This is a genomic window from Streptomyces sp. NPDC029292, from assembly GCF_055569295.1.
Map to the genome: position 1 here is coordinate 56,632 of NZ_JBVHXR010000008.1, position 56,727 is coordinate 113,358.

A 56,727-nucleotide genomic window follows, 5' to 3' on the forward strand; every position below is an offset into this window, starting at 1 on the left:
ATGTCGTCCGGGACGCGCAACTTCCTGTCGGCCAGGGCCTGGTAGGCGCCGAGGGCCATCTTGTCGGAGCAGACGAAGACGGCGGTGGGCGGTTCGGGGAGGTCGAGGAGCTGCAGCATGCGGCGGTGGGCGCCGGATTCGTTGAAGCTGCCGTAGCGGATGTACTCGGGGCGGTGCCGGACTCCGGCCGACGCGAGGGCGGAGCGGTAGCCGGCGACCCGGGCGCTGCTGCATATCTTGCGGCGGTAGCCGCCGATGACGGCGATGCGTTCGTGGCCGAGGGAAAGCAGGTGGTCCGTCGCCAGCAGGCCGCCCTGCCAGTTCGCCGCGCCCACCGACATGACGCCCGGCGGCGGTTCGTGGACCGGGTCGATCATCACGAAGGGGATGCGGTGCTGGTCGAGCCAGGCGTACTGGGACGGGGTCAGCTCGGCCAGGTTGAAGAGCACTCCGGATGAGCCCCGGGTGGTGAGTTTGTCCAGCCAGCCGCGCTCGGGGCGGCCGCCCGTGGTCCGGGTCAGCCCGGCCGAGACCACCACCTCCAGTCCCGCGTCGTGCGCGGCTCCCTCCACACCGTGCAGCACCGCGCCCGACCAGGAGCTCTCCAGGGAGTGCACGACGAGATCCACCAGGCCCGGCGCCTTGGCCGCCTCGAAGCGGGGTCTGCGCACGTAGCCGAGCCGGTCGAGTGCCTCGGTGACCCTTCTGCGGGTCTCGGGTGCCACGTCCTCCCGGCCGTTGACCACCTTCGACGCCGTCGGCACGGACACCCCGGCCTCACGCGCGACGACCGCCAGCGTCGGCCCGGTCGTCACGCTCCCGCCACGCACCATCGCGGCTCCATCCCTCAGGCCCCGTCCCGAGGGCCGCTGAAATTTTCGAACAGCGTCGCTCGCGCGGCGGAAACAGGGGCCGCATAGCAAGCGCTTCCTACATTAAAGCCACCTCAACTCGGCGTGAAGAAGCAGGGATTCATCAGACTGCTCCGGGCCGAAACCTTCGAAACTTCGAACAGGGGGCTGTGCGCACCGCCGCGTCACTCGGGCGTGCAAGTCAACCGGAACCCGGTGAAGTCGGCGGTGAAGGCGCCCTCGACGAGGTCATGGGCGTGGATGCCGGCGAACGCGCCGGTGAAGCGCAGCCGGGATCCGTAGTCGTCGGAGAGACGGCTGAAGTCGAGAGGCGGGCCGAGCAGTGTGCGTGCCCCGTCCCGGAGGTACCAGAACTGCGCCTCGGCGCCGTCGACGGTCACGCCCAGGGTGACCGGGGCTGCCGCGTCGACGCCGACAACAGCCACCTGCCGGGCGCCCTCCTCGTCGCGTTCCAGGAGGCTGAGCACAGTGCGGCCCGCGCCCTGCCACTGCTGACCGCGCTGCGGTTCGCCCGCCGGCTCGGCCCAGGTGAGGTCGAGGCTGAGATAGGACTCGGTGTTGTACCAGAGCACCAGGCCGGCGGCCTGGCTGAACGTGTGCGGCCCTGCCTCGACCGTGACCTCGGCCTCTGCGCGGTGCTCGGTGATGCGCTGGGCCAGCAGGCTCTGGGCCCACCGGGACTCGGGGCCCTGACGGCCGCGCAGCCGGATCCAGCCGGGGCGGGTGGTCGTGTCGGCCCAGGAGGGATCCGCGTAGCCGCGCAGTGTGCTCCACGGCCAGGACAGCGCCTCGGCCTGCAGGGCGTGCGGCGGTGACTGCGCCTCGGGCTGTACGGCGGGCGACTGTGGCTGTGTCTCGGCCTGCACGGCGGGCGACTGTGACTGCGCCTGGGCCTGTGCGGCGGGCGGTGACGGCCACGTCTCGGTGCGCGTCGGTACGTCGACCTCGACCGCGGGGTGCCACCCGCCCTGCCGCAGCCGGGGCCAGCCGTCGGCATCCCAGACCACGGCCTGGATCGCCGTCTCGCGGCCGAGCGGGCAACGGGGGCCGTGCGCGGTCCGCAGCGGACGGGCCGTCAGATGACTGAGGAACCATTCGCCGTCCCGCGTCTCGACGAGTTCCGCGTGCCCGGCCTTCTGCAACGGCACTTCAGGGTCGTCCCGCGTAGTCAGCAGGGGCCGGGTATCGAGCTCGTACGGCCCGGTCATGGCACGGCTGCGCGCCACCAGGACTCCGTGCTCGAATCCCGTACCGCCCTCCGCGAGGACGAGGTAGTACCAGCCGTCCCGCCACAGCAACTTCGGCCCCTCGATGAGGCGTTCGTGCTGGAGCAGCAGATGTGTGTCGCCGACCGTGGCCAGGGTGTCGCGGTCGAGTTCCGTCAGGACGATCCCGGCGAAGCGCCTGCCCCCGGGACGGTGGTCGCTCTGCATGTTCAGCAGCCACAGGCGGCCCTCGTGGTGGAACAGCGCGGGGTCGAAGCCATGGCCGGCGACCCGGCGCGGCGCGGTCCACTTCCCGCCCACGTCGGACGAGGGTCTCCCCGCGCATGGGGGTCCCCCCGCTCGAGCGGAGCCGAGAGTGGGGGAGAAGCCGAGAGCGGGGGAGGTGCTGACGTAGGTGTCCAGGTCGAAGTAGGGGGTGCCGACCGAGCGTACGATCGAGTACACGATCCAGAACCGTTCGCCGTCCCAGCTCAGCGACGGTGCCCAGATGCCTCCGGAGTCCGGGATCCCGGCCAGCGAGTCCCCGGGCACCGCGCCCCGCACATGTCCCGCGTACTCCCAGTGGGCCAGGTCCCGGGACCGGTGGAGAGGAATCGTGGGGAACCACTCGAACGAGCTGGTGGCCACGTAGTACCACTCGCCGACCCGGACCAGCGAGGGGTCCGGGGCGAAGCCGCGGATGACGGGGTTGTGCGCAACGGTTCGGGGCCCGGTCACTTGAGGGCTCCCAGGGTGACGCCCGTCCGCCAGTAGCGGCGCATCGCGGTCATCATGACGGCGAGCGGCACGATGGACAGCAGCGCGCCGGTCAGGACGAGACTGGTCAGGTCGACGCCGGACTCCAGACGTTTGCCGGTCCAGTTGTACAGGCCGATGTTGAGAGTCCAGTTCTCCTCGCCGCGCAGCACGGTCAGCGGGAGGAAGAACGCGTTCCAGGTGTTGACGAAGGCGAGCAGGAACACGGTGGCGCCGCCCGTGGTCATCATGCGCAGCACGATGCTGAAGAAGATCCGCACTTCTCCGGCGCCGTCCAGGCGGGCCGCCTCCAGGAGTTCGAAGGGGATCGTGGCTTCGGTGTAGACCTTGGCCAAGTACACGCTGAACGGGTTGATCAGACACGGGATGAGCATGGCCCAGGGGGTGTCGACCAGTCCGATCTCCGAGAACAGCAGGTACAGCGGGAGAGTGAGCAGGGCGATCGGGATCAGGAACGAGCCCACGACGCAGGCGAACACCGCATTGCGCCCGGGGAATTCGAAGCGGGCCAAGCCGTATCCGGTGGCGAGGGCGATGAGGGTGCCGCCGAGGGAGCCGACTCCCGCGTACAGGAACGAGTTGGCGGTCCAGCGCAGGAAGATGCCGTCCTCGTAGGTGAAGAGCTGATGCAGGTTCTCCCACAGGTGCATGCCGGAGAACCACAGGCCGTTGCTCTGGTACAGCCCGGTGCGGTCCTTGGTGGCGGCGACGATCAGCCACCACACCGGAAAGAGGCTGTAGGCGCCGGCCAGGATCAGACCGACCAGGAGGAAGCGCTGGCCGCCCCGCCCGCGGGAGGCGCCGTCGGGGCGGGTGAGCCGCCGGACGGGGCGGGCGGGGGGCCGCTCGGTGCTGTTTTCGCTCCGATGTTCCGTCAGCATCATCAGTCGACCTCCTTCGAAGTGAACCGGTAGAAGAGGAAGGAGGCGACGCCGAGGATGACGGCGAGCAGCACCGACAGGGCCGCGGCGTAGTGGTAGTTGCCGGCGTTGAACGCCTGGTTGTAGATGACCATGATCGGGGTGAAGCTGTCGTTGACCGTCTGCGGCGTGACATTCCGGAACAGCGCGGGCTCGTTGAAGATCTGCAGCATCTGGATGATGGAGAGCAGGCCGGTCAGCACCAGCGCTCCGCGGACGTACGGGATCTTGATGCTCCGCGCGATGCGCACCTCGGAGGCACCGTCGAGGCGTGCGGCCTCGAACAGGTCGCGGGGCACGCCTTGGAGCGCCGAGTAGATGATCACCATGTTGTAGCCGATGCCGTGCCAGGTGAGCAGGTTGCCGATGGACGGCCAGACCATCGAGGGCGCGAAGAAGTTCCAGGAGAGCCCGAAGAGCTTGCCCAGGGGCGTCAGCGGGCCCACGTCGGGGCTGTAGAGGTTGATCCAGACGATGGCGGCGACCACCCCGGGGATCATGTACGGGATCAGCAGCAGGATCCGGAACCTGCCGGCCGCTCGTGAGGTGAGCGAGTCCAGGAACAGGGCGAGCACCAGGCTGATGAGGAGCATCACCGGGATCTGGACGCAGGCGAACAGGAACACCCGCAGGACGGAGTTCATGAACGCCGAGTCGGTCAGGCCGTGCTGGTAGTTGTCCAGACCGACGAACTTCTCCGTCGCGCCGCCGAGTCCGAGTCCGGACTGCTGCTCGAGGAACAGCGACTGGTAGACGGCGTAACCGATCGGAATCAGGTACAGGAAGACGAAGCCGAGCTGGAAGGGCACCGTAAAGGCGGCGCCCTTCCAGCGCTGGGAGCGGATCATACGGAGTGCCTCAGCTCTTGACGCTGATGCCGCGGGACTTCAGGTCCTTGACCGTCCACTCCTGCATGTGGGCCAGCAGGTCGGTGACCTTCTCGTCCTTGTTCATGACCTTGGCCCAGCCGGTCTGCAGCTCCGTGAACATCGCCGTCCAGTCGGGGCCGAAGGTCCAGTCGGTGGTGACCGTGCCCAGGCTGTCCGTCACGACCTTTTTGGCCGGCTCGTAGTTGTCCCCGAGCAGCTTGTCGGAGATCGCCTCGCCGACGTACGAGTCGCTGTCGGCCAGCGCGGGCATGACGCCGTTGCCGGTCGTCGGGCTGGCCATGGTCTTGACCGCGCCGGTGTTGGTGGACATCCACAGCGCGGCCTCGGCTGCCTGCTGCTGGCTCTTGCATTGCTTGGTCACCAGGGTCACGCCACCGCTCTGGTTGGTGCCGGCCGGGGTCTTGGCCGCCTCACCGCCGAACGTCGGCCACGGTGACAGCGCCCACTTCCCGTTGGACTTGGTGAAGTTCTGCACCATGCCCGCCATCTGCCAGGTGGAGATCTGCCGGGTCGCCGTACCGCCGTTGTCGTAATTGCGCTGTACGGCCGCGTAGTCGGCGAAGGAGAGCTTGGAGTTCAGGTCGTTGTCGATGATCTCCTGGATCACCTTCGCCGCCTTGAGGGTGCCGGCGTCCTGGAAGTTCACCTTCCACGCGTTGCCGTCGATGGAGTACCAGTGCGCCCCGGCCTGCATCGAGAGCACCTCCAGGGTGCTCGGGTCCTCGCCCGCGTAGTTGGTGACCTTGATGCCGTGCTTCTTCAGCACCTTGCCGGCGGCTATGAAGTCGTCCCAGGTCGCGGGTGCCTTCAAGCCGTACTTCTTGAAGAGGTCGGTGCGGTAGATGGTGAAGGCGGGCGCGGAGCTGGTGGGAACGCCGTAGATCTTGCCCTGCACCTGGGCGCCGGCCCAGGAACCGGTGTTGAACTTGTCCTTGCTGGACTCGACGTACTTGGTGATGTCGGCGAGCGCGCCCTGCGAGACCCACGTCGTCACGTACTCGGCGGTGTTCTGCACCAGACAGGGCGCGTTGCCGGCCTTGACCGCGTTGGTCAGCTGCTTCTGCATGGTCAGCTGGTCGGTGATCTTCGTGTACTTGAGCTTGATGTCCTTGTGGCTGGCGTTGAACGCCTTGACGACGTCCGACTGGCCGTTTGCCCAGCCCCAGAAGGGGAGGGTGACCGGGCCGGAGGCTCCCGAGGACGAGTCGTCCCCGGAGCCGGATCCGCCGCACGCGGAGAGCAGACCTGTCAGCGCGAGGCCCACGACAGCGGCGCGGACGACTCTGCTGCGGGGGCTGGTGGAGTTCATCTGACCGTGATCCTTCTGATGTAGGCGTTCTCAGAACGAGAGGACGGCGGCTCGGTGTTGGCCAGAAACGGCGGCCGGTAAACCGTCGGCTCGCGGTTGCGGGGGCTCGGCCAAGCAGAAGTTGTAGAAACCGGTTGCCGTGGACGGTAGGCCCATCGGTCGTCCCCCATCAAGAGGCCGGATGAAAATTGTTACGCCGGGTTGTCTGCCAGGTTATGTCCGGACACCTTCACCTGCTGTCGCTCGCGAGGCTGTCAGCGCAGGTCAGCAACCCTTATTAGGGTGTCCGGACCGGACCTCGGGAGCGTTGCGCGCGTGCTCGAAGAGGTCTGGATACAGTGTGAAAACGTTTACGTAACCACGCTTGTGGTGCGCGCGACGTCAAGAGCGCCGAGCAGGCGGCCGGACGGACTGCCGTACGACGACATGCGTGCCCAGCACCAGATGGTCGCCGTCGCTGCCCTTGCGGCGGCCGGCGCCGCTCTCGCGCCGGTCGGCCACCGCGCGCAGCGCGACGCGGCCCATCTCCTCGTACGGGACGTGCACGGTCGTCAGTTGCGGAGTGAGCTGGGAGGCCAGCGGGATGTCGTCGTAGCCGACGATCGACACGTCCTCGGGCACCCTGAGGCCGGCCGCGCGTAGGGCCTGCATGGCACCGGCGGCGACCACGTCGGTGCCCGCGAGCACCGCCGTGAAGTCCGGGGTGTGGTGCAGGGCCTGCTCGACCGCGTCGTACCCGTGCTCGTAGTCGTAGGTGCCGTGCAGTACCAGGCCCGGATCGAACGGCACGCCGTACGCCTCGTAGGCGCGCTGAGCACCCGTCAAACGGCCCTGGGCGGTGGTGAGTTCGGCATGGCCCGGCAGTACCAGGATCCGGCGGTGACCGGCGGACAAGAGGTGGCTGGCCATGGCGTAGGCGCCGCCCTCGTTGTCGTAGTCGACCGTCGTCGCCGGTACGTCGCCTTCCAGTGGAGGCCTGCCCACCAGCACGAGATGCGAGCCGGCCGCATCCAGGGAACGGGCGAACCGGGCCATTCTCAGCTGGTACTCGTCGAGTCCGTACGCGCCGCCGAGCAGGATCACCGCGGCGACACCCTGCTGGCGCATGAGGTTGACCAGGGTGAGTTCCCGTTCCGGATCGTCTCCGGTCGTGCCGACCAGCGAGAGCCAGCCGCGCAACGAGGCGGCTCCCTCGACTCCCTTGGCCACGTGCGCGAAGGCGGCGCCGGTGATGTTGTTGATGAGGATGGCCACCGTCGGCGTACCGCCGCCGGCGAGGGAGCGGGCGTGGGCGTTGGTGACGTAGTCCAGGTCCCGGACCACCTTCATCACCCGGCGGCGCAGCGTCTCCGAGACCGGATAGTTGCCGGACAGGACGCGCGACACGCTGGCGACCGAGACGCCCGCCTGCTGCGCCACGTCCCGGATGGTGGCCCGTCCGGTGTCACCCGACGCCTTGCGCTGACTCACCGTAGCGGCTCCTTCACCGTAGTGACTCCAGAGCCTGTTCCTGATCCCCGACCGCGGATCGGCCACAGGCGCTCGCCGGACGGGGCGGGGTCCCGCCCGCCACCGGTGCTGGAACCGTATCCCATTGTTTCTTCGAGTGTTTCTCCGAGGCGGGTACGGGTCGTCGGGGCGGGATCAGGCGACATGGGTCAGGTCCGCATGGCGTACTTCGTGGGCCGGTGGCAGGCCCGCGACCAGACGTTCCAGCTCGTCGGCCACGATCCGGCCGAGGCGTTCCAGCTCGTTGCCGAGGGAGCCCGCGATGTGTGGCGTGAGGAAGGCGTTGGGCAGGGCGTACAGCGGGGATCCGGCGGGCAGTGGCTCGGGTTCCGTGACGTCCAGTACCGCACTCAGGCGGCCGGAGACCAACTCGTCGGTGAGCGCGACGGGGTCGACCAGGGCTCCGCGGGAGGTGTTGATCAGAACGCCGCCGTCCCTGATGAGGGCGAGCTTGTCGCGGTCGAGCATGCGGTAGGTCTCGGGGATGTCGGGGGCGTGCAGGCTGACGATGTCGCTACCGCGCAACAGATCCTCCAGCGGCAGCAGTTCGGTACCCAGCGCGGCGGCTTCGGCGGTGTCCACGTAGGGGTCGCACAGCGAGACGGTGAGGTCGAACGGGCGCAGCAGCTCCAGCAGCCGACGGCCCACGCGCGAAGCACCGATGATCCCCACCCGGCGGCCGAGATTGCCCGTGTCCGAGGTCTCGGCGGAGCTCGGGTAGGCGTGGGTGCCCCGGAAGCGCTCGCGGTGGGCGAAGGCGTCCTTTCCGGCGAGCAGGATCATGGCGAGCGTGTACTCCGCGACCGGCAGCGCGTTGCCGGCCACCGCGCTGGAGACGGTGACTCCGCGATCCCAGAGGGCCTCGCCCACCAGCGAGCGGACGGAGCCCGCGGCGTGCAGGACGGTGCGCAGCCGGGGCGTCGCGGCCAGGACGTCCGCGTCGAGGTGGGGGCAGCCCCAGCCGGTGATCAGCATCTCGGCCCCGGCCAGCGCGTTTGCCGCCGCCGGATCGGCGAAGTCCTGCACGACGAGCGCGGGGTCGATCTCGGCCGCCTGCTGGAGCCGTGCCATGAGCGGCGACGGAAAGAGCAGCGGGAGGTGCACCGGATCCATGGCGAACACGGCCTTCGGTGACTGAGGGCTGGGCATGACTCTCCTGAAGTACGAAGCACTGGGGGACTGCTGCGGAAACATTTTCAGAAAGCGTCTTCTACCGTAGATCTGGCGTGAAGACCGGGTCAATCGGCATGACAAGGTGACGGGTTCGGGGATTCCCGATCTCGTTACCGAAATCGGTTACCCGACGCTCCCGAGGGACCGCACCTCGGGCGGCTCGGGGTGCGGGAGCTCGGCTGTCACACGTTCTGCGCGCAGGCGGCGGCGACGGCCGTGCAGATGCTGTCCCAGGCCGTGCGGGCGCTCGCCGTCGAATGCCTCGAAGTGCTGCTCAAGGCGTCGGGGCGGGTGGGGGCGTGTGGGGGCGCGGAGTTCGAGGCCTCCGGAGTGGGTGACGAAGGCGGTCAGGCCGGGGGTTTCCGCTGGGCGCCGAGGGCCTGGGAGTTGAGGAGGCCACCGCGCAGGGCGGGGGCGAGACCGGCGGACAGTGCCGCGACCGGGGCTTTTGGATCACAGGTCAGGCGGTCGCCGCGGACTTCCAGGTGGGCCGTGCGCACGGCTGAGCGGCGGCCCGTCGGGTCGTCCTCGACATGGGTGAAGTAGCAGAGTAGGGCCGTGGATTCGCCCTGTTCGACGGCCATGGCGTGGTGGCCGTACGGGGCGAGGAGCTGGTACGGCTCGCGGGTCCAGGAGGTGAGGTCGGCGGAGCGGTAGACGGACAGGCCCGACCAGTTGTCGGTCACCATCCAGTAGGTGCCCGCGAGGCGGAAGACCGTCGGCCCCTCCTGAGGCTGGTCGGTGACGGCCGGGCCGCTCCGTTTCCAGGCGTACAGGTCGGGCGAGTCGGCCGCGTGGATGCGCGAGCCGTCGCGCTCGTCCTTGAACCACATGCGCCAGCCGGTGCCGCCGGGCAGGGGATGCACCGCAGCGTCGATCACCCGGTCGCTGCTCAGGTCGAGTACGGAACGGAACTCCCAGCGGATCAGGTCGGCGGACGTGTAGTGGAGAAGGTGCGCGTCGCCGACCCAGTCCGCGGGGACGCCGGGGAGGTAGGAGACGTACATGTGGTACGTGTCGTCGTGCTGGATTACCTCGGGGGCCCAGTAGGTGTTGCGGCCGGGCTCGTAGTCCAGGCCTTCGGCGATGCCCCGGTGGATCCACGTGCGGCCGCCGTCCGCGCTCGCGGCGATGCCGATGTCGGTGCCGTGGACCCATTCGACGCCCTCGCAGTCCGCTCCCGGGCGACGCTGGGTGTAGAACATCCACCAGTCGCCGCTCGCGTGGTCGCGGACGAGGGTGGGGTCGGTGGCCCCGTCGTGGACGGGGTCGCGATACACGAGGTTCAACTCGGTCTCCATAAAGGTCGGTTGACGCGGTTCACCATTCGGCGAAGGACCCGTCCTGATGGCGCCGGATCTCGTTGCGCCAGCGATGGCCCTCGGACGCCGCCCGGCGCACGGCCTCCTCGTCGATCTCGATGCCGAGACCGGGCCCCGTGGGCCGCTCCACATGGCCTTCGGCGACCCGCTCGCCGGCCTTGCCGTCGATGTCCGCGACGACCACGGCGGCGCCCTCGCCCGCCAGCCGCCGGGCACAGGCCTCGCCGATACCGCTGCCGCCGCCGGTGATGACGGCGACCTTGCCGTCGAAGCGCCCCGTATCGGCTGTCGTACGGGTTGTACGGGTCGTCATGCGGTGATCCCCTTCACGGTCATCCGGTTGAGCGCGGCCGCCAGGTCGGGTGTCTCGCTGAGGACCAGGGCGGCCCCGCCCAGGGCGCCGACCCGTGCGCCGAGCCCCAACTCGGCGGGCACGAGGTCCACTTCACGGACGAGGGGCAGCGCGTGGCGGCGGATCGCATCGCGCATCGGGCCGAGCAACGCCTCGTCGGCCCGGGACAACTCGCCGCCTACGACGATGCGTTCGGGGTTGAGCAGATTGCAGAGATTGGCGAGGGCCTGGCCGACCACGGTGCCCACGCCGGTGAACACCTTCTCGCCCGCGGGGTGTCCGGCCGCGGTGCGGGCCAGCATCTTCTCCAGGCCCACCTCCTCGCCGAACGCCGACCGCAGCGCCGCGAGTACGGCCGGGAGGCCCGCGTGCAGCACCAGGCAGCCCCGGTTGCCGCACGGGCAGGGCGGTCCGTCGACGCTCACCGACACATGGCCCAGCTCGCCGGCGGCGCCGACCGCTCCGCGATACAGCCGCCCGTCGAGGACCAGCGCCGAGCCGATGCCGCTGGACAGGCCGAAGTAGAGCAGGTTCGCCACGCCGAGGCCCGCGCCCCAGCGGGCCTCGGCCACGCCCTCCAGGCGGGTGTTGTTCTCCACGGTGACCGGCAGTCCGAGCGCCCGCTCGAACTCCTCGGCGGCGTGTACGTGCGACCAGGGCTGGCCCGGCAGTGACACGCCCACGACTCCGGTCTCGCGGTGGATCGGGCCCGGCACACCGACGCCGACGCCGATGACCTGCGACTTGTCCAACTCCGCTGCGTCCAGGAGGCGTTGGAGAACCGAAGCACCGGCCGCGATCCGCTCGGCCGCCGGCGTGTCGGGGTCCAGCTCCTCGCCGGAGCTCGCGATCTGACCCGCGGCCAGGTCGCTGAGGTGCACCCAGATGCCGTCGAACGTGTGGTTCATGCCGGCGACCACGGCCGCCCGTGGGTTGACCAGCAACCGGTTTCCCGCCCGGCCGTCAAGATCGCTGTCCGGCTCTTCGTCGGCCGCGATGATCAGGCCACGCCTCATCAGCTCGCTGACGATCGTTGAAACGGTGGTTCGGGAAACCCCCGCTTGACGTGCCAACTCGGCCCTGTGCAGGGGACCTTGAGCCAAGAGAAGGGCGATGAGCTGCTCCTGGTTCGACCGCCGCAGGTTCCGCAGCGACCCTCCGGCGTTGTGCTTCATGTCCTCGAGGTTACCCAGACTTTTCGAAAGTTCGTCAAGACTCTTGACGCAGTTTCCGGACAGGAAGAAGCTCTGCCCCAATGCACGACAACCGGTTGTCGAGACTGGTCGATCGCGGTCGGTAACTCGATCTACGTTCGGTATTTCGTGCAGGTGGGTCGTTCAACTCGAAGCAGGAGGTGGTGCGTTCATGCACACCCATGCCGGTGCTCCACTGAGCCGCCGCCGATTTCTCGCCCTGTCGGCGGGTGGTGCCGCGGCCGGCGCGGCCGCGCTCAGCGGCTGCGCCCTGCAAGTGGCCGGTGCCGCGACCGGCGGCGGTGAGAGCGTCACGGTGATGGCCAAACTCGACGACATCCCCACTGCGCTGATCCAGCAGGCGCAGAAGGAGCTCGGCATCAAGATCACCGTGGTGCAGGACGACATCACCCGGCTGATCGCGATGCTCACCAACGGCAATCCGCCGGACCTGGTGCGCGGCATCGGCGCCCTGGACACGCCGTACTTCGTCGCCAGGGGCGTGGCCGAGAACCTGGACCCGTACTTCGCCAAGTCCACCGTCCTCAGGACCGACGACCTGGACCCGGCCAACGACCTGTGGCGATACGACGGCAAGACCCAGGGCAAGGGCCCCCGCTACGGCATGGCGAAGGACTTCTCCCAGGACGCGATGTTCTGGTACAACACCTCGAACTTCGACAAGGCAGGCGTCGACTACCCCTCCGACACCGAGCCGATCACGTACGAGGAGTGGCTGGACAAGGCCAAGCGCCTGGTCCAGCACAAGAACGGCCAGACCACCGTCTACGGCGGCAGCTACAACGGCCTGGGCCTCGGCATCCTCTTCACCAACCTGACGGCCGCCGCCGGAGGCAGCCTCTTCTCGGCGGACTTCAGCCGCGTCGACTTCACCACCCCCGAGGCCCGCAAGGCTCTGACCTGGTACGTGGACTACGCCAAGACCAAGGTCGGACCGAGCCTCATCCAGCCCAACCCAGACACCTGGGACGGGCCCACCTACGTCGCGAACCGGATGGCCATGTCCGGCAGCGGCTACTGGCTCGGCGGCATGATCAACACAGTGCCGAAGGTGGCGGAGGTCTCCCGCCTCGCCCCCGCCCCCGTCTTCGAGGGCGGCCCGCGGCTCAGCTCCTGCCAGGCCGGCACGGGCATGTGGATGCCGAAGAAGGCGGGGAACAAGGACGCCGCCTGGCGGGTCTTCGAGTGGTTCTTCGGTGAGGGGCCGGCCAAGGCGCGTGCGGCGGGCGGCTGGGGGATACCGACACTGAAGTCGCTCCAACCGCTGATGCCACGCAAGGAGGACTACCAAAAGCGTGTCCTCGAGGTGCAGGAGGCCGAGCTGAAGCACTTCTCGGTGACCCCCTTCACCCCCTACGCCAAGTGGGACGCGCTCGAAGCCCTCATCAACCAGGTCATTCCGGCCGCCATGAACGGTCAGATATCCATCGACACCCTCGCGGGGCGCCTCAACTCGGTCCTCAACGAACAGCTGAAGCGCGGTAAGGAGCAGGTGGGATGACAGTCGGCCAGATCCCCTCCGTCGCGGAGCGACCCCGGCCCGCCACGCGCACCGGCGGCGGCGCGCACTCCGCCGGCCGGCCCCGGACCTCCATCACCGCACGCCGGCACCGGGCGTTCTACCTGTTCACCTCTCCCTGGATCATTGGGTTCCTGCTGCTGACCGTCGGCCCCATGGCGTACGCGCTGTGGCTGAGCTTCACCACCTTCGACGGCATCTCCCCGCACTGGCGCTACGTCGGGTTCGGCAACTACCGTGAGCTGCTGTCCGACTCGGTGACGTGGGACTCACTGAGCCGCACGGGCGTGTTCGCCATCACCTCGGTCCCGCTGTCGATCATCGCGGGGCTCGGGCTCGCGGTCCTGGTCAACCGCCCGCTCAAGGCGCGCGGCCTGTGGCGCACCCTGCTCTATCTGCCGGCCGTGGTACCGCCGGTGGGCGCGGGGCTCATCTTCAAGCAGCTCTTCAACAGGGACTCGGGTGCCACCAACGGCTTCCTGCACCTCTTCGGCATCGACGCCGTCGCCTGGCTGGATGACCCGTACGCCCGCTACGTGATCCTGATGGCGGTGCTGTGGGGCGCCGGAAACGTCATGATCATCTCGCTGGCCGGACTCCAGGACGTGCCCCGCGAGCTCCACGAGGCGGCCCGCATCGACGGCGCGAGCGCCTGGCGGACCTTCCGCAGCATCACCGTGCCGCTGCTGTCGCCGGTGCTGCTCTTCCAGACCGTGACCGGGATGATCGCCTCGGTCCAGACGATCATGCCGATGCTGCTCGCCGCGGACGCCAGCCCCAAGGGCGTCCCCGCGATCCCGCAGTCCAACTACATGTACATGATGCACGTGTTCGCGCAGTACTTCGCGCTCGGCCGCTACGGCTACGCCTCCGCGCTCCTGTGGGTGCTCTTCGTCCTGATCCTCATCGCGACCGGCCTGATCTTCAAGGCCACGTCCGGCGTGGTGTTCTACAACGTCGACCCGGAGGCGAAGAAATGACCGCCACCAGCGTGACCCCCAAGACCTCCCAGGCCTCCGAGACTCCCAAGACCGCCAAGTCCGCTGCCCGTGTGCGGGTGCGCGCGTCCCGCCTGGTCCTCTACACGGTCCTCGTGGTGATCACCGGCCTGATGCTCGGACCCTTCGGCTGGCTGATCATCACCGGTCTGAAGACCACGCCCGAACTGGCAGCCTCCCCGGTGCACTGGCTGCCCGACAAGATCCAGTGGCACAACTTCGCCGACGCCTTCACCAATATCGACTTCCTCGGCTACGCCCGCAACTCCCTCATCATCGCGCTGATCTACGCCACCCTGGTCACCCTGAGCTCCGCCTGGGTCGGCTTCGGATTCGCCCGCCTGAACGCTCCCGGTAAGAAGACCCTGTTCCGTGTGCTGCTCGGCTCGATGATGCTGCCGCAGATGATCACGCTCTTCCCGACGTACCTCATCTTCGCGAAGCTCGGCATGGTCAACACCTATTGGCCATGGGTGCTGTGGGGGTTGGCGGCCGCTCCGTATCTGGTCTTCCTGTTCCGGCAGTTCTTCGCCGGGATGCCGAGGGAGCTGGAGGAGGCCGCGATCGTCGACGGCTGCGGCTACGCGGGGATCTTCTGGAGGATCTTCCTGCCGCAGTCCTGGCCGGTCCTGGCCGCGAGCTTCGTGATCGCCTTCACCTGGACCTGGGGCGACTTCATCGCCCCCATGCTGCTCCTGTCCAGCGACCGCACCACGCTCTCCGTCGCGATCATGACCTCGTACGTCACGACGGGCGGGATGCCCGTGAACAATCTCCTGGCCGCCGGCTCCGTGATGTACGTCGTCCCCATCCTCCTGATCTTCCTCGTCGCCCAGCGCGGCTTCGTCGCCGGGATGTCCACCACCGGCCTCAAGTGACCTTCCCCACCGCACTGTTCACCCTTGCTAGGAGTCATGCATGAACACGCCTCTGTCACGCCGTACCGCCCTCCAGGCGGCGGGCGCCACCGTGCTCGCCGCCGGCCTGTCCGGCCTGACGGCCACGGCGGCCCGGGCAGACGACGACAACTCCGCGCCGAAGCTGGTCACTTACCCGCGCCCGTCCACCATGCCGACCAACACCAGCTTCAAGGTGCGGGTCCGCACCGCCCCCGACGGCGACTGGCAGACCCTCGACGTCTACCGGCCGCGGCTGGAGGAGATCAACCCCACCACGGGGTCGGGCAAGGTCTGGGACACGTCGATGGTGTACTTCGACTTCCAGGGCTCCGTCGAGATCGAGGTCACCTATCTCAAGGGCGGCACCACCAAGGCCCGGGTGAGACCGGACGCGCTGGGCATCAAGCCCGAACTGCTCGGTGACACCCTCCGCTTCACCCTCGACGGGCCGCGTGACGTCGTCGTCCAGATCAACGACGAGATATTCGACGCTCTGCACCTGTTCACCAACCACATCGACCCCAACCCGCCGGCCGCCGACGACCCGGACGTCATCTACTTCGGCCCCGGCGTGCACACCGTCACCGGCAACGTCCTCACCGTCCCCAGCGGCAAGACCGTCTACCTGGCCGGCGGCGCCGTCCTGGTCGGCCAGGTCTTCTTCAAGGACGTGGAGAAGGCCTCCCTCACCGGACACGGCATGGTCTACGGCGGCACGGCGAACGGTGTCCTCTGCGAGGGCAGCAAGAACATCCGGATCGAGGACGTCATCATCATGAACCCGGGCGGCGGCTACATAGCCACCCTCGGCGAGAGCGAGAACGTCCACATCAAGAAGGTGCGCGGGTTCAGCTCGCGGGGCAACGGCGACGGCATCGACATCTTCTCCAGCAGCAGCGTCGTCATCGACGGCTGCTTCCTGCGCAACTCCGACGACTGCATCGCCATCTACGCCCACCGCTGGGACTACTACGGCGACACCCGCAACATCACCGTCCAGAACTGCACCCTGTGGGCCGACGTCGCCCACCCGATCAACGTCGGCACGCACGGCAACACCGACGCCCCCGAGGTGCTGGAGAACCTGGTCTTCAAGAACCTGGACATCCTCGACCACCGTGAGCCGCAGATGGGCTACCAGGGCTGCATCGCCCTCAACCCCGGCGACTCCAACCTCATCAAGAACGTGCTCATCGAGGACGTCCGCATCGAGGACTTCCGCTGGGGCCAGGTGATCCACATGCGGGTCATGTACAACACGAAGTACAACACCTCGGTCGGCCGCGGCATCGAGGACGTCTACGTCAAGAACCTCACCTACACGGGCACGCACGCCAACCCGTCGCTCTTCCTCGGCTACGACGCCGACCACGGCATCAAGAACGTCACCTTCGAGAACCTGGTGATCAACGGCACGGTCGTCGCCGACTCGATGAAGAAGCCCAAGTGGTACCTGACCACCGACGCGGTGCAGTGGTACTACAACGAGCACGTCACGAACCTCACGTTCCTCACCACCGCCGAGGCCGAGGCGGCCGCCGCGTCATGACGATCCACGCCACGAGCCGCCGGGGCTTCCTCGGCGGCGCCGCGGCCCTGCTGCTGGTGTCGGGCGCGAGCGGACTGCTCGTGCCCGGCACGGCACGGGCCGACGACGACAGCACCGAACTCAGAGCCTTCACCCACCCCGGGCTGCTGCACGGCGCCGGCGACCTCGTCCGGATGAAGGCCGCGGTCGCCGCCAAGGAATCGCCGGTCTACGACGGCTACCTGGCCCTCGCGGCCCACGCCCGCTCCTCGGCGACGTACACCGTGCAGAACACGGGCCAGATCACCTCCTGGGGCCGCGGCCCCGCCAACTACCAGAGCCAGGCCGTCGCCGACTCGGCCGCCGCCTACCAGAACGCCCTCATCTGGTCCGTCACCGGCGAGCGCGCGCACGCCGACAAGGCCCGCGACATCCTCAACGCCTGGTCGGCGTCGCTGACCGCGATCACGGGGGCCGACGGGCCACTCGGCGCCGGGCTCCAGGCCTTCAAGTTCGTCAACGCGGCCGAGCTGCTGCGGCACAGCGACTATGACAACTGGGCGGACGCGGACATCGCGCGCTGTGAGGAGTCCTTCCTGCGCGTCTGGTATCCGGCGATCTCCGGCTACATGCTCTATGCCAACGGCAACTGGGACCTGACGTCCCTTCAGTCCATCCTGGCCATCGGCGTGTTCTGCGAGCAGAGTTCGCTCGTCGAGGACGCGCTGCGGTTCGCCGCGGCCGGCGCGGGCAACGGCAGCGTCCTGCACCGCATCGTCACCGACGCGGGCCAGGGCCAGGAGAGCGGCCGCGACCAGGGCCATGAACAGCTCGCCGTCGGCCTGCTCGCCGACGCCGCCCAGGTCGCCTGGAACCAGGGCGTCGACCTTTACGGACACCTGGACAACAGAATCCTCGCGAACGTCGAGTACGCCGCCCGCTACAACCTCGGTGGTGACGTCCCCTTCACCCCGGACCTCGACCGCACCGGCAAGTACATCAAGAAGGCCGTGTCCGCCACGGGACGCGGCACCCTGCCGCCGATCTACGAGATGGCGTACGCGCACTACGCCGGCGTACGCGGCCTCGACACCCCGTACACGAAGGCCGCCGTCTTCCGCGGCACCGGTGGCGCCCGCGTCGTCGAGGGCAGCAACGACGACCTGCCGAGCTGGGGCACCTTCGCCTACGCCGGCGCGACAGCCCCTTCGGCCACCACGCCCATGCCTCCGGCGGGCGTCACCGCGGTGGGGGAGGACGACTCGATCACCGTCTCCTGGCTGCCGTCCGTGTGGGCGAGCGGCTACACCGTCCGGCGGGCCACGAGCCCCGGGGGAGAGTACGAGCGGGTCGCCACCGGGGTGGACAAGCCCACGTACACCGACAGCGACGTACACCCGGGCCGGACGTACTACTACACGGTCACCGCGACCAACTCGTTCGGAACAAGCGGTAGTTCGGCCCGGACGGCGGCGACCGTCGGTCTCCCCGAGCCCTGGTCCACCCAGGACGTCGGTGACGTGAAGATCCCCGGCTCCGCCGTCTTCGACGGTGAGCGCTTCGTGCTGGAGGCGGGCGGCACCGCCGACACGTACCGCCTCGTGCATCTCCCGCTGCGCGGCGACGGCACCGTCACCGCACGGGTCGTTTGGCCGCTGAGCTCGCAGTACTCCAAAATCGGCGTCACCGTCCGCGACTCCCTGGATGCGGACGCCGCGCACGCCTCGATGCTGATCCAGGGGCTGCCGCTGCACACCTGGAGCGGCGTGTGGACCGTACGCCCACAGGCCGGAGCGGACGTCTCCGCCACCGGCAGCACACCCGTGCCGCCGTCGCAGCAGCAGACGATCACCACCGCCGCGTCGTTCCCGATCTCCGACCTGGGCGCTCTGCCCGAGTCGGCGACACCCCTGGAGGCGCCGTACGTCGAGGGCGCGGGCGACGGCTACCGGCTGCGGATGCCGTACTGGGTGCGCGTGACCCGGAAGGGCAGCAGCTGCACCGGAGCCATCTCTCCGGACGGTATCCGCTGGACCGAAGTCGGGTCCACGAAGGTCGAGTTGGGGCGCACCGTGTACGCGGGACTCGCCCTCACCTCCTGCCTCGGCGTCGATGCGGACTACGCCGAGACCGGCACCGGCGCCTTCGACAACGTCAGCGTGGTCGCGTCCACCGGTGCGGACTGGTGCACGCCGCGGCCCACCCGCACCGCCGCCGGCCTGCGGGCCTCCACTGGCGCCGACGCCGTCGAGCTGGCCTGGACCGACCCGGACCTCTCGGCCCGGTACAAGGTGCTGCGGGCCACCGACGCCGACGGCCCGTACGAGACGATCGCGACCGGCGTCGGCCCGGTCGGGTTCGGCACCCGCATCCGGTACGCGGACGCGACCGGAGTCCCCGGAACGACATGCCACTACGCCGTCGCGAGGTCCAACTGCGGTGGGCGCGGACCGCTCTCGGAACCGGCCGCCGCGCAGATGCCACAGCCCTCGGTGCCGGAACTCACCTCCGCCACCACCGCGTTCGCGAGTCAGGGCGTCGCGTTCCGTCACCATCTCCGCGCCTCGCACGAGCCCATACGGTTCACCGCGGACGGCCTGCCCGACGGCCTGCGCGTCGACAAGCGCACCGGAGTCATCTCCGGAACGTCCACCAAGACCGGCGAGTTCACCGTGACCACCACCGCGGGCAACGCGGCCGGTGACGCGGCGGGCACCCTCACGCTCACGGTCGGCACGCCCCCGCCCGACCCCTGGGCGTACGGCGACCTCGGCGACGTGGTCCTGGACGACCGGGCGTTCGGCACCTTCGGCGTGGCGGCCATCCGCACCCCCGGCATCACCGCGTACCAGGACGGGACCTTCGTCGTGCGGGGTGCCGGGACCGACCTGAACGTCAACGGACAAGGAATGACAGGGCAGTGCGTACGTCGTCCGGTGAGCGGCGACTGCGAGGTCACCGCCCGGCTCGTGTCCCGTGAGGGCGCGGTGAAGGCCGACCGGGTGGGGCTCCTCATGGCCAAGTCCCTGTCACCGTTCGACCAGGCGGCCGGGGCGATCGTGACCAGCGCGGGGACGGGTGCGGCCGGGACGCCGCAGCTCATGCTCCGCAAGACGGTCGCGGGCGCCTCCGCCTTCACCGGGACCGCCGGAGTCACCGGCCTGCCCTGCCTGCTGCGGCTGAAGCGCACTGGGAGCGCCTTTGCCGCGGCCGTGTCCACCGATGACGGCGCCACCTGGACCTCCATCGCCACGGGCGAGATCCCCGGCTTCGGTGACGCCCCCTATTACGTGGGCCTCGTGGTCTGCTCACGCGACCCCCTGGCCCGCTGCACCACGCACTTCGAAGAGGTGAGCATCACCCCCACCTGAATCCTCCAGAGGATTGGAGATGCAAGAGTGATGAGCCGCATCACAAACCCCCACGCGCAAGGCAAGCCAGGCGAGTTGAGCCGCCGCGGTCTCCTGAAGACCGTCGGCGGGCTCACCGCCGCACTCGCCGTCGGAGCGTCCGCCGCCGCCGTGACCGGCGGCAGCGCGGACGCCGCGCCGGCAACCTTCACCCACCCCGGAATGCTGCACGCCTACGGCGAACTCAACCGCGCCAAGGTACGGGTCGCCGCGGGCGACGACCCCTGGCTCTCCGGCTGGAACCGCCTCACCGCCAACAGCCACTCGGCGAGCACCTGGACCCCCAACCCGCAGGCCACCATCATCCGCGGCGGCACCGGCGAGAACTACGGCATCCTCTACAACGACATCCACGCCGCCTACCAGAACGCGCTGCGCTGGAAGATCGCGGGCACCACCGCCAACGGCGACACGGCCGTCAAGATCCTCAACGCCTGGTCGTCGACCCTGACCACCGTCACGGGCAACGCCGACCGGTTCCTGGCCGCCGGGATCTACGGCTACCAGTTCGCGAACGCCGCCGAACTCATGCGTGGCTACAGCGGGTTCGACCTCGACCGGTTCAAGACGATGATGCTCAACGTCTTCTACCCGCTCAACAACCAGTTCCTGAACGGCCACAACGACGCCTGCATCACCAACTACTGGGCGAACTGGGACCTGTGCAACATGAACTCGGTCCTCGCGATCGGGATCCTGTGCGACGACGCCGCGAAGTACGACCAGGCGGTCAACTACTTCAAGACCGGCGCGGGCAACGGCTCTCTCGCGCACGCCGTCCCGTTCCTCTACAGCGACGTGGACGGCTACGACCTCGGCCAGTGGCAGGAGTCGGGCCGCGACCAGGGCCACACCGTGATGGGCATGGGCCAGATGGGCGCCTTCTGCGAGATGGCCTGGTCCCAGGGCGACGACCTGTACGGCTACGACAGTAACCGGTTCATGAAGGCCGCCCAGTACGTCGCCAAGTACAACCTGGGCAACGACGTGCCCTACACCACCTACAGCTGGGGCACCGGGCAGAGCTGCGCGTACAGCGAGCAGACGGTGATCTCCAGCGCCTCACGCGGTCAGGTCCGGCCGGTGTGGGACATCCTCCACTACCACTACGCGCGCCGCAGGGGACTCGACGTCCCGTACATCACCGCCATGGCCGAGAGCGTCCGCCCCGAGGGCGGCGGCGGTGACTACGGCTCGACCAGCGGAGGCTTCGACCAGACCGGTTTCGGCACGTTGATGTACGCCAAATAGCGATGTCCGCAGGAATACCGGGAGGTGATGTGATGCTCTGATCTGAACGACTCGGAGCGGTGAGGAGCTGGTGGCCGGATGGCGGTGGACGCGGTGGGCCCGGTTGCGGAGACGCAGGACCCGGTGGTCGCCACACCGTACGGAGCGGTGCGCGGCCGGTACGAGGACGGGATCGCGGTCTTCCGCGGCATCCCGTATGCGGCACCGCCGTTCGGTCCCCGCCGCTTCCGGCCCCCGGCGCCGCCCGAGCCCTGGGACGGGGTGCGCGACGCCGGCGCCTTCGGACCGACGGCGCCCAAGCCGCCGTACTCCGAGGCCTTCGCCCGGCTGCTCGCAGACCCCGTCGTGCCCGGCGACGACTGCCTCAACCTGAACGTATGGACGCCGGAGCCGGGACCCGGCGCCCGGCTCCCTGTCATGGTGTGGATCCACGGCGGGGCGCTGACCCGCGGCTCCTCCGCCGTCCCCCTCTACGACGGGCGGGCGTTCGCGCGCGACGGAGTCGTCCTCGTCTCCATCAACTACCGTCTGGGCGTGGAGGGTTTCGGCCTCTTCCCGGACGCTCCGGCCAATCCCGGACTGCGTGACCAGCTGGCCGCGCTGGAGTGGGTGCGGGAGTCCATCGCCCGGTTCGGCGGCGACCCCGACCGGGTGACCGTCTTCGGCGAGTCGGCCGGAGCCATCAGCATCGGCGCGCTGCTCGCCGGCCCGCGCGCCGAGGGCCTGTTCCACCGGGCCGTCCTGCAGAGCGGGCCGCCCGAGTCGAACGACCGCGACAAGGTACGCCGCATGGTGCGCAGGATGGCCACCCGGCTGAAGATCCCCGCGACGGCCGAGGCCTTCGCCGCCGTCGACCGCGAGCTGCTCCTGCGCACCCAGGCCGACGTGGGGAAACTCAGCAGCCCGGTGCTCGGCGGGCCCGCCTTCGGCATCGTCGTCGACGGCGACCTCGTCCCGCGTGACCCGCTGGAGGCCCTGGTCGAGGGCGGCGCCGCGCCCGGCGTCGACCTGATGCTCGGCTGGACCAGCGAGGAGTACCGGCTGTGGTTGGTGCCCGGTGGGCTCCTGGAGCGCGTCGACCGGCTCGGGCCCGTCGCCCTCGCCGGTGCGATGGCCCGCTGCCACTGCGGCCACGAGGTGCCGCGCGGCTACCGCGCCATCCACCCTGACGCGGGCACCGCGGACCTCGTCGGCCAGATGGTCACCGACCACATTCTGCGGGTCCCCCTGCACCGCCTCGCGGACGCCCGTACCTCCGCGGCATACGTCTACGAGTTCGCCTGGCCCTCGAACGTGCCGGACCTCGGTGCCTGCCACGCCCTGGAGCTCGGCTTCGTGTTCGACACCGCCGACGTGCCGGAGTCCGCGAAGCTGGCGGGTGAGGGCGCCCCGCAGGAGCTCGCCGACGCGATGCACACGGCATGGGTGCGGTTCGCGGCCGAGGGCGACCCGGGGTGGGCCGCCTGGGACGCCTCGCACCCGGTGCGCGTCTTCGGCACCGGTGAACCGCACACCGTGCACGGGCCGCGTGATCGCGAACTCGCCCTGTGGGACGCCGAGTCGACGCGGCAGGTCACCTCTGCGGAATCCACACCCGCATCGCCCCCTCCCGCCGGTTCGCCCACGCGTAGTACGGCACCGCTGTCAGCCGTACGGCGCTTCCGTCGCTCCGGCGGTGCCCCGCGGCCGTGACGACGGTGACCCCGCCGAGCAGTTCCGGCTCGTGCGTGACGGTCAGGCTCGATCCGCAGGGCAGGGTGACGTCGTCGAGGCGGACGCCCGGCTGGCCGGGGGCGAGCAGGGTCTGGCCCGCGCGGCGAGCGGTGCAGTTCCTTGGCGCCAGTGAGAGGGGAGCGGGGGCGGTCGGCGTCCGGCGCGGGCGGAGGGGCCGTCCGGCCGTCTTGCCAGGCGGATCACCGGTCGGCCGGATTCTCCTACCATGACCCGATGGAACTCCGGCAGATGCGGTACTTCGTGGCGGTCGCTCAGGAGCTCCACTTCGGGCGCGCGGCGGAGCGTCTGCACATCTCGACGCCGACGCTCAGCCAGCAGATCAAGGCGGTGGAACGCGAGATCGGTGCGCTGCTGCTGTTGAGACACAGCCGCGGCGTCGCCCTCACACCGGCCGGGGAGGTCCTGCTGCGGCGGGCCCAGGATGTGCTGCGCGCCGCCGAGGAGGCGCTGCGCGAGACCCGGCGCACGGCAGGCGTCGCCGAGCCGGTCCTGCGGCTGGGGCTGCTCAACGGTGTGCCGCCGTGGTTGCCCGCCCGGATCGAGGACCTGCTGGCCGCCCGCCTGCCCGGCTGCCGGACGGTCATGACGGGCGGCACCACGGCCGCGCAGGTGCGACTGCTCGACGACGGTGAGGTCGACCTGGCGCTGCTGCGTACTCCGGTGGTCCTGCCCGCCGGTCTGCGGCAGACGCCGATCGCCGAGGAGGAACTCGGGGTTCTGATGTCGGCCGGGCATCCGCTGACGGACCGCGACACCCTCGACCTCACGGACCTGACCGGCCAGGAACTCATCCTGTTCGCCAGGGACTCGGCACCCGGCCTGCACGACATGGTGCTGGAGACGATGCGGTCCGGCGGCGCGGGCGTCACCCTCAGCGACAGCGCCATGGGACATGCGCATCTGCGATCGGCACTCCCTCTGCTCCCCGCCTCGATCGGCCTGAGCTCGGTCCGCGGGGCCGCGCTGCCAGACCTGGCGTGGCGGCCACTGCGGGGGCGGCCGCTCATCGTCGGCTACGCCGCCGCCTGGCGCTCCGGGAGCCGGGACCCGGCTGTCCACGCCGTCCTCGCGGCACTGTCCGACGGCCCTCTGGAGCCCGCCTGACCAGGGGCGTCAGCCTGCGGCTCACGCTGCTTCAGGGATACGACATGGACCGTCCGCGACCCCGGTGATGTCCTTGCGGCATGTCTGCACCTGACACCACACCTGGTACCACACCTGGCGGCACTTCTGAGCGCATCGTCATCGTCGGCGGCAGCTCCGGAATGGGCCTGGCCCTGGCCGAGAGCGCGCTCGCCGACGGCGCCGACGTCACGATTGTCGGCCGCTCCCTGGAACGGCTCGCCGCGGCCGAACGGCACCTGCGCGAGAGTGATCGCCACCTGCCCGTGGGTGATCGGCTCCCGCACGGGGGCGATCGGCATCCGCACGGAAGCGGTCGGCTACGTATCGTCGGCGCCGACATCACCGAGGAGGCCGACGCCGAGCGGTTGTTCAAGACGGTGGGCGAGATCGACCACGTGGTCCTCACCGCGGCCGACGCCACCGGCGCCTATCAGCCGATCACCTCCTTCGACATCGAGGCGGGACGCGGCCTCATCGAATCCAAGCTGATCGGCGCCGTGCTGCTCGCCAAGTACGCCGCGCCGCGCCTCACCCCCGACGGATCGATCACCTTCACCTCGGGGATCGCCGCCCACCGTCCCGCCCCCGGCGGCTCGATGGTCGCTGCGGTCAACGGCGCCTTGTCCTCGCTCACTTATGCACTCGCCCTGGAGCTCGCACCGATCCGCGTGAACGCACTGTCACCCGGCTGGGTCGACACCCCCATCTGGGACACCATCGCCGGCGACGGCAAGCGGGCACGGCTCGACGCGATGGCGCAGCGGCTGCCGGTCGGCCGGATCGGCACCCCTCACGACATCGCCGAGGCCTTCCTGGCGCTGATGCGCAACAGGTTCATCACCGCGACGGTGTTGCACGCCGACGGCGGCCACCGCCTCATCTGAACATCCGGTGCAGGGCCGGCGCGGGCACGCTCACTCCCCACAGCGGGGCGAGCGTGGGCAGCCGCCACAGCACGGCCGCCCAGGTCACACAGAGTGATCGCACCCCACCCATACCGTCCCCGTTCTTCGGCCCCCGCCCCGATCCGACGACCCCCTGTGCGAGCCGCGCCCGCATTCACCGCCCCCCGCCTTCCATCCCCACTCCCACTCCCACCCCCGCCACCGAATCACGCACGACCACATGCGTCCCCAGCAGCAGGTGTTCGTTCGGGGCGTCGGGGGTGCGGCCGAGGGCGGTGCGGACGGCGAGGCGGCCGAGTTCCTCGTAGGGGACGTGGACGGTGGTGAGCGGGGGGTGGAGGTCGCGGGCGAAGGGGATGTCGTCGTAGCCCGCGAGGGAGACGTCGGTGGGGACGCGCAGGCCCGCCTCGTGGAGGGCGGTGAGCGCACCCGACGCGACCATGTCGGTGGAGGCCATCACGGCGGTGAACTCCAGCCCCTGCGCCAGGGCTTGGCGCATCAGACGGTGGCCGGAGTCGCGGGTGAAGTCGCCGTACAGGCGCAGCGCCGGGTCGGGTTCGAGGCCCCGTGCCCGGTGGGCGGCGAGATAGCCGCGCTCGCGGCCCTGGGACGTGGTGTTGTCCCCCTTGCCCCCGAGGAAGAGGACGCGCAGGTGCCCCTGGGCGAGGACGTGCGCGCACAGGGCGTAGGCGCCGCCCTCATTGTCGTACTCGATGACCGTGACCGGCGTTCCGGGCGCGAGCGGCGGCCGCCCGCACAGTACGAGCCGTGACCCGGCGGATGCCAGGGAGTCGGCAATCCGGGCCATCCGCTCGCGGTACTCGGCCGTGTCGGTGGCGCCGCCGACCAGGATCACCGCGGCGGCCCGCTGGGCGCGCATCATCTCGATGAACTCCAGCTGGTGTTCGGCATCCCCGTCGGTGCTGCACACCAGGCACAGATGCCCGAGCCGGGTCGCCTCGCGCTCCACGCCGTGCGCCATGTGCGCGAACGAGGGGCCGGTGATGTCGTCGAGGACGAAGGCGAGCGTGGGTGTGCCGACCCCCGCGATCGCCTTGGCGCGGGCGTCCGCGACATAGTCCAGGTCACGGACCGCCCGCAGCACCCTCGTACGGGTCGTCGTGCTCACCGGGTACTCACCGCCGAGCACCCGCGACACCGTCGACGCCGACACCCCCGCACGGGCCGCCACATCCCGGATCGTGTGGCGGTTCCCGGCGTCCGTCGTGCTCTTCCTCGTCATTCCTTGCCCCTTCCCTCCACCCCGGCCGGCGCTTCTCCGCCACCGGGGCCGCCCCCCTCGGGAAGTGCGGCAACACCTGAGGCAACCGGTTCCCGAGCCGGAGGCTAGCAGCGGGAGCGGCGCAGGACGAGGGGCGGGTAATTCGAAAGCCGACGACGACGGTGCTGCGCCACGGCTGACTCACGCGGAAGCGGCGGCCGCCTCCTCGGCCGAGATCCGGGGCCGGGCGGTCGCGGCTCTCAGCTGAGCGGAGACCGGATCGGCCGGCCGGCGCGTATGCCAGTCGGTGACCGCCTGATACGCGGCGGCCACCTCCAACAGCCGGTCCTCCTCGTACGGTTGACCGCCGAGGATCGCACCGACGGGCACGCCGTCCGCGTCGAAGCCGATGGGGAAGGCGATCTCCGGCAGCCCGAGGATGTCGAACGGCACGGGACCGGTCTGCAACAGCACGTCGCAGCGGTCCATGAGCCCGTCGAGAACCTCCCGCAGCAGATGGTTCTTGGCACGCTGGGCGGTGATCCACTCGTCGCCCGAGAGCATCAGGCCCTGGAGCCAACTCAGCAGCGAGACACCGAACCTGGCCGGGTCCGTGCGCAGCCAGTGCCGGAAGGGCTCGGTGCGCTCGGCGAGCCGGGCCGCGTTGAAGGTGCCGGTCAGCAGGGTCCAGTCGGCGGGATACGTGATGTCGACGAGCGTGACGCCCGCGATCGCGTCGAGCCGGTCGAGGAGGGCCCCGCGCAGCTCCTTCTGCGCGCTCAGGAAGTCGGACGGCACGCCGATCCGCGTCGCCCGCCGCATCCGTACCGCTCCGTCGCGCGAGACGACGGGCGTCGCGGCCCGGACCAGATCCGGTACGTCCGGCAGCCCGAGCGTGCGCGGATCCTGGGCGTCCGGACCCGCCATGACCTGGAGCATGAGCGCCGCGTCCATGGCGTCACGGGCCAGCGGGCCCGAGTGGTCGCGGGTGAAGGACAGCGGAATCACGCCGTGGATCGACACCCGGCCCATGGTGGGCTTCAGGCCGGTCAGGTTCTGCTGGTTGGAGGGCAGCACGATGGAGCCGCCGGTCTGTGTGCCGATCGACGAGGACGCCAGCCGCGCGGCCACCGAGCAGGCGGGCCCCGTCGAGGAGCCGCCCGGGTCGACGGCCGGGTCCTCGGGCGTCCAGGCGTTGACCGTGGTCACCGTCCCGTTCGGCTTGGTGGCGCGGGTGGTGGCGAGCGGCCCCATCTGTCCCTTGCCGAGGACGATGCCCCCGGCCGCCTTCAGCCGGGCCACGGCCGTGGCGTCCTCGTCCGGCACGAAGTCCTCGAAGATGAGGGAGTTGCAGCGCGTCGGCACGCCCTGGGTGAAGTAGTTGTCCTTGATGCACAGCGGGATTCCGCGCAGGACGCCCCGTACTCCCTGCCCCCGGTCCGCCTTCCGGGCCGCCGTGAGCGCCGCGTCGCCGGTCACCTCCGCGTACGCCTGATAGGTCGCGTCGTAGCGCTGGATCCGGTCGAGGTAGGCCTCGGTGAGGGTCGTCGAGGTGAGTTTTCCGCGCCGCATCAGGACGACGGCCTCGGCGAGGGTGGCCTCGGAGGGGTCGTGCAGGGCCGCCTGGCGTACGTCGATGTCGGGGACCCGGGGTGCTGTCGACGCGCTCGCGGGAGTCGCCGTCCGCAGGGCGACTCCGCTCGCCACGGCCGCCGAACTCGCCAGAAAAATACGGCGGTTGAGGGATCTGCTCATCAGGCGCCCGCCTTCCCGGTCCAAGCCTCCGTGATGGAGGGATAGATGAGGGGAGGCGAGGCCTGTTGCGCGTACCCGGGACTCGCCGCGGGCGGGGTCCACCCGGATATCGCACCGGGGGTGGAGGCCACGAACGACCTCAGGGAAGCGAGTACTTGGTCCCGGGTCGGTACCCCGGTGTCCGGGTCGTACTGTTCGGGCAGCAGGGCGAGATCGAATCCGGCGAGCGTGAGACGCGTCCGTACGTAGGCGTCCAACTGTTCCTGAGTGGGCGGTTGTACGTCGCTCAAGCGGACCTCCTGGGTTGTCGCACGGTCAGGTGGGGACTTCATCACCCGGCCGTGAAGTCCCCATTGAGCCCGTGCTTCACAGGAGTTACGCGAGCCTCAGCGCGTCAGCGCCTCAGCGGCCAAGCCACTGCGCCTTCCAGCGCCCCAACGACTCCGCGCCCCAACGACTCCGCGCCCCAACGACTCCGCGTCCCAGCGCCTCCGGGTCTCAGCGTCCGAGCGACTCCGCGATCCCCGCGATCGCCCCCGGCCCCACCCGGCAGCACCCGCCGATCAACCGCGCCCCGCCCTGGTACCACCCGTCGACCTGCTCGGCGGTGAAGGAGGACCGTCCGGTCCACGCGCGGGCCTCCGCGTCCCAGGCCTCGCCGCTGTTCGGGTAGACCACGACCGGCTTGCCGGTCACCCGCGCGGCGGTCGCGACCGCGCCGTCCACGTCCTCGGGGGCGCAGCAGTTCACGCCGACCGCGATGATCTCGTCGGCGTCGGCGGCCAGGGCGAAGGCCTCTTCCAAGGGCTGCCCGGCCCGCGTGCGGTCGCCGGCGACGGTGTACGACAGCCAGGCCGGTACACCGAGGCCGCGTACGGCACGCAGCAGCGCCTGCGCCTCGTCGGCGTCCGGCACGGTCTCCAGGGCCAGCACGTCGGGCGCGGCGGCGGCCAGCACCTCCAGGCGGGGGCGGTGGAACCGCTCCAGTTCGTCGACGCTCAGCCCGTACCGTCCCCGGTACTCCGAGCCGTCCGCGAGCATCGCCCCGTACGGGCCGACGGACGCGGCCACCCACAGTGGCCGCGTGACGCCCTTCGCGTGGGCGCGCCGGGCGGCCTCGCGTGCCAACTCGACACTGAGGCCGAGGAGTTCGGCGGCCCGCTCATGCGGGATGCCGCGCTTGGCGAAGCCCTCGAAGGTCGCCTGGTAGCTGGACGTGATCGCTACGTCCGCGCCCGCCTCGAAGTAGCCGAGATGCGCCTCGATGATCGCCTCGGGCCGCTCGGCGAGCAGCCGCGCCGACCACAGTTCGTCGCTCAGGTCGTGACCGGCCGATTCGAGCTGGTTGGACATACCGCCGTCGAGGACGACCGTTCCGGCCGAGAGGGCGTCGGCGAGGGTGCGGGAGGTGTTGCTGCTCATGTCATGACGCTAGTCGATGCGGGCTCCGAGGCCTCATTGCGTCCACTAGATGAACATTTAGCCCACGATATGGGATGCGGACACCGACATGGTCTTTCGCCCCCGCCGCCCCTACCCGTCCCGTCCTGGGGCTCCGCTCCAGACTCCGCTCCTCAAACGCCGGAGGGGCTGAATCTTTCCCCGGCCGGGGCGAAAAACCCTCCCAGCTCACCTCGACACAGCGTGTCGGCGTCCGCCGCGGCGCCGTGCCCGCCGGCGCCGAGCCGACGGCACGGCGAGCGCGCCGAGCAGCATCGGTAGGAGCAGGAAGGGCCACCAGGCCCGGGAGGTGTCGCTCTTGGCGAGGGCGGTGTGTTTGACGGACGGAGCGGCGGAGGCGGACGGACTCGCGGCCCGGTGCTTCGACGTGGCCTTCAGGACCACGTCGTTGCCGTCACCGCCCCGATAGCTGATGCGATACGTCGTGTCGGCGAGCTTGAGGGCGGTGCCCTCGGGAAGGTGGGTGAAGGCGCCGGTCGTCTTCGCGTGGCCCGCGTGGTCGAGAACGGTGATCTCGCGCGCGGAGTCGGTCCCGGCGGACGAAAGATCGAGGTCACCGGCGAGGCGGACCGCGCCGGTCACCTTCAAGGGCTTGTCGCGGAGGACCAGCGTGCCCTGGGCGAGCTGGGTGTAGTCGCCGCTCACGGTGAGGGCGCCCGCGACCACGCCCTCGTTCGTCACCGAGCCCCTCACCGCGCCCTTGCCGGTGAGGGACGTCGTCACCCGCAGTCCCGTCGTGCGTGCGTCCAGCCGCGCCCCGGCCGAGGTGAGCCGGATGGCCTTGCTGTGTGTCAGCGAGGCACCTCCGGCCAGGGCGAGCGTGCCCTTCGTGACCGTCGTCGTTCCGGTGTACGTCACCGCGCCGCCCGTCAGTGTCGTCGTCGCGGCGCCCGACTGGGTGAGCCCACCGCTGCCGCCAAGTCGGGACAGTGATACGGGAGTTGACGTGTTGCGGACGATGAGCGTGCCGTCGTTCAGCACGCGCCGACGCGCCGTACCCGTCATCAGTGAGCCGTCGCCCCCTGCTTCCCCCGAGCCGAGGCGCAGCACGGCCCCCTTCTCGATCGTCGTCGACCCGTCGTAGTACTGCTTCGCCGCGAAGGTGACGTCGTTGCCCCGCGTCCCCTTGATCACGACGTCCCCGGCGCCGGGCGCGGCCAGCGTGTCGTGGTACTTGCCGCCGCCGATGGGGGCGCCCAGCGTGACCGGCCCGTCGTAGGCGAACGTCAGCAGGGAGCGCCGCCCGCTCGCCTCGTGCAGGTTGATGTAGACGGTGTCCTTGGTCCCCGGCATGAAGATCTGGTGGGTCGTGCCGTCGCCCCACTGGACGTTCGCGCCCTCGATGTTGGTGCCCCGCTTGTTCACGTCATGGGCGAGCTTGCGCCAGTTGATGCCGGGGTCGCTGAGCGAGGGGTTGGTGTCGCCGCCCTGGTCGCTGTAGCTGTACTGCCCGGTGAGCACCACCTTGCCGCCGGGCCGCGTGTGCACGTTGACGTCGCTGCCGTACGCGCGCTGGTAGAAGTTCTGGCGCAGGGTGATCGTCTGGTACAGCGGGGTGTCGATGATCCAGGAGCCCTGGTTGAGGATGGCGCGGGCGTTCGGGAGCGCCACCGGGTACTCGGGGCGGCCCACCGCCATGCCCGTACCGTTGTCGATGACCCCTGAGAAAGGGTGGGTTCCGGCCAGGTCGAGCGTGCCCCACATGTTGCGGGGCTGGGTGACCAGGCCCGAGCCGCTGATCGTGCCAATGTTGAAGGTGCGGGTCAGGGACAGGCGCAGGGTGCCGTCGACCCGGACGTTCAGCTGGTTCAGCTGATAACCCGGAGTGCTGTACGGGAAGTGGCCGATCAGGCCCGTACCGCCGCCCGTGCCGTACTGGAGGGTCGCGCCGCGCTCCACCGTGACCGCGGGCGGATCGGGGTTCCCGACCGTGGTGTACGGGTGGTTGCCGCCCTGTGTCTTCACGGTCTGCCGCTGCCGGGACACGGGCAGCGTGAAGTCGCTGTCCCTGGTCAGGATCAGGGTCCCGGTGCCGCGCACGGTGAGCGTGCCCTCACCGCGCAGGACGCCGCCGTACGTCGTCGTCCCGGCGGGCACGGTCACCACCGCGTCGCCGGTGAGCGTCACGTCGCGGCCGGCGAGCACGTCGGCGGTGATGTCCCCGGCGCCGGTTCCGGCGGCGGTCGCGGTGGGGGCGGTGAGCGTGAGGGCGACCGCCGCCAGGACTCCCGCGGCGGCTGCTGCTTTTTTCTGGGTATGGCTGCGCACATCGTCGGAGACGGCCGGGACGCCGAGCCGATAACAGAAATCTCGCGTCCATCTTTGTCTCGCCCGACCCGTTGACCTCCCCGTAACACACCCTTACCTTTTCGGCGTTCGGAATAACAGATGACGTACGAAATATCGGACACCAGTCACCGTCAAAGCTTCGTTTCCGGACTTTCGGGACTGCCCGCCACTTCACCGAACTGAAGGAGAGTGTGTACATGAGACGTGTGTACGCGGTCCTCGTGGCCCTCTGTCTCGCTTTCGCCGGCGCCCTCACGATCGCGGGACCCGCCCAGGCGGCGGCTCAGACCATCACCAACGGCACCCAGTTCACGGACACTTCGGGCAGCCCCGTACACGCACACGGCGGCGGGGTCATCAAGGTCGGCAGCTACTACTACTGGTTCGGCGAGGACCGCAACGCCGACAACACCTTCAAGTACGTCGACGCCTACCGCTCCACCGACCTGAAGAACTGGGAGTTCCGCAACCACGTCCTGACCCAGTCGAGCAGCTCAGAGCTCGCGAGCGCCAACATCGAGCGACCGAAGGTCATGTACAACGCGTCCACCGGCAAGTTCGTGATGTGGATGCACAAGGAGAACGGCACGGACTACAGCGAGGCGCGGGCCGCCGTCGCCGTCTCGGACACCGTGGACGGCAACTACACCTGGCAGGGCAGCTTCCAGCCGCTCGGCCAGTACATGTCCCGCGACATCACGGTGTTCGTGGACACGGACGGCACCGGCTACATGGTCTCGGCCGCCCGTGAGAACTACGACCTCCAGATCTACAAACTCACCGCCGACTACACGGGCATCGACAGCCTGGTCGCCGACCCCTGGCACGGCGGCCACCGCGAGGCCCCGGCCCTCTTCAAGCGCAACGGCGTCTACTTCATGCTGACGTCGGCGGCCACGGGCTGGAGCCCCAACCAGCAGCAGTACGCGACCGCCACCTCGCTCGCCGGTCCCTGGACCGCGATGACGAACGTCGGCGACTCGACGGCGTACGGCTCGCAGACCGCGTACGTCCTTCCCGTGCAGGGCACTTCGGGCACCTCGTACCTCTACCTGGGCGACCGCTGGGGCAACTCCTTCGGCGGCACCGTCAACGACTCCCGTTACGTCTGGCTGCCGCTGACCTTCCCGACCTCGACCAGCCTGAGCATGAGCTGGTACCCGGAGGTCACCCTCGACACGGCGGCCGGGACGATCAGCGGGACCAGCGCCACGTACGAGACGCTGACGGCCCGGCACTCCGCCAAGTGCGCCGACGTCCCCAACCAGTCCCTGCTCGCGGGCGTCGCGCTCAGCCAGTACACCTGCAACAGCGGCAACAACCAGAAGTTCTGGTTCAAGTCCGTCGGCAGCGGCTACTACGAGCTGATGGGCCGGGGCAGCTCCCTGTGCCTCACCGAGAACGCCACCAATGTCACCCAGGAGAACTGCGCCGTCGCGACCACGCAGCAGTGGTCGGTGACCACGTCGGGCAGCTATGTCAGCCTCAAGTCCCGCGCGAGCGGCGAATGCCTGGACGTGTCCGGCGCGTCCACCGCCAACTCCGCCGCCATCATCACGTACACCTGCAACGGGGCGACGAACCAGCAGTGGACGCGCACTGGTTGACCTACCGGACGGGGTTCCAGCCGTCCGTGCCCGCCAGATACTTCTGGGCCGTGTAGTTCGCGGCCTGGGAGTCGGTGAGCTGCGGGCGGTTGGAGTTCACCGTCGCACCGGCACCCGTGTTCCTGTACTCGAAGAAGCGGGCGTTCTTCCACGAGTAGCCGCTCATGTCGGTCCACGGCCCGGCGATCTTCACCGCCGCCGGCAGCGCGGTCTCACGGATCACCAGCTGGCCCACGGCGTCCGACGTCGGGTGCCAGGGGCGGCCCAGGTAGTACGTGTTGGCCGCCGCCGAGCTGGACACGGTGCTACCGGTGATCAGCATCCCGTACGTCTTCGCCGAGTTGGTGTTGGGCGCGGCCAGGAAGCCGTTGAGTCCGCCCGCCGCCGCGCCCGAGTCGCGCAGTTGGATGTTCACGCGGTCGTAGACGGCGGTCGCGTTGCCGAAGACGAAGTCGACGTCGCCGGCGATGAAGGACGAGGAGAAGTACTGCCGGTACTGACCGGTCGCGGACGGCGCCCAGTTGAGGACCGTGTCCTGGTGGCCGATGAACCGGTCGTTGGTGAACGTCTGCCGGTCACCCTGTGCGGTGATCGCCACGGCCTGGGTGTCGGTGATCTCCGGATGGGCGGACCTGTCGAAGGTGTTCTGGACCGTGACCCCGGTGACGGTGAGACCGCTCGCCGAGAAGGTCGCCACCGAACTCCCCGCGGTGCCGAACTTGTTGCCACTGGAGTCGGTGTAACCGGCCGCCCGGTCATAGGTGATGACGACGTCCTCGGCGTTGCCGGTGGCCCCCGTGATAGTCAGCCCCGTTTTGCCGGTGGGCACCTTGACGATCTCCGTGTAGGTCCCTTTGCCGATGGAGATCGTGTCGCCCGCCGAGGCCGCGTCGACGGCCGCCTGCACGGTGGTGTACGTACCCGAGCCGTCTTTGGCGACCGTGAGCGTGGTGGCGGCCTGCGCCGGGGTGGCCGGCGGCACCACGGCGAGCCCGAGGGCCGCCGCGGTGCCGCCGACGAGGGAGAGCGCTCGGCGGGTGCTCACGCGAGCAGATCCAGCGCGTCGATCGACGTCCCCGCGCTCAGGTAGGCCGTCGTCCCCGAACCGCTCACCACGTCGATCTTCAGCACGTTGTACTGGCTGGTGTCCGTGAGCCAGGCGCTGGCCGGAACGTTGTAGGTGAACGTGTTGTTGTTGCCCCGGTACGAACCGACCGTCAGGGACCGGGTGCTCGGCTGGGTTGGCGGTGACGGGATCGACGACACCCAGCTGTTGACGGTGACCTGCGGGCGGCCGTTCGCGTAGGCCGTCGTCACGCCGATCCGCAGGGTGTGCGCGGCGGCGGCCTGGGCGGCGGTCAGCTTGAAGTAGACGAGCAGACCGCTGTTGACGTCCTTCCAGATGTAGGCGGGGAAGGACGCGGTCTCGGTGCCGCTGCCGATCACCACGTTGCCGGTCCAGGAGGAGGCACGGGGGTCGGAGGGGTGGGCGTACGTCATCAGCGCCGCGTTCTTGAAGCCGCTGGGGGTGCCGGTCCAGTCGCCGATCCGCCAGATGGCGCTCGCGTTGCTCGGGTCGTTCGAGGAGGGGACGGCGATCGTGTTGAGGGTGGTCGTGGCGCCGGCCGTGACCGTCACCGAGGTCGTGTAGACGGCGAGTTCGTCCTTGAAGACGGTGAGCGTGTACGTCCCCGGCAGCACGCCCGCGATCGAGAAGTAGCCGTCGGAGGCCCGTGCCGAACCCCAGTACTGCGCGGCCGAGTTGGCGAGCCCGACCGTGTACGGGTACGCGGTGTCGCGGCCGGTGATGCCGACACCCGCGACCCTGCCCCGGCCGCTCGCGGCGACGTACCCGGAGATGCCGAGGGAGTCCGCCCAGGAGGTGGTCAGGGTCCCCGGGTACAGCGCCGACGAGGGCGCGCCGCCGTCCGTGAAGGCGATGACGTAGGGGCCCTGGAGGCCGAAGCGCTGGGCCTCGGTCTGGTTCTCGCCGTAGTACAGGATCTCGTACAGACCGCCGCCGTCCGCGCTCTGGTGGCGCAGCAGGGAGCGGTAGAACGGGCCGCCGGAGGCCTTCTCGTGGTTGGAGCGGACGACATACAGGCCGACGCTGCCGGTGGTCCAGCCGATGTAGTTGTAGTCGCTGACGCGCAGCTTCGAGTAGTGCTTGGAGCGGGTCTGGCCGTCGGCCTTCGCGAACACGTCCGCGGACTCGATGGTGGTGGGCGCGTACGTGTAGGAGTCGGGCTCGTCGTTGAGGAACAGGCCCGCCTTGACGCGCACGATGTAGCGGGTCGCGCTGACCGAGTCGTCCGCCTTGTTGGTCCACAGGTAGACGTTGTTCTCGCCGCTGCGGGCCGCGTAGTAGTGCTTGAGCGTGCCGTACGCGACGGAGACCAGGATCGTCGAACCGGACTGCGCGATCGTCACGGTGGAGGTGCCGAGCCCCGACTCGACGTGCGAGTTCTTGCCGCCGTAGCCCTGGTACTCGGTGCCGCGGTAGACGAGCGAGGTCAGGTCGCCGTTGGTCTTGCTGACCTTGAAGACAAGGTTGGCGCCGGTGTCGATGACGTAGTTCGAACCGTCGTCCGTGTAGCCGAAGCTCGCCGCGCTCGCCGTCGGCGCCAACGGGCCGGCGAGTGCGGCCGAGCTGGCGGCGGCAGCGGTGCCGAGAACGAAGGTGCGGCGGCGGACCGGTCTGGGAGCGGATCCGGACATGGGGGGTGCCTCCTTCGGGAGGTGTGGGGGTGCGGGTGCCTCGCAGCGTGACAGTTGAATCGATTTCGCGAAAGGGCTTTCGCGCGCTGGGAGTTGGCAATCACGTGAAATTGAGCCGCGGACTAGAAAGCGCTTGCCCGGAGCGGTACGGTCCAGCGGCCAGGTCTTGTCGCCCTGTTGGAGGAGCCGCACATGAGACGTTTCAATATCGCCGTGCTGGTGGCGCTCACCGCCGCCGCCGCGCTCTCGGTCACACCGGCGCAGGCAGGCGAGGGGCGGTCTGCCCTGGGCCCGGAGAACTGCACCGCGACCGCCTGTCACTTCGACGTCGCGCCCGGCACGTACGACGTCCGTGTGGTCCTCGGCGGCGACACCGCGGCCAGTACCGCCATCAGCGGCGAGACCCGCCGCTCCCTGCTCCCCGAGACCGCCACCGAGGCGGGTCACCGGGTGGCCCGCAGCTTCACCGTGAACGTCCGCACCCCCGAGGGCGAGCCGACCGGCCCCGAGGGCACGCCCGGCCTGGACCTCGTCCTCGGCGGCTCGGCACCCGCGCTGGCCGACATCCGGGTGACCCCGGCCCGCTCCCACACCCGCCAGATCTTCCTGGTCGGCGACTCGACGGTTTGCGACCAGCCCGGCGACCCGTACTCGGGCTGGGGCCAGCAGCTGCCCCAGTACCTCCGCAAGGGCCTCTCGGTCGCCAACTACGCGGATTCCGGCGAGAGTACGGTCACCTACCTCGCCACCCCGGCGCTCTTCCCGACCGTCCAGCCGCTGATCCGCAGGCACGACCTGGTCCTCATCCAGCTCGCCCACAACGACAAGACGACCGACGAGCCGACGTACCGCGCCAACCTGGAAACCCTCGTCGCGGGCGTCCGCGCACAGGGCGGCGAGCCCGTCCTCGTCACCCCCATCGTCCGCCGCTGGTTCAACGCGGACGGCACCTTGAACAACAACACCGCATTGCTGGTGAACGGCCTGGGCGTCGACCACCCGGCCGTCATCCGCTCGGTCGCCGCCGCGGAGAACGTCCCGCTCATCGACCTCACGGCCAAGACCAAGGCGCTCGTCGAGTCCCTGGGCGTCGAAGGCTCCAAGGCGATCTACCTCTACAACGAGAAGAAGGACAACACGCACACCTCGGTGCACGGCGCGACGGTGTACGCGGGTCTGGTCCGTGACGAACTCGTCGCCCAGCATCTGGTGCCGGAGGGCCTGGTGAGGGTGGGATGAACCCCTGGGGCGTTCCGACCGGAACCGGGGCGCCCCAGGTACCAGACGATCGGCCCACCGAGACAGGAAGTCCGACCGATGCCCCCTGAGGTCTCCGAGGACCGCACGCTCAGTCCGTACACCGGCTGCACCCGCGCCCACTGGGAGGCGGCCGCCGACTCGCTGCTCGCCGCCGTCGCGCCGTACGCGACCGAGGACGGCGCGCTCTACCACCTCCCCGGCGAGCACACGAGCTGGTCCGGCCGGCTCTCCGACGGCCTGGAGGGCTACGCGCGCACACTGCTCCTCGCCGCCTTCCGCCGCGACGAGAAGGCCCTGGAGCGGTACGCGGACGGCCTCGCCGCCGGAACCGCCGGTGTCTGGCCCCGCGTCGAGGACCGAAGCCAGCCGCTCGTCGAGGCCGCGTCGATCGCCCTCGCGCTGCGCCTGACCCGGCCGCTGCTGTGGGACCGCCTGGACGACGGCGTACGGCAGCGGGCAGCCGAGTGGCTCGGCGACGCGCTGACGGCCGAACCCTGGGCCTGCAACTGGGAGTTGTTCCCCGTGACGGTCGGCGGCTTCCTCCAGGAGATCGGCTACGAGCCCGACGCCTCGCGCGCCGCGATCGACCGCGGCCTGGACCGCATCGAGCAGTGGTACGTCGGCGACGGCTGGTACACCGACGGCCCGGGGCGCGCCTTCGACTACTACAACGGCTGGGCCATGCACCTGTACCCCGTGCTGCACGCCTGGCTGGCCGACGACACCCGGCTGCTCGACCTGTACGGGGGCCGACTGGAAGTCCATCTCGCCGACTACGCCCTCCTGTTCGGCGGCGACGGCGCCCCGATGCACCAGGGCCGCTCCCTGACGTACCGCTTCGCGACCACCGCACCGCTGTGGCTCGGCGCCCTCACCGGACGTACGCCCCTGCCGCCGGGCGAGACCCGGCGGCTGGCCTCCGGCGCGCTGCGCTACTTCCTCGACCGGGGAGCGGTCGACGACCGGGGCCTGCTCACCCTCGGCTGGCACGGACCCAACGAGGCGGTCCTGCAAGGTTATTCGGGCCCGGCGTCCCCGTACTGGGCGAGCAAGGGCTTCCTCGGCCTGCTCCTGCCGCCGGAGCACGAGGTGTGGACGGCAAAGGAGGAGCCCGGCCCGACCGAGCGGGGTGACGCGGTCACCGCCGTCCACCCGCCCAACTGGCTCCTCCAGTCGACCAGTTCCGACGGTCTGGTGCGCCTCCACAACCACGGGAGCGAGGACGTCCGTTACGACCCGTACTACACGCGGCTCGCGTACTCGACGGTGACGGGGCCGACGGTGACGGAGCCGTCGGCGTCCTACGACAACAGCGTGGTCGTCGGGGGCGACGCGAGCCGTACGGGCATCGAACCGCTGGGTGCGGGCGAGGGATGGGTGGCGTCGCGTCATACGGTCTCCGAGGGCATCGGGGTCACCAGCCTCGTGGTCGCCCGGGGGGCGGTGGAGGTGCGAGCCCACCTGGTGTCGGGGGCGCCTCCCGGCACCCCGGTGCGCGTCACGGGGTGGGCCGCCGGTGACGGCGTACGCACCGAACTGCTCCCCGTGCACGGCCTGTTGGGCTCTTCAGGCGCCACGGAGGACGAAGAAGCGACCCTTTTCGTCGCTCTCGCCCGCCTCACCGCCGATCCGGACCCCCTGCCCCTCACGGAGTTGGTGTCCGTGAAGGTCGAGGGGGCGTACGACGTGCGCGTGAACTGGGCCTCCGGCCCGCAGGCCCATTTCCGCTTCAGAGCTCCAGACGGCCGATCTTCAGAGTCGTCGTGGTCGGTGAAGCCCCTGTGAGCGCGCTCGTGTAGGACGGGGTGACAGGGGCGTATGCCCAGGTCAGCGAACCGTTTGGAAGGGCGGCGAGGTCGCCGGAGATACGGGCCTGCACGACCTTGTCCGCCGTGCCGCCACCGTCGCTGCCCGAGCCCGTCGTGGTCGCCGTCGCGTACCACGCCCCGGCCAGCAGGGACGCGGCCGCGAGCGCGCCCACGACGGGCTTGCGGGCGATACGGCGACGGCTGCGGCGGCGGTGCGAGGCCGTGCGTCCTTCGCTTGCTGCGCGTCTTGCGGTTGTCATGCCTCGAAGTCGCCGCCGACGGGTGGAAGGTTGCCTCGAAGCCGCCGGCTGGGGGTGGGAGGGCCGCCTCGCTGGTCACGGGTACGGTTCGGCGGGCGCCGAAGGGTTCCGCATCTAGCGTTCTTGCCATGAACGATTCCTCGCAGGAAACGCAGGAGAACCCGGTCGAAGCCGTCGTGAGCATGGTGGACCACGTCCTCGACCTGGCGGCGACCTGGACCGCCTGGGACGGCAAGCCCGCCCATGTCGACGACCGCGTCTACACCCCGCACAAGGCGATCCGCCGTGTCGCCGACCATCTCGTCGACCACCTGGCCGAGTTGGAGGCCCGCCTCGTCGGCGAACAGCCGCAGCCCGACCACTGGCACGCCTCGACGAGCACCACGGCAGCCGACCTCGCGCCCTTCACGCAGGACGACCTCGACGAGGCGCGCAGCCGCCTCACCCGGCTCGCCCGGATCTGGGCGAACCGGCTCACCGCGCTGACCGAGGAACAGCTCGACGACTCGCCGGGGGAGGGCTGGACGTTCCGCGAACTTGCCCTGCACCTCAAGGAATCGACGTACTACGCCGATGCCGTCGGGAGGTTGACATGATTGAAGTTGACATGACTGAAGTCGGCATGACCCCCTTCGCCGCGCTCCATCACACCGATGTGCCGCTCCTCCTGCCCAACGCCTGGGACCACGCCTCGGCGACGGCCCTCGCCGCCCAGGGCTTCACGGCGATCGGCACCACGAGTCTCGGTGTCGCCGCTGCCGCCGGTCTGCCCGACGGGGCGGCCGCGACCCGGGACGCCACGTTCCGGCTCGCCCGGCAGCTCGGCCCGGCCCCCTTCCTGCTGTCGGTCGACGCCGAGGACGGGTTCGGGCAAGATCCTGACGACGTCGCGGAGTTGGCGCGCGAACTGGCCGCCGCCGGAGTGGTCGGCATCAACCTTGAGGACGGTCTGGCGTCCGTGGACCGGCACGCCGCGAAGATCGCCGCGGTGAAGGCCGCCGTACCGGACCTCTTCGTGAACGCCCGCACCGACACGTACTGGCTCGGCGACGGCGGCCAGGCCGAGACGTGCCGCCGCCTCGACGCCTACCAACAGGCGGGCGCCGACGGCGTGTTCGTCCCCGGGCTGAGCGACGCGGCCCGCATCACCGCCCTCGTGAAAACCCTCGACGTGCCGCTCAACATCCTCTACTCACCTCTGGGTCCCACCGTGGCCCAACTCGGCGACCTCGGAGTGCGCAGGGTCAGCCTCGGGTCGCTCCTGTACCGGACGGCGCTCGGCGCCGCCTTGGACGCGGTCGCGGACATCCGGACCGGCCGCCCGCCGCGGGGCGTCGTGCCGACGTACGCCGAGGTGCAGGCGCTCAGCACACAGAGCCCCCACCCCTAGCACCAGCGGAACCACCAGATACACCCCGCAGAAAACCAGGACGACGGTGACCAGCGCGCTCCCCGCGTACGCGCTCCGGCGCAGCAGACTCCGCCGCGGGAGGAGCACGACCGCGGCGAGCATTCCGGCCAGCGTGACGGCGGCGAGGCAGGCCGACGTCGCCCGGAGCAGCACTTCCAGGCCGATCACGCCCGGTGCGGCGGCGAGCAGCACGGCCGCACAGGCCCCGGCGAGTCGCAGCAGACTCCGCCGTACAGTCACCGTCCGCGGGCCCTCGGCAAGTGCCGCACCCAGCCGGGCGCCGCCCGCCAGATACGCGTTGACGGCGCCGAAGGTCAGCAGCACCGCCGCACCCGCGGCCACTCCACGGGCGTACGAGCCGATGCCGCGCTCCAGGACGAGGGTGAGCGGCGTCGACGTCGTCCCGGCCCGGGTGCCCAGGACGCCGATGGTGACGACCGCGAGGCCGAGGTAGAGGCAGGAGACGACGGCCCAGGCCAGCAGGGTCACGCGGGGCAGATCACGTTCCGGCGCCGCGAACTCGCCGGACAGATGGCTGATCGCCTCCCACCCCGCGAAGGCGAAGAACAGCACGCTCGCCGCGCTGCCGACCGAGGACCAGCCGTGCGGGAGGAAGGGCGCGAAGTGCGCTGCCCGGAGGTGCGCCGAGCTCACCGCGACGGTCACGCACAGGAGCAGGGCGAGCAGCCCCGCCATGAGCAACTGGACATGCCCGGACACCCGCAGCCCCATCAGGTTCGCGCCCACCGCGGCGGCCAGCACCAGCGCGGCCACTACCGGTGCGGCCCCGCTGCCCCACCCGGCCGCCGCGGCTACGTACTCGCCGCCGATCAGCGCCGCTGCGGGCACGCCGAGCGGGACGGCCCAGTAGAACCACCAGCCGACGGGCGCGGCGGCCCGCGCCCCGAAAGCCCGGCGGACGAACGCCGAGACGCCGCCTCCGTCAGGGTGCCGGGCGCCGAGCGCCGCGAACACCAGGGCGACCGGCAGGCTCAGTGCGATCAGCCCCGTCCAGGCCAGGATCGACGCGGGCCCGGCCGCGGCGGCGGCAGAGGAGGGCAGGGCCAGCACCCCGGGCCCCAGGACGGCTCCCATGCACAGGGCTGTGCCGGTACGCAGCCCCAGCCCTGTTCGTACGTTCGTCACCGCGCCTCCTCGCTCACTGTTCGGCAGCTCGCGGTGAACGTAGGCAGAGAGGGCACCGCACCGCGGATCCGCCGAATTCAATTCGGTACGGACGGCAGAATGACTCCCATGGACGAACTTGATTCGGCGATCGTGGAGCACCTCCAGCGCGATGCGCGGCAGACCAACCGGGAGCTGGCCGGCAAGCTCGGCATCGCGCCGTCCACCTGCCTCGAACGCGTGCGGGCGCTGCGCAACCGCGGAGTGATCACCGGCTATCACGCGGCCGTCGACCTGCGCGCCCTCAACCGACCCGTGCAGGCCCTACTCTCCGTGCAGGTAAGGCCGTTGAGCCGCGAAGTCATCGAGGGCTTCAAGAGCTACGCCGCCCAACTGCCCGAGGTCCTATCGGTGTTCGTCGTCGCAGGCAGCGAGGACTTCCTCGTCCACGTCGCCGTACCGGACGTCGACCACCTGCACGCCTTCCTCCTGGACCGCTTCAGCAAGCGCCGCGAGATCGTCAACTTCCGCAGCTCGGTGATCTATCAGCACCTGAGCAATCCGGTGACGAGTCCGCTGGGGTCAGCTGAGTGACCGCCGGGGTGATCAGCAGGACGGGCCCGTTGCCGCGCACGTCGTAGTACCGGTCACTCATTCGTCGCCGTCCTTCGTCTGCGGCCAGTGCTCCAGTGCCACGTGCAGGGCGCCCAACGCCCGCTCCCAGGACGTCTGTACGTCACGGGGCGCGCCGAATCCGCCGATGGCTTCGAGGGAGCAGTAACCATGGAAGGTGCTGCGCAACAGCCGTACGGCGTCGGTGAGATCGGGCTCGGACAGCCCGTACGCGCGAAGCATTCCGTACGTGACCTCGGCGGTGCGCCGGCCCGCGGTGGACTCGGCGGCGACGGCGGGGTCGAGCTGCATGTGAGTGGCGCGGTACCGTCCGGGCCGCTCCAGCGCGTACTCCCGGTAGGCGCCCGCGAAGGCGACGAGCGCGTCCTTGCCCGCCCGACCGGCCACGGCGGTGGCGATCCGGTCGATCATCTCGCCGGCCGCGAGCAGCGCGATCCGTGACCGCAGCTCCTGCACGTTCTTGACGTGCGAGTACAGACTCGCGTCCTTCACCCCGAACTGCCGCGCCAGTGCCGTCACGGTGACGTTCTCGAACCCGACCTCGTCCGCGAGATCGGCCGCGGCTGCCACGACACGGTCGGTCGTGAGCCCTGCGCGAGCCATGGGGACCACCTCTGTGACACATACCTAGACTGTCTAGGTAATAGCCTAGTCGACCCCGAACCGTATCTCGTCACCCACGGGTGGCGAACTCCAGGAAGTCCGCCCAGGTGGTGGGGGAGAGGGGGAGGTGGGGGCCGCGGGTGTTCTTGGAGTCGCGGATGTGGATGGTGGTGGGGCAGGTGGCTACTTCGACGCAGTCGCCCTGGCTGCCGCTGCTGTAGCTGGACTTGCGCCAGGAGAGGGCGGCTTCGACACAGTCGTCGCCTTGTGAGCCGCTGTAACTGCTCTTGAACCAGGCGAGTTCGGTTGTGGTGGTGCTCATAGCGCTCCTCGCATCTCCCGGAGCAGGCTCACTGAGTCTTCGGGCGTGAGAGCCTGTGAGCGCATCTTGGCATACCGCTGCTGGATCAAGCTGATCTCCTTCCGGTCGGAGACCGGAACGCCGGTCTGCTGCCCCTCCGAGTACGCGAACCACTCGTTCTCCGGGGACTCCAGCAGCTGCACCGGGCCGTCGAGGCCTGCGTGCTTCGTCTGCCGAAGGGGCATCAGCTGCAACTCGCGTACGACTGGTGCTGCGCGAGGGCGTCGTACGCGTGAAGGTGGCCGACGGGCGGACGGACCGGCTGCCCGCGCTTCAGGAGCCGGCCGACGAGGGCGGGCGCGGGCTGCTGCTCGTCGCGGCGGTCGCGGAGCGGTGGGGTGTGGAGCCCCGGCCGGGCGCGCCGTACAAGGTCGTCTGGGCGGAGGTCCGCGTGCGCGGCCGGTGAGGCGGGCAGTCGGCTGGAACTGTCGTGACGGTTCCAGCCGACGTTGCTCCCCCCACCGACCACGCTACGGAAGCGACGGCGGCGCGAGTCTACGGCCAGTCGGCGCGCGACCTCCGGCACGGCGGACGAGGACAGCCGGGGGTGCTGAAGAGCCCTTCTACGCCGCCGGATTGAGCCCGTTCGACAGCCCGGTGTAGGCGGGCTTCGCCGCGTAGCTCTCGTCGTACGGCAGGGCGGCGCCGTACCCGCTGAAAGTCCCCGGGATCCACGAGTACTTGTCGCTGACGCCCCACACCGTGACGCCCGCGCAGCGCGCGACGCCCAGGCAGTTCTCGCTGCCCGTCTTGTAGTCGGCGGACTGCTGGGCGAGTTCGGCGGAGGAGGCGGGCAGCGGGATGCGGATGTCGAGTTCGGTGACCGAGACTTCGAGGCCGAGGTCGGAGAAGCGCTTGAGATTGGCCTTCATGGTGGACGGCACCTGCCCGACCACGAAGTGCGACTGGAACCCGATGCCGTTCAACGGCACGCCGTCGGCGAGGAATTGCTTGGCGAGCGTGTACAGGGCGTCGCTCTTCGCGTTGTCCGCCTCGATGTTGTAGTCGTTGATGTACAGCTTGGCGGCGGGGTCGGCGGCATGCGCCCACCGCAGGGCGTTCGCGATGTACCCGGTCCCGAGCTTGTCCTGCCACAGCGAACTGCGCATCGAACCGTCCTCGTTGAACGCCTCGTTGACGACGTCCCAGGCGTACACCTTGCCCTTGTACCGCCCGACGGTCGTGTCGATATGACCCTTGAGGATGGTGTTCAGCTCGGAGGCGGAGAAGTTCCCGTTCTTCAGCCAGGACGGCAGCTGGCTGTACCAGGCCAGCGTGTGCCCTCGTACACCCTGATTGTGCGCCACGGCATGCGCGACGAGCCGGTCGGCCGCGGCCCAGTTGTACGAACCCCGACTGGGCTCGACGGCGTCCCACTTCATCGCGTTCTCCGCGGTCACCGAGTTGAACTCCCGGTCCAGCACGGCCGTGTACGCCGAGTCGGAGGTCAACGGAGTGTCGCCGACGGCCGCGCCGATCTTCACGCCGCGGCCGTCCGCGTACCCGCGCAGCGTGGTGGCGGCACTGGCGTCGGGCGTGAGCTGTGGCAACGCGACGGCCGCCGCGGCGATGAGCGTGCCTGCGGCTACGAGGGGAAGGGGTCGCAGATGCCGGCGACGATGACGTACGGGTAATTGCTGCACGGCTACTCCTCTGGTCCTTGCGGAAGGGGACGGGGGTGTGCGGGTGCGGTGCTTCCCCGTTGTGTTGCCGCCGCGGGAAAGAAGGTTGCCTTCGGATACGGCCCCCTCCCGGTCGGCCGGGGCGGCACGCCGTCGTCACTCCGGCGGGTGGATCTGCGGCGTCCAGTGAGCCCAGCGCGTGGCCCGGCGTCGGGGTGTCTCGCATGTGTGTCCGGATGCTGGGCGCATGTCCACCCTCACTTCTCGCCCTACGTGCCGCTCACGCTGGCGGCAGGTCGCGACGACCCTGGCCGTGGCGCTGGCGGTCGTCGTCGCGCTGCCCGGCCACGCGCTCGCCGCGCCCGGCGATCTCGACCCGTCCTTCGGCAGCGGCGGCAAGGTCACCGTCGACCGTGGCTCGGAGGGCGGCTCGGACGCCGTCCTCCAGCCCGACGGCAAGATCGTCACCGTGGGCACCAATGCCCAGGCCGGGGCGACCACTTACGACTTCTCCGTCATGCGGCACAACGCCGACGGCAGCCTCGACACCTCGTTCGGCAGCGGCGGGGAGGTGGTCACCGACTACGCGGGCGGGTCGGATGTGGCCGGGGGTGTCGCGCTCCAGTCCGACGGAAAGATCGTCGTGGTCGGCACCTCCGAGGTCCCGGACGAGGGCTGCTGCTGGTTCACGCTGGCCCGCTACAACGCGAACGGCACCCTGGACACCGCGTTCGGCGACAACGGCTGGATCCGCGTCCAGGAATTCGGCGGTGCCTCGGACGGCGCATCGATCGCCGTGCAGCCCGACGGGCGGATCGTCGCGGCGGGCCAGTCCGGTGGCCGGTTCGCGGTGGTGCGCTATCTCCCCGACGGCAGTCCCGACCTGGGCTTCGGCGTCGCCGGCCAAGTCGTCGACGACTTCGGGGACCGCTTCACCGGCGCGCTCGGGCACGACATGGCGCTCCAGCCGGACGGCCGGATCGTCGTCGCGGGCTACACGGGAAGCACCCGCTTCGACTTCGCGGTGGCCCGGTACAACACCGACGGCAGCCGGGACACCACCTTCGGTACCGGCGGCCACGTGATCACCGACTTCGGCGACTACGACGTGGCGAACAGCGTCGCCGTACAGTCCGACGGTCGGATCGTCGCGGCCGGATACACCGGCAGCGGCTTCGCGCTGGCCCGCTACAACACCAACGGCAGCCTCGACACCGGCTTCGGCACCGGCGGCCGTACGACCACCGACTTCGGTGGCGCCGGCGGCCAGGCGAACGACGTGGCGCTCCAGTCCGACGGCCGGATCGTCGCCGCGGGCGTCAGTGCGGGCAACTTCGCCCTGGCCCGGTACAACGTCAACGGCAGCCTGGACACCGGCTTCGGCACGGGCGGCCGTACGACCACCGACTTCGGCGACCAAGACGTGGCGAACGCCGTCGCCCTGCAGCCCGACGGCAAGATCGTCGCGTTCGGCGGCAGCGACGAAAACCGCGCACTGGCCCGCTACCTCGGCGGCGCCGGCAGCCCGCCCCCACCCCCGAGCGCGGATCTCGCGGTCACCAAGACCGGTACCACCACGGTCGCCATCAGCGACCGCGCCACCTACACCGTGACCGTCACCAACAACAGCACCACCACCTCCGCCACCGGCGTCGCCCTCTCCGACACGCTCAGCGGCCCGGCCGCTTCGGTCATCTCGGCGACGCCCGGCCAGGGCACCTGCACCACCACCGCCACCAGCGCCACTTGCTCCCTGGGCACCCTCGCCCCCGGCGCCCGCACCACGGTGACGGTCGTCGCCGAGCCGCGGGCCACCGGCACCCTCTCGAACCGGGCCGCGGTCACCGCCACCCAGACCGACCCGGCCACCGGCAACAACACCTCCACCGCGACCACCACGGTCAACAACTCCCGCGGCTGCACGATCATCGGCACCAGCGGCAACGACACCCTCAACGGCGGCTACGGCAACGACGTGGTCTGTGCCCTCGGCGGCGACGACACCGTCAACGCCAGCTTCGGCGACGACACCGTGTACGGCGGCTACGGCAACGACCGCCTCGACGGCAGCTACAGCAACGACACCCTGAACGGCGGCCCCGGCAACGACAACCTGATCGGCAACTACGGCAACGACAACCTCAACACCGTCGACAACGTCTCCGGCAACGACACGGCCAACGGAGGCCTGGGCACGGACACGTGCACAACGGATGCGGGGGACACGCGGATCAGCTGTCCCTAGGGAACATCGACGGCATCAGCGGCATCAGCGGCATCAGCGAGCGGGGCCCGGACCGGTCATCGGTCCGGGCCCCGTCGCCGTACGACGCTCCTCACTCCTTGACCGGTACCCGCCCCGCCGGCAGCGCCGCGCCCCGGCTCGCCGCAGTGCTCATCCGTTCACGCCGGTGTAGTGCCGCAGGCTCCAGCGCCACAGCAGTCGTGCGGCCAGATACGCGACCACGCCCAGCAGGGGGGATGCCGCGGCCAACCAGTACGGGACGCCGGTGTCGTGGCCGTGGCCGGTCAGGACGGCGGCTGGGAAGTAGGCCACGAACGCGAGCGGAAGGCCGAACGTCAGGAAACCGCCCACCGCCCTCGGCAGCACATTGAGCGGATAGCTGCCGAACGTGCCGAGGAGTTCCTCCAGCCAGCGGCCCCAGTAGTCGGCGGCCGGGAAGCGCAGCGAGGCGCAGGCCACCGCCGTGAACAGGGCGGCCTCCAGGAGCATCCCGCCGAGCACACAGACGACGAGGTACGAGATCCGGGCGGCGTTCCAGTCCAGGTGGCTGTGGCTCAGCGCGCCCGCCATCAGGCCCGCCGCCACCGTCAGGTCGCCGATCGCGTTGGTGGGGAAGTAGGAGAGCTGGAGCTGGCGGTAGACCGGCATCGGCCGGACGAGATAGGTGTCGATCACTCCCTCCTGGATGCGGTGGCCGAGTCCGTGCACCCGCCCCAGGAAGAGTACGAAGAGGCCGTGCGCCACCAGCCGCGTCGCCGCGATCAGCAGGACGTCCTCGCTCGCCCAGCCGCCCATCCCGGTGAACCGGGTGAGCAGCACCGTCGCGAACACGATCACCGACACCTGCCAGACCGCGCCGATCGCGATCATCAGCAGAAACTCGGCGCGATACTCCAGCTGCGCGCGGAAGTTGAGACGAGTGATGCGCCACGCCACCCGCCAGGCCTGCAAGGGATGCGAAGACTGCGAAGACTGCGAGGACATGGTCAGCCTCCCTGGGAGATCACTCGCCGGGCAGCGCGCCGCCACAGCAGTCGGGTGAACAGGGCGAGCGCCACCACCCAGGCGGCCTGGAGGGCGAGCTGCGGGCCCGCGTCGGACACCGGTATCCGGCCCACGTACAGCGACAACGGCACACTGAGCGTCGCCTGGAACGGCAGGAAGCGGCTGAGCGTGATGAACCAGTCGGGGAAGAACCACAGCGGCGCGTACACCCCCGACAGCAGGTTCTGCGCGAAGATCAGGATCATGATCGCGACGTCGTTGTGGAGCGTCCAGAAGCAGAGCTGGTCGATGACGAGCATGACGTAATAGAGAACCCACTGGCCGAGCAGCACGCTCAGTGCGAACACCCCCGCCACGGCGGCGGACTTCGGGGGTTCCACGACCCCGGCGGCCAGACAGATCACGAATCCGGCCAACGCCCAGATGAATCCGTAGAGTTGCTCGCCGAGCGCCCGCAGCGCGTAGTAGCGCTGCGGGGGCAGCGGGCGCAGATACCAGTACACGATGGTGCCGAAGTGCATGTGCTGCTGGACGGTGTCGCGGCCCGAGTGCTGGTCCAACTCCCGTATCCGGGTGGCCAGTACGGCGAGTACGGCATACGTGACGGCCTGGTCGCGGCTCATCCCGGCGGTGGTTCCGGTCGCCGCGTACAGGCCGCGCCACAGCGATGTCACCAGCACCACCTGCACGGTGAGCCGGAGCAGCGCGGCGGTCATCCGGGGCGGGGTGTGCAGCTCGCCGAGCGGGGTGACCCGGGCGACCCGCCAGCCGCGCAGGGCGGACGGTGTGGCGTGCGGGGTGGACGGCGTGGCGCGCCGGGTGGAGCGTGAGGCCACGCTCATGATTCCCCCGCCTGGACGTACGCCGCTCGCATCACGTCCTCCAAGTCGGCCTCGTCCAGGGCGACATCGGTCACCTCGTACCGCTCGATGACCTGCTTCAGCGCCTGGTGGACTGTCGGGGCGGTTTCCCCGTCCGGCCCGAACACCACCTGCGGGCCCTCGCGCCGCAGCAGCGCGATCCCGGGCAGCGGCTCGACGCGGGCGTGCGGATCCGCCAGCGTGGCCCGCACCTGCCAGGTCGAGCCGAACTTGCGGCGGATCTCGTCGAGCGTGCCGTCGAGGACGAGCCGCCCGTGGTTGATCAGGACGACGCGCTCGGCGAGCCGCCCGACCTCCGTCATGTCGTGCGTGGTGAGCAGCACCGTCCGGCCGCGTTCCTCCACCTGGTGCTTGAGGAAGCCGCGCACCTGCTCCTTGACCACCACATCCATGCCGATGGTCGGTTCGTCGAGGAACACCACCGGCGGATCGTGGAGCAGTGCGGCGGCCAGGTCGCAGCGCACCCGCTGGCCGAGCGAGAGATGCCGCACCCGGGTGTCCCAGAAGGAGGAGAGGTCGAGCAGGTCGTCGAACTCACCCAACCGGGAGCGGTGTTCCCGCTCCGGCACCCCGTAGATGTCGCGGAGGATGCTGAACGACTCGCGCACCGGCAGGTCCCACCACAGCTGGGTGCGCTGTCCGAACACCGCGCCGATGTTGCGCGCGTTGCGCTCGCGCTCCTCGTACGGGACCACACCCGCGACGCGCGCCTCGCCGGCCGTGGGGGTCAGGATGCCGGTGAGCATCTTGATGGTGGTGGACTTGCCCGCGCCGTTCGGCCCGAGCAGGGCGAGCAGTTCGCCGGGGGCCACGTCGAAGGTGACGTCGGAGACGGCCTCCTTCGCGACCCGCTCGGGACTGACGAGGGACTTCAGGGCGCCGGTGAACCCGGGGCGGCGGACGGTGGTGTGAAAGGTGCGGGACAGACCGCGGACTTGGATGCTGCCGTTCACACCACTGACTCCGTGTAAGCCGTTCACACCACTTGCACCGCCTAAGCCGTTCACGCCACTTGTGCTGTTGACCCTGTTCACAGCGCTCATCCCGTACGTCCCCTCGTGAGCCGCATCAGCCAGACCGTCGCCACCAGCGATGCGCCTGACAACACGGTCAACAGCCACGGCACCGCGTGAATCCCGGATGCCTCGATTCCCACGCCCAGCAGTGGCGGGGCCGCCACCCCGCCGATCATCGACGCGGCGATCACCCAGGCGCCTGCCCGCTTGGCCCCCGGCAGGGCCTGGTTCAGCCAGGGCAGACCGGTCGGGAACACCGGTGCGATGAAGAGGCCCACACCGGCGTACGCCACCGGCGCCGCCCCGGGTATCAGCGCCAGCAGCAGACATGCCGTCATCCCGGCCGCGCAGACCGCGAGGATGCGCTCGGGCGCGTATCGCAGCGTGATCGGGACGACGAGGAAACGGCCCGCCGTCATCATCAGCCAGTACACGGAGGTGGCGGAGGCGGCGACCGTGGCGCCGTAGCCGACGGTCTCCAGATGCGTGGGCTCCCAGCCGCCGACGCCCGCCTCGACGGCGACGTTCAGGATGTAGAGCGCGAGGAAGCCGACCAGCACCCGGGAGAGAAGGCCCCCGGAGGGGGACGGCTGCTCGTCGGGCGCGGTCTCCGGCGCCTCGCTGCGGACGCCGCCCGTGCACAGGATCAGCGCCGTCGCCAGCACGGCACACGCACCGAAGGCGTACGCGTAGTCGTCGGGGCCGACCCAGGCGATGAGCGCCGGACCGAGCACCGCGCCGATGCCGAAGTGGGCGTTCAGCACGTTCAGCATCGCCGTCGAACGGTCGCCGAAGCCCACCGCGAAGAGCTGGTTGAGCCCGTAGTCGATACCGCCGAAGCCGAGGCCGCCGAGGAAGGCGGCGGCGAGGGCGAGCGGCCAGTTCGGCGCGAAGGCGAAGCCCGCGCCGCCCGCCGCCATCAGCGCGTAACTCGCCGCCAGCAGTGCCCTGTTGCTGATCCGGGAATGGATCGCGTTGAAGGCCAGGACGCCCGCGACTCCGCCGGTGAAGTGCAGGCTCAGGCCGAGCCCGGCTCCGGACGGAGACAGCCCGAACTCCTCGCGCAGACCCGGAACGGCGGGACCGTAGAGGGCCTGAAGCATGCCGATGAGGACGAACGCGACGCATGACGCGACCGCGGCCGGACGACTGAAGAGTCGGCCGGCCGCAGTGCGGGTGAGGGTGTCAGCCATGGATCTCCGAGAAGACGAACGAGAACTCTGCGGGGGCGGCCCGCAGTTGGTACTGCGGCAGGGCGCCGGGGCCGCACGACTGCGATCCGATGCCCTGCTGGCCGTGGTCGAGGTTGATCCAGACGGTGTCGCCGGGCTCCAGGTCGGTCAGATGGGCGGCGGCGTCGAGTTGCTCCGTCGTCCACCGTCGGGCCGTGAACCAGAAGGATGGATCACCCTCGACGCGCAGGCCACCGATTTCCGCCCAGCGGACATCGGCCCGCGCACCGTTCTCCTGCGGACGCACGTACGGCGTCTGCAGCTCGTCCACCGACGACTCCCAACGCCCCACCATGGAGGCCGTCTTGGTGTCCGGGTACCCCTCGCCGGGACCTCCGCCGAACCACTTCACGCGGTCCGCCGATCCCGAAAGCCCCAGGCGGATCCCGAGCCGCGGCAACGGCAGCGTCCAGTCGCCCTCGGGTGCCACGGACACGGTCAGCCGCAGCCGCGTCCCGTCGGACGTCCACCGGTACACCGTGCGCAGGCCCACCTCCCAGGCCGCGGGCGCCACCCGGGTCCGTACGGTCAGGGCGTCGTCGCCCAGCTCCACCGCGTCCGGGCGGTGTCGCATCCGGTGCAGGCCCAGCTTGCGCCAGAGCAGGCCGTAGCGGGCGTCCGGCTGCCAGTGCGCGCCGTTGTCGTTGTCGGTCGGAGCACGCCACACGTCCAGCCGAAGACCGGTGACGTCGACCCCGCCGATCGTCTTCAGCGCGCCGGTGCGGGCGTCGAACGCGGCGGGGCCGAGGGTGACGATCCGCTCGCCGAGCACCGGACCTTCGGACTGCGTGACACGTGCCAATGTCCGTTCAGCAACCGGCAGTTGAGCCCAGGCGACCTGATGGCCGCGCGGGCCCCACGCCGTCTCGGCGGCCAGCACGGCCCGTACCGTCCATTGCGTCTCGGCCCCCCGGCCGTCCGCGGGCGGCGTCGGCAGCTTCACATCGGCCGACTCGCCCGGCGCGAGCGCGGGCACCGACAGCACGCCGGACTCGACGGTCTCGCCGTCGACCTGGTACGACCACTCGAAGGCGAGCGACGAGAGATCCGCGAAGTCGTACGCGTTGGTGACGCGCACGGTCCCGTCCGTACCGTCGCCCTCGATGCGAACGGGTTCGATCACCTTCTTGTACTCGACGAGCCCCGGCGACGGCGTGCGGTCCGGGAAGACCAGCCCGTCACAGACGAAGTTCCCGTCGTGCAGCTCCTCGCCGAAGTCGCCGCCGTACGCGAACCCGTACCGCTCGTCCTTGATGCCGTGGTCGATCCACTCCCAGATGAAGCCGCCCTGGATGCGGTCGTACGACTCGAAGAGGTGCTGGTAGTCGGCGATGCCGCCGGGGCCGTTGCCCATGGCGTGCCCGTACTCGCAGAGGATGAAGGGGAGTTCGCGCCGCTTCAGCCCGCCGCCGTCCAGGCCCCGGCCGATCCGCTCGACCTCGGCGTGGTCGGCGTACATCCGCGAGTACATGTCCGTGTCACGGCAGTCGATGTCGCCCTCGTAGTGGATGAGCCGGGAGCCGTCCCGGCCGCGGATCCACTCGGCCATGGCGGTGAGCCCGCGCCCGGTGCCGGCCTCGTTGCCGAGGGACCAGACGACGACGGACGGGTGGTTCTTGTCGCGCTCGACCATGCGGGCGGTGCGGTCGAGCAGCGCCGGGGTCCAGCGGTCGTCGTCAACAGGGTTGTCGCGCCAGGCCTGTTCGACGAAGCCGTGGGTCTCCAGGTCGCATTCGTCGATGACCCACAGGCCGTACTCGTCGCACAGGTCGAGGAAGGCGGGGTGGGGCGGGTAGTGCGAGGTGCGGACGGCGTTGATGTTGTGCCGCTTCATGAGCAGCACGTCCGCGCGCATGGTCTCCAGGTCGAGGGCGCGGCCCTGCTCCGGATGCCACTCGTGCCGGTTGACGCCCTTGAAGAGGATCGCCCTGCCGTTGACCTTGATCAGGCCGTCTTCGAGCACGACCGTGCGGAAACCGATCCGGAGGGGGACGCGCTCGCCCTCCGTCGTCAGCACCCCGTCGTACAGGCGGGGCGTCTCGGCCGTCCACGCGGCGACCGGCACCCTCACGGACTCTCCGGTCGCGACGTCGATGCCCAGCTCGGGCACGGTGACCCGGCCGTCGACGTCGGAGTCGACCCGCAAAGTGCCCTCTTCGGCGACATGGTCGTACGACGCGTGCACGAAGAAGTCGAGGACGCCGCCCGCCGGACGGTGCAGCAGGGTGACGTCCCGGAAGATCCCCGGCAGCCACCACTGGTCCTGGTCCTCCAGGTACGAGCCCGCCGACCACTGGTGGACCCGGACCGCGAGGACGTTGCCGCTCGGCCTCAGCAGATGCCCGACCGCGAACTCGTGCGGCAGCCGGGAGCCCTTGAACTCGCCGATGTCCGTGCCGTTCAGCCAGAGGCGGGCGCAGGACTCGACACCGTCGAAGCGGAGGACCGAGCCGCCCTCCGACAAGGCGGGCCAGTCGTCCGGCAGGTCGAAGAACCGCAGATGGTCACCGGTCGGGTTCTCGGTCGGCACACGCGGCGGGTCGACCGGGAAAGGGTAGAGGTGGTTGGTGTAGATCGGTGAGCCGTGTCCCTGGAGCACCCAGTGGCCGGGAACGGACACCTCCGCCCAGTCCCCGGCGTCGTACCCCTCCTCGGCGAAGGAGTCGTCCTGGCCGTCGGCGGTGGGGGAGAGACGGAAGCGCCAACTGCCGTTCAGTGACAAGGATGTGGCATCCGAGGACGCGTACCAGGCACGCGGCGGCAGCGCGCCGCTGCCTGGCGAGACGTCCTCGACATAGTCAGTGGCGGTAGTCGTGCGGAAAGACATCGGTCTCCTAGCTCAGCCCTTGATGCCGGTCTGCGCGATTCCCTGGACCAGCCAGCGCTGGAGGAAGAGGAACACGAACACCAGGGGCAGGATGGAAATGGCGGTGGCCATGAAGATCAGATGGAAGTTGACGGTCTGGTTGGTCATGTACGACGAGAGCGCGACCTGGACCGTCCAGGCCTGCGGGTCCTGGCCGATGACCAGCGGCCACAGGAAGGCGTTCCAGCCGCTGATGAAGGTGATGGTCGCGATCGCGGCGAAGAAGTTCAGCGAGTTGGGCACGACGATGCGCCAGTACGCGCCCCAGTAGCCGAGCCCGTCCACGCGCGCCGCCTCCTCCAGCTCCTTGGGGAACCCCAAGAAGTACTGCCGGAAGAGGAAGCAGGTGAAACCGCTGAAGAGCCCCGGGATGATGAGACCGCGAAGACTGTCCACCCAGCCCAACGACGAGACGAGGACGAAGCTCGGCACGAAGGTGACGGCTGAGGGGACCATCAGGGTCACCAGGACCCCGTAGAAGATCTTGTTCGCGTGCTTGTACGGGATACGGGCGAGGGCGTAGCCGGCGAGCGAGCAGACCAGCAGGGTGCCGAGCGTGTGCAGGACGCCGACGACCGCCGAGTTCCACAGGGACCGGGCGAAGGGGACCGTCGTGTCGTTGAACAGCTCGCTGATGTTGCCCCACTGGAGGTCGGTGGGGAAGAACTTCCAGTTCTCGCCGGTGATTTCGGCGTCGGTGGAGAGCGAGTTGCGGATGAGCAGATAGAAGGGGACGAGGAAGAGCAGCGTGGCGACGCCGGTGGCGACGTAGAGGCCGGTGGAGCCGATGACCCCGCGCCGGTCGCGCCTGCGTTCGCGCTTCTTCGGGGGGACGGCATCGGTCTTGTGCGTGTCGGTGATCGCGGTCACTTGGACTGTTCCCCCTGTCCGAATCCCATGAACTTGCCCTGGAGCAGAGTCACGATGCAGATCAGCAGGGTCAGGATGACCGCGCCCGCGCTGCCCGCGCCGTAGTCCTGGGCCTGGCCGAGCGCCGTGTAGTACAGCTCGACGAGCGGCGGGCGGCCCCACGTGGTCTTCGACAGCAGGTTGTAGAACTCGTCGAAGGCCTGGTAGGCGGCTACAAGGAGCAGCAGGATCACGGCGGTTGACGTGGCCCGGAGCTGCGGCAGCGTGATGTGGCGGAAGGTCTGCCAGCCCGGCTTGGCACCGTCGATGGCGGCGGCCTCGTACAGCTCCGGCGGGATGTTCTGCAGGGCGGCAAGGAACAGGATCATGTAGAAGCCCGCCTGCAGCCACAGTCGGGCGGAGACGATGACCAGCCAGTACCAGGGCGGGTCGGGGTTGGCGAGCCAGGCGATGTTCTCGATCCCGAACCAGCCGAGGACCGTGTTCATCAGGCCGAAGCGGACCCCGCTGAAGATCGACATCTTCCAGATCAGCGAGGCGGCGACATAGCTGCACGCGGTCGGCAGGAAGAACACCGACCGGAAGAACGCCCGCATGAACCGCAGCCGGTTCACCATCAGCGCGAGGCCCAGCGAGAACGCCCAGGTCAGGGGCACGATGAAGGCGGCGAAGACGGTGAAGGTGACGAGGGCGCCGGTGAAGTTGCTGTTCTCCAGCATCTGCCGGTAGTTGTCGAAGCCGACGAACTTGCTCGGCGTGACCGTGAAGCGCGCCTCGAAGAAACTCAGCCAGAGGCTCCACCCGATCGGGATGTAGACGAAGACCAGCAGGCCGATGAGGAAGGGGCTCGTGAAGAGCCAGAAGTTGAACGTGCTGCTGCCCCGCAGCCCCCGCCGCGGCCGGGTCTTGGAGACCTTGGCCGGGGCGGGGCGCGTGGCGCCGCGCGTCGTGGTGGTCGACATGTCGTGGCTACCCGTCCGTCGGTCTATCCGAAGAGCTTCTTGAGCTCGCGGTTGACGGTCGTGTCGGCCTTGTCGAGAGCGGCCTCCGGGTCCCCGCCCTTGCGGACGCAGTTGGCGAAGACGTCCTCCAGCGCGGTGATCATGGACTGGGTCCAGCCGATGTTGTCGAAGTGCCCGTACTCGTTGAAGAGCTTGACGCCCTCAGCGGGCAGGCCCGACTTGAGCTTGGTGGCGGACGCGGCGAGGGAGGAGCGCGGCGGGATGTGGAAGCCGTACGACAGCGACCAGTCCTCCTGGTACTTCTTCTGCTCGATCCACAGCCACTTCACGTACTCCTTGGCCAGGTCGACGTTCTTGCCCTTGGCGTTGACGAACATCGACCAGCCGCCGTTGTAGACGGAGGGCTTGCCGCTGTCGGTGACCTGCGGGAAGGCGAAGACGCCGATGTCGTCGCCGAGCGTCTTCTGCATCTGCGGCATGGCCCACATGCCGCAGAACTGGATGGCGCACAGGCCCTGGTTGATCGCGGACGGGTCCCAGTAGTCGGCCGGGGCGTCGAGGAGCAGGTCGCCGCTGGTGAAGAGCTTGCGCATCTTCTTGAGG

General features: G+C 69.8%; 47 protein-coding genes and 3 pseudogenes (2 of these 50 cut by a window edge). 18 read left to right on the forward strand and 32 right to left on the reverse strand.

Annotation, left to right across the window (positions count from 1 at the left end; all coding sequences use genetic code 11):
- The 10 genes from ACZ4WS_RS19045 to ACZ4WS_RS19090 all read right to left on the reverse strand — a co-directional run.
- A protein-coding gene (locus tag ACZ4WS_RS19045; protein ID WP_467981797.1) for a LacI family DNA-binding transcriptional regulator crosses the window boundary here: on the reverse strand, window positions 1-833 show its 5' portion. 208 nt of this gene lie to the left of the window's left edge; 833 of the gene's 1,041 nt are visible here — the first part of the coding sequence; the start codon lies at window positions 831-833; its stop codon lies off the left edge, out of view.
- Window positions 834-1,036: 203 nt separating this feature from the next.
- Window positions 1,037-2,815 carry a glycoside hydrolase family 43 protein gene (locus ACZ4WS_RS19050; protein WP_467981799.1) on the reverse strand — a complete coding sequence of 593 codons (1,779 nt, stop codon included), beginning with the start codon at window positions 2,813-2,815 and terminating at the stop codon, window positions 1,037-1,039.
- A complete protein-coding gene (locus tag ACZ4WS_RS19055; RefSeq protein WP_467981801.1) occupies window positions 2,812-3,738 on the reverse strand; it encodes a carbohydrate ABC transporter permease in 927 nt (308 codons plus the stop codon). Before ACZ4WS_RS19055 ends, ACZ4WS_RS19050 begins: the two co-directional genes overlap by 4 nt.
- Window positions 3,738-4,622, reverse strand: a complete 885-nt coding sequence (locus tag ACZ4WS_RS19060; RefSeq protein WP_467981803.1) for a carbohydrate ABC transporter permease — start codon at window positions 4,620-4,622, stop codon at window positions 3,738-3,740. The genes ACZ4WS_RS19055 and ACZ4WS_RS19060 overlap by 1 nt, the downstream gene beginning before the upstream one ends.
- 10 nt (window positions 4,623-4,632) lie before the next feature.
- The gene (locus ACZ4WS_RS19065) at window positions 4,633-5,973 is read right to left on the reverse strand and encodes an ABC transporter substrate-binding protein (RefSeq protein WP_467981805.1); all 1,341 of its coding nucleotides are present in this window, start codon (window positions 5,971-5,973) and stop codon (window positions 4,633-4,635) included.
- A 381-nt stretch (window positions 5,974-6,354) separates the two neighbouring features.
- On the reverse strand, window positions 6,355-7,443 hold the full coding sequence (locus ACZ4WS_RS19070; RefSeq protein WP_467981807.1) for a LacI family DNA-binding transcriptional regulator: 1,089 nt from the start codon (window positions 7,441-7,443) through the stop codon (window positions 6,355-6,357).
- A gap of 174 nt (window positions 7,444-7,617) precedes the next feature.
- Window positions 7,618-8,631 carry a hydroxyacid dehydrogenase gene (locus ACZ4WS_RS19075; protein ID WP_467981809.1) on the reverse strand — a complete coding sequence of 338 codons (1,014 nt, stop codon included), beginning with the start codon at window positions 8,629-8,631 and terminating at the stop codon, window positions 7,618-7,620.
- A 371-nt stretch (window positions 8,632-9,002) separates the two neighbouring features.
- Window positions 9,003-9,935: a glycosyl hydrolase gene (locus tag ACZ4WS_RS19080; RefSeq protein WP_467982238.1), complete on the reverse strand. Its 933-nt coding sequence runs from the start codon at window positions 9,933-9,935 to the stop codon at window positions 9,003-9,005.
- Window positions 9,936-9,975: 40 nt separating this feature from the next.
- A complete protein-coding gene (locus tag ACZ4WS_RS19085; protein ID WP_467981810.1) occupies window positions 9,976-10,290 on the reverse strand; it encodes an SDR family NAD(P)-dependent oxidoreductase in 315 nt (104 codons plus the stop codon).
- A complete protein-coding gene (locus tag ACZ4WS_RS19090) occupies window positions 10,287-11,504 on the reverse strand; it encodes an ROK family transcriptional regulator (protein WP_467981812.1) in 1,218 nt (405 codons plus the stop codon). The genes ACZ4WS_RS19085 and ACZ4WS_RS19090 overlap by 4 nt, the downstream gene beginning before the upstream one ends.
- A 190-nt stretch (window positions 11,505-11,694) precedes the next feature.
- On the opposite strand from ACZ4WS_RS19090, the gene ACZ4WS_RS19095 reads away from it, so the two are divergent.
- The 7 genes and pseudogenes from ACZ4WS_RS19095 to ACZ4WS_RS19125 all read left to right on the forward strand — a co-directional run.
- On the forward strand, window positions 11,695-13,044 hold the full coding sequence (locus tag ACZ4WS_RS19095; RefSeq protein WP_467981814.1) for an extracellular solute-binding protein: 1,350 nt from the start codon (window positions 11,695-11,697) through the stop codon (window positions 13,042-13,044).
- On the forward strand, window positions 13,041-14,042 hold the full coding sequence (locus tag ACZ4WS_RS19100; protein WP_467981816.1) for a carbohydrate ABC transporter permease: 1,002 nt from the start codon (window positions 13,041-13,043) through the stop codon (window positions 14,040-14,042). Before ACZ4WS_RS19095 ends, ACZ4WS_RS19100 begins: the two co-directional genes overlap by 4 nt.
- Window positions 14,039-14,938, forward strand: coding sequence for a carbohydrate ABC transporter permease (locus ACZ4WS_RS19105; protein WP_467981818.1), 900 nt, complete (start codon window positions 14,039-14,041; stop codon window positions 14,936-14,938). The genes ACZ4WS_RS19100 and ACZ4WS_RS19105 overlap by 4 nt, the downstream gene beginning before the upstream one ends.
- A gap of 40 nt (window positions 14,939-14,978) precedes the next feature.
- Window positions 14,979-16,508 carry a glycosyl hydrolase family 28 protein gene (locus ACZ4WS_RS19110; RefSeq protein ID WP_467981820.1) on the forward strand — a complete coding sequence of 510 codons (1,530 nt, stop codon included), beginning with the start codon at window positions 14,979-14,981 and terminating at the stop codon, window positions 16,506-16,508.
- A complete protein-coding gene (locus ACZ4WS_RS19115; RefSeq protein WP_467981821.1) occupies window positions 16,505-19,858 on the forward strand; it encodes an alginate lyase family protein in 3,354 nt (1,117 codons plus the stop codon). Before ACZ4WS_RS19110 ends, ACZ4WS_RS19115 begins: the two co-directional genes overlap by 4 nt.
- A 30-nt stretch (window positions 19,859-19,888) precedes the next feature.
- Window positions 19,889-21,148 (forward strand): alginate lyase family protein, encoded by a 1,260-nt coding sequence (locus tag ACZ4WS_RS19120; protein ID WP_467981823.1) that lies wholly within the window; start codon window positions 19,889-19,891, stop codon window positions 21,146-21,148.
- Between the two features lie 78 nt (window positions 21,149-21,226).
- Window positions 21,227-22,546 (forward strand): annotated as a pseudogene (locus ACZ4WS_RS19125) (carboxylesterase/lipase family protein); the annotation flags it as partial.
- Between the two features lie 175 nt (window positions 22,547-22,721).
- On the opposite strand, the gene ACZ4WS_RS19130 reads toward ACZ4WS_RS19125, so the two are convergent.
- Complete coding sequence (locus ACZ4WS_RS19130) at window positions 22,722-22,787, reverse strand: hypothetical protein (RefSeq protein ID WP_467982240.1); 66 nt, start codon at window positions 22,785-22,787, stop codon at window positions 22,722-22,724.
- A gap of 36 nt (window positions 22,788-22,823) precedes the next feature.
- On the opposite strand from ACZ4WS_RS19130, the gene ACZ4WS_RS19135 reads away from it, so the two are divergent.
- The 3 genes from ACZ4WS_RS19135 (at window position 22,824) to ACZ4WS_RS19145 (ending at window position 24,891) form a co-directional block, all read left to right on the forward strand.
- A complete protein-coding gene (locus ACZ4WS_RS19135) occupies window positions 22,824-22,994 on the forward strand; it encodes a hypothetical protein (RefSeq protein WP_467981824.1) in 171 nt (56 codons plus the stop codon).
- A 101-nt stretch (window positions 22,995-23,095) separates the two neighbouring features.
- Window positions 23,096-23,986: a LysR family transcriptional regulator gene (locus tag ACZ4WS_RS19140; RefSeq protein ID WP_467981826.1), complete on the forward strand. Its 891-nt coding sequence runs from the start codon at window positions 23,096-23,098 to the stop codon at window positions 23,984-23,986.
- Window positions 23,987-24,066: 80 nt separating this feature from the next.
- Entirely contained in the window at window positions 24,067-24,891 is an 825-nt protein-coding gene (locus tag ACZ4WS_RS19145; protein WP_467981827.1) for an SDR family oxidoreductase, read from the forward strand.
- Between the two features lie 175 nt (window positions 24,892-25,066).
- On the opposite strand, the gene ACZ4WS_RS19150 is transcribed toward ACZ4WS_RS19145, so the two are convergent.
- From ACZ4WS_RS19150 to ACZ4WS_RS19170, 5 genes are all read right to left on the reverse strand, one after another.
- On the reverse strand, window positions 25,067-26,155 hold the full coding sequence (locus ACZ4WS_RS19150; protein ID WP_467981828.1) for a LacI family DNA-binding transcriptional regulator: 1,089 nt from the start codon (window positions 26,153-26,155) through the stop codon (window positions 25,067-25,069).
- A 180-nt stretch (window positions 26,156-26,335) separates the two neighbouring features.
- Window positions 26,336-27,889, reverse strand: a complete 1,554-nt coding sequence (locus ACZ4WS_RS19155) for an amidase (RefSeq protein WP_467981829.1) — start codon at window positions 27,887-27,889, stop codon at window positions 26,336-26,338.
- On the reverse strand, window positions 27,889-28,179 hold the full coding sequence (locus ACZ4WS_RS19160) for a hypothetical protein (protein ID WP_467981830.1): 291 nt from the start codon (window positions 28,177-28,179) through the stop codon (window positions 27,889-27,891). The genes ACZ4WS_RS19155 and ACZ4WS_RS19160 overlap by 1 nt, the downstream gene beginning before the upstream one ends.
- Window positions 28,180-28,387: 208 nt before the next feature.
- Entirely contained in the window at window positions 28,388-29,311 is a 924-nt protein-coding gene (gene mmuM, locus ACZ4WS_RS19165) for a homocysteine S-methyltransferase (protein WP_467981832.1), read from the reverse strand.
- 207 nt (window positions 29,312-29,518) lie between these two features.
- Window positions 29,519-31,618, reverse strand: a complete 2,100-nt coding sequence (locus ACZ4WS_RS19170) for an autotransporter (RefSeq protein ID WP_467981834.1) — start codon at window positions 31,616-31,618, stop codon at window positions 29,519-29,521.
- Window positions 31,619-31,836: 218 nt separating this feature from the next.
- Here ACZ4WS_RS19170 and ACZ4WS_RS19175 point away from each other — a divergent pair, with 218 nt between their 5' ends.
- Window positions 31,837-33,246, forward strand: a complete 1,410-nt coding sequence (locus ACZ4WS_RS19175) for an RICIN domain-containing protein (protein WP_467981836.1) — start codon at window positions 31,837-31,839, stop codon at window positions 33,244-33,246.
- Window position 33,247: 1 nt separating this feature from the next.
- Here the strand turns inward: ACZ4WS_RS19175 and ACZ4WS_RS19180 are convergent, their stop codons facing one another.
- Window positions 33,248-34,291: a pectinesterase family protein gene (locus ACZ4WS_RS19180; RefSeq protein WP_467981838.1), complete on the reverse strand. Its 1,044-nt coding sequence runs from the start codon at window positions 34,289-34,291 to the stop codon at window positions 33,248-33,250.
- On the reverse strand, window positions 34,288-35,964 hold the full coding sequence (locus ACZ4WS_RS19185; RefSeq protein WP_467981840.1) for a rhamnogalacturonan lyase B N-terminal domain-containing protein: 1,677 nt from the start codon (window positions 35,962-35,964) through the stop codon (window positions 34,288-34,290). The genes ACZ4WS_RS19180 and ACZ4WS_RS19185 overlap by 4 nt, the downstream gene beginning before the upstream one ends.
- Before the next feature lie 192 nt (window positions 35,965-36,156).
- On the opposite strand from ACZ4WS_RS19185, the gene ACZ4WS_RS19190 reads away from it, so the two are divergent.
- The gene (locus ACZ4WS_RS19190; RefSeq protein ID WP_467981842.1) at window positions 36,157-37,203 is read left to right on the forward strand and encodes a rhamnogalacturonan acetylesterase; all 1,047 of its coding nucleotides are present in this window, start codon (window positions 36,157-36,159) and stop codon (window positions 37,201-37,203) included.
- A gap of 78 nt (window positions 37,204-37,281) precedes the next feature.
- Complete coding sequence (locus tag ACZ4WS_RS19195; RefSeq protein ID WP_467981844.1) at window positions 37,282-39,009, forward strand: DUF2264 domain-containing protein; 1,728 nt, start codon at window positions 37,282-37,284, stop codon at window positions 39,007-39,009.
- On the opposite strand, the gene ACZ4WS_RS19200 is transcribed toward ACZ4WS_RS19195, so the two are convergent.
- Window positions 38,954-39,292 (reverse strand): hypothetical protein, encoded by a 339-nt coding sequence (locus tag ACZ4WS_RS19200; RefSeq protein ID WP_467981846.1) that lies wholly within the window; start codon window positions 39,290-39,292, stop codon window positions 38,954-38,956. The genes ACZ4WS_RS19195 and ACZ4WS_RS19200 overlap by 56 nt on opposite strands.
- Window positions 39,293-39,420: 128 nt before the next feature.
- On the opposite strand from ACZ4WS_RS19200, the gene ACZ4WS_RS19205 reads away from it, so the two are divergent.
- Together ACZ4WS_RS19205 and ACZ4WS_RS19210 are read left to right on the forward strand one after the other, a co-directional pair.
- Window positions 39,421-39,888, forward strand: coding sequence for a hypothetical protein (locus ACZ4WS_RS19205; RefSeq protein ID WP_467981848.1), 468 nt, complete (start codon window positions 39,421-39,423; stop codon window positions 39,886-39,888).
- An 11-nt stretch (window positions 39,889-39,899) separates the two neighbouring features.
- Window positions 39,900-40,682 (forward strand): isocitrate lyase/PEP mutase family protein, encoded by a 783-nt coding sequence (locus ACZ4WS_RS19210; protein WP_467981849.1) that lies wholly within the window; start codon window positions 39,900-39,902, stop codon window positions 40,680-40,682.
- Window positions 40,683-40,700: 18 nt separating this feature from the next.
- Here ACZ4WS_RS19210 and ACZ4WS_RS19215 read toward each other — a convergent pair.
- Window positions 40,701-41,990 (reverse strand): annotated as a pseudogene (locus ACZ4WS_RS19215) (APC family permease); the annotation flags it as partial.
- Here ACZ4WS_RS19215 and ACZ4WS_RS19220 point away from each other — a divergent pair.
- Complete coding sequence (locus ACZ4WS_RS19220; RefSeq protein ID WP_467981851.1) at window positions 41,958-42,422, forward strand: Lrp/AsnC family transcriptional regulator; 465 nt, start codon at window positions 41,958-41,960, stop codon at window positions 42,420-42,422. The pseudogene ACZ4WS_RS19215 and the gene ACZ4WS_RS19220 sit on opposite strands and share 33 nt — an antisense overlap.
- A 57-nt stretch (window positions 42,423-42,479) precedes the next feature.
- Here ACZ4WS_RS19220 and ACZ4WS_RS19225 read toward each other — a convergent pair whose 3' ends face one another.
- From ACZ4WS_RS19225 to ACZ4WS_RS19235, 3 genes and pseudogenes are all read right to left on the reverse strand, one after another.
- The gene (locus ACZ4WS_RS19225; RefSeq protein ID WP_467981852.1) at window positions 42,480-43,064 is read right to left on the reverse strand and encodes a TetR/AcrR family transcriptional regulator; all 585 of its coding nucleotides are present in this window, start codon (window positions 43,062-43,064) and stop codon (window positions 42,480-42,482) included.
- A gap of 70 nt (window positions 43,065-43,134) precedes the next feature.
- Complete coding sequence (locus ACZ4WS_RS19230) at window positions 43,135-43,386, reverse strand: DUF397 domain-containing protein (RefSeq protein WP_467981854.1); 252 nt, start codon at window positions 43,384-43,386, stop codon at window positions 43,135-43,137.
- Window positions 43,383-43,622 (reverse strand): annotated as a pseudogene (locus ACZ4WS_RS19235) (Scr1 family TA system antitoxin-like transcriptional regulator); the annotation flags it as partial. The pseudogene ACZ4WS_RS19235 and the gene ACZ4WS_RS19230, both read right to left, overlap by 4 nt.
- An 11-nt stretch (window positions 43,623-43,633) precedes the next feature.
- Between ACZ4WS_RS19235 and ACZ4WS_RS19240 the strand changes: the two are divergent.
- Window positions 43,634-43,831 (forward strand): ATP-binding protein, encoded by a 198-nt coding sequence (locus ACZ4WS_RS19240; protein WP_467981856.1) that lies wholly within the window; start codon window positions 43,634-43,636, stop codon window positions 43,829-43,831.
- Between the two features lie 157 nt (window positions 43,832-43,988).
- Here the strand turns inward: ACZ4WS_RS19240 and ACZ4WS_RS19245 are convergent, their stop codons facing one another.
- Complete coding sequence (locus tag ACZ4WS_RS19245) at window positions 43,989-45,068, reverse strand: glycoside hydrolase family 10 protein (RefSeq protein WP_467981858.1); 1,080 nt, start codon at window positions 45,066-45,068, stop codon at window positions 43,989-43,991.
- A gap of 226 nt (window positions 45,069-45,294) precedes the next feature.
- Between ACZ4WS_RS19245 and ACZ4WS_RS19250 the strand changes: the two genes are divergently transcribed.
- Entirely contained in the window at window positions 45,295-47,292 is a 1,998-nt protein-coding gene (locus ACZ4WS_RS19250; protein ID WP_467981859.1) for a calcium-binding protein, read from the forward strand.
- 150 nt (window positions 47,293-47,442) lie between these two features.
- Here the strand turns inward: ACZ4WS_RS19250 and ACZ4WS_RS19255 are convergent, their stop codons facing one another.
- The 8 genes from ACZ4WS_RS19255 to ACZ4WS_RS19290 all read right to left on the reverse strand — a co-directional run.
- Complete coding sequence (locus ACZ4WS_RS19255; protein WP_467981861.1) at window positions 47,443-48,276, reverse strand: ABC transporter permease; 834 nt, start codon at window positions 48,274-48,276, stop codon at window positions 47,443-47,445.
- Window positions 48,277-48,278: 2 nt separating this feature from the next.
- Window positions 48,279-49,139, reverse strand: coding sequence for an ABC transporter permease (locus ACZ4WS_RS19260; RefSeq protein WP_467981863.1), 861 nt, complete (start codon window positions 49,137-49,139; stop codon window positions 48,279-48,281).
- Complete coding sequence (locus ACZ4WS_RS19265; RefSeq protein ID WP_467981864.1) at window positions 49,136-50,131, reverse strand: ABC transporter ATP-binding protein; 996 nt, start codon at window positions 50,129-50,131, stop codon at window positions 49,136-49,138. Before ACZ4WS_RS19265 ends, ACZ4WS_RS19260 begins: the two co-directional genes overlap by 4 nt.
- Window positions 50,132-50,217: 86 nt before the next feature.
- Complete coding sequence (locus ACZ4WS_RS19270) at window positions 50,218-51,387, reverse strand: MFS transporter (protein ID WP_467981866.1); 1,170 nt, start codon at window positions 51,385-51,387, stop codon at window positions 50,218-50,220.
- Window positions 51,380-54,253: a glycoside hydrolase family 2 TIM barrel-domain containing protein gene (locus ACZ4WS_RS19275; RefSeq protein ID WP_467981868.1), complete on the reverse strand. Its 2,874-nt coding sequence runs from the start codon at window positions 54,251-54,253 to the stop codon at window positions 51,380-51,382. Before ACZ4WS_RS19275 ends, ACZ4WS_RS19270 begins: the two co-directional genes overlap by 8 nt.
- Before the next feature lie 12 nt (window positions 54,254-54,265).
- A complete protein-coding gene (locus tag ACZ4WS_RS19280) occupies window positions 54,266-55,081 on the reverse strand; it encodes a carbohydrate ABC transporter permease (protein WP_467982242.1) in 816 nt (271 codons plus the stop codon).
- A 77-nt stretch (window positions 55,082-55,158) separates the two neighbouring features.
- A complete protein-coding gene (locus tag ACZ4WS_RS19285) occupies window positions 55,159-56,124 on the reverse strand; it encodes a carbohydrate ABC transporter permease (protein WP_467981869.1) in 966 nt (321 codons plus the stop codon).
- A gap of 23 nt (window positions 56,125-56,147) precedes the next feature.
- Window positions 56,148-56,727, reverse strand: the 3' end of a protein-coding gene (locus ACZ4WS_RS19290; RefSeq protein ID WP_467981871.1) for an ABC transporter substrate-binding protein. It continues 686 nt past the right edge of the window; only the last 580 of its 1,266 coding nucleotides appear in the window; the start codon falls outside the window, past its right edge — the gene reads right to left on this strand; it ends in the stop codon at window positions 56,148-56,150.

What these genes read in the sequence shown, in the direction of transcription:
- ACZ4WS_RS19055 (WP_467981801.1), bottom strand. Translation starts at nt 3,738, where the DNA reads ATGATGCTGACGGAACATCGGAGCGAAAACAGCACCGAGCGGCCCCCC.
- ACZ4WS_RS19060 (WP_467981803.1), bottom strand. Translation starts at nt 4,622, where the DNA reads ATGATCCGCTCCCAGCGCTGGAAGGGCGCCGCCTTTACGGTGCCCTTC.
- ACZ4WS_RS19065 (WP_467981805.1), bottom strand. Translation starts at nt 5,973, where the DNA reads ATGAACTCCACCAGCCCCCGCAGCAGAGTCGTCCGCGCCGCTGTCGTG.
- ACZ4WS_RS19075 (WP_467981809.1), bottom strand. Translation starts at nt 8,631, where the DNA reads ATGCCCAGCCCTCAGTCACCGAAGGCCGTGTTCGCCATGGATCCGGTG.
- ACZ4WS_RS19085 (WP_467981810.1), bottom strand. Translation starts at nt 10,290, where the DNA reads ATGACGACCCGTACAACCCGTACGACAGCCGATACGGGGCGCTTCGAC.
- ACZ4WS_RS19090 (WP_467981812.1), bottom strand. Translation starts at nt 11,504, where the DNA reads ATGAAGCACAACGCCGGAGGGTCGCTGCGGAACCTGCGGCGGTCGAAC.
- ACZ4WS_RS19095 (WP_467981814.1), top strand. Translation starts at nt 11,695, where the DNA reads ATGCACACCCATGCCGGTGCTCCACTGAGCCGCCGCCGATTTCTCGCC.
- ACZ4WS_RS19100 (WP_467981816.1), top strand. Translation starts at nt 13,041, where the DNA reads ATGACAGTCGGCCAGATCCCCTCCGTCGCGGAGCGACCCCGGCCCGCC.
- ACZ4WS_RS19105 (WP_467981818.1), top strand. Translation starts at nt 14,039, where the DNA reads ATGACCGCCACCAGCGTGACCCCCAAGACCTCCCAGGCCTCCGAGACT.
- ACZ4WS_RS19110 (WP_467981820.1), top strand. Translation starts at nt 14,979, where the DNA reads ATGAACACGCCTCTGTCACGCCGTACCGCCCTCCAGGCGGCGGGCGCC.
- ACZ4WS_RS19115 (WP_467981821.1), top strand. Translation starts at nt 16,505, where the DNA reads ATGACGATCCACGCCACGAGCCGCCGGGGCTTCCTCGGCGGCGCCGCG.
- ACZ4WS_RS19120 (WP_467981823.1), top strand. Translation starts at nt 19,889, where the DNA reads ATGAGCCGCATCACAAACCCCCACGCGCAAGGCAAGCCAGGCGAGTTG.
- ACZ4WS_RS19140 (WP_467981826.1), top strand. Translation starts at nt 23,096, where the DNA reads ATGGAACTCCGGCAGATGCGGTACTTCGTGGCGGTCGCTCAGGAGCTC.
- ACZ4WS_RS19145 (WP_467981827.1), top strand. Translation starts at nt 24,067, where the DNA reads ATGTCTGCACCTGACACCACACCTGGTACCACACCTGGCGGCACTTCT.
- ACZ4WS_RS19150 (WP_467981828.1), bottom strand. Translation starts at nt 26,155, where the DNA reads ATGACGAGGAAGAGCACGACGGACGCCGGGAACCGCCACACGATCCGG.
- ACZ4WS_RS19155 (WP_467981829.1), bottom strand. Translation starts at nt 27,889, where the DNA reads ATGAGCAGATCCCTCAACCGCCGTATTTTTCTGGCGAGTTCGGCGGCC.
- mmuM (WP_467981832.1), bottom strand. Translation starts at nt 29,311, where the DNA reads ATGAGCAGCAACACCTCCCGCACCCTCGCCGACGCCCTCTCGGCCGGA.
- ACZ4WS_RS19175 (WP_467981836.1), top strand. Translation starts at nt 31,837, where the DNA reads ATGAGACGTGTGTACGCGGTCCTCGTGGCCCTCTGTCTCGCTTTCGCC.
- ACZ4WS_RS19185 (WP_467981840.1), bottom strand. Translation starts at nt 35,964, where the DNA reads ATGTCCGGATCCGCTCCCAGACCGGTCCGCCGCCGCACCTTCGTTCTC.
- ACZ4WS_RS19190 (WP_467981842.1), top strand. Translation starts at nt 36,157, where the DNA reads ATGAGACGTTTCAATATCGCCGTGCTGGTGGCGCTCACCGCCGCCGCC.
- ACZ4WS_RS19195 (WP_467981844.1), top strand. Translation starts at nt 37,282, where the DNA reads ATGCCCCCTGAGGTCTCCGAGGACCGCACGCTCAGTCCGTACACCGGC.
- ACZ4WS_RS19200 (WP_467981846.1), bottom strand. Translation starts at nt 39,292, where the DNA reads ATGACAACCGCAAGACGCGCAGCAAGCGAAGGACGCACGGCCTCGCAC.
- ACZ4WS_RS19205 (WP_467981848.1), top strand. Translation starts at nt 39,421, where the DNA reads ATGAACGATTCCTCGCAGGAAACGCAGGAGAACCCGGTCGAAGCCGTC.
- ACZ4WS_RS19210 (WP_467981849.1), top strand. Translation starts at nt 39,900, where the DNA reads ATGACTGAAGTCGGCATGACCCCCTTCGCCGCGCTCCATCACACCGAT.
- ACZ4WS_RS19220 (WP_467981851.1), top strand. Translation starts at nt 41,958, where the DNA reads ATGGACGAACTTGATTCGGCGATCGTGGAGCACCTCCAGCGCGATGCG.
- ACZ4WS_RS19225 (WP_467981852.1), bottom strand. Translation starts at nt 43,064, where the DNA reads ATGGCTCGCGCAGGGCTCACGACCGACCGTGTCGTGGCAGCCGCGGCC.
- ACZ4WS_RS19230 (WP_467981854.1), bottom strand. Translation starts at nt 43,386, where the DNA reads ATGAGCACCACCACAACCGAACTCGCCTGGTTCAAGAGCAGTTACAGC.
- ACZ4WS_RS19250 (WP_467981859.1), top strand. Translation starts at nt 45,295, where the DNA reads ATGTCCACCCTCACTTCTCGCCCTACGTGCCGCTCACGCTGGCGGCAG.
- ACZ4WS_RS19255 (WP_467981861.1), bottom strand. Translation starts at nt 48,276, where the DNA reads ATGTCCTCGCAGTCTTCGCAGTCTTCGCATCCCTTGCAGGCCTGGCGG.
- ACZ4WS_RS19260 (WP_467981863.1), bottom strand. Translation starts at nt 49,139, where the DNA reads ATGAGCGTGGCCTCACGCTCCACCCGGCGCGCCACGCCGTCCACCCCG.
- ACZ4WS_RS19270 (WP_467981866.1), bottom strand. Translation starts at nt 51,387, where the DNA reads ATGGCTGACACCCTCACCCGCACTGCGGCCGGCCGACTCTTCAGTCGT.
- ACZ4WS_RS19275 (WP_467981868.1), bottom strand. Translation starts at nt 54,253, where the DNA reads ATGTCTTTCCGCACGACTACCGCCACTGACTATGTCGAGGACGTCTCG.
- ACZ4WS_RS19285 (WP_467981869.1), bottom strand. Translation starts at nt 56,124, where the DNA reads ATGTCGACCACCACGACGCGCGGCGCCACGCGCCCCGCCCCGGCCAAG.